The following is a 54,992-nucleotide window of genomic DNA, read 5'->3' on the forward strand; positions in this document are numbered from 1 at the left end:
CGATCCGCCGACGCCGCCACCAAGCCCGCGCCATGAACAGCCATTACGCCCGACAAGCCCTTATCGAGCCGTGATCACGATCCCCGGCTGGAGTATTAGACCGGGCGGTGTGGTGCCACAAAACTGGCAGCTGGCGATCGCGGCTTGGTGCCTATCTACCCTGCTTGCGGTCGTCGGCATAGCGGTCTCAGTATCGAACCAGAGTCAGGTGGCCTGGCTCCGGGCGCTTAGCATCGTGCTCGGTGTCATCGCTGTCACGTTCTTCGTCGCAGCGTTGGGGCGCACGTTGTCACTCGTGCGTCGCCTTCCGCTAGGAAGCCGGGACTCGGTCGACATGCGCATCGGCATCCACTCGTCCCGGTGGGCACAGTCGCCGCGCGATGTCGCGGATGCCTACGAGTTCTTTGCCTCGCTGCTGCCGCGTGATCCGCCATCCCTGGCCCTGATACAGGGGCTCTACCGACGAAATCCGATGTGCATTCGATTGATCGAGAGCGAACGGAACAACAAACGTTTCCTGGTGGGCATGGTCGTCATAGCTCCGCTCTCGGCACGTGCCGTCAGGGACTTCCAGGAGAAGGCTTTTACGTCCCTGGATTCGGGCATGCTGGAACGCTACGTCACACGTAGATGGCAGCGGCCGCGAGGCATCTACCTTGGGGGGGTGGCTGGGACGACATCCGCTGGACGTGCTTGGGCTCTGAGCTTTCTTGAATCGTTCCTTCTAGCCAGCGGAGCCAAGGCGTTGTTTGCACGCCCAGCGAGCCCTGACGGCCTGCGCGTGTTGAAGTCGGCCGGATTCGTGCCGCTAGGCGAACCGAGCCCGTTCTGGCACCGGGAACTGTAGCCGGTGCTCGTGGCTCGGCTTGTTGGGCGAGTGCGGTCCGTTCGCTGTCTCCGTACCCTGACCTCAGGGCCGAACTCGTCGACACCGCCCAGGAGACGGTCCGACGGGTCCTGCTCACCGACGCCCTCGGCGAGGTCCGTGCGGCTGCCTGCTCGACCTACTACGCGGCTGCCGCATCCGGCGCCGCCGCCCGACCTCCACGCCGACCTCCCCTCGATCACCACCCCACCGTCGTCGGCCTCGTGCACCCGGTTCACCACGACACCGCGCAGATGTTGCAGTAGCTGTTGAAGTCGCACAGTGCTCGACCAGCACGCGATCCTCATAGGACACGAGGTTGGTCAAGGCGGACCACAAGATCATCGTCAGAACCGAATTACTCGATCGCCCACAGTTCCGGCCCGACGACACCGACACCTCAGCCGCGGAGACCTACTCCGCGAAGCTCACCTACCTAGCCGGGCTCATCACCGGCACCGGCGCCGACATCGTCGCCCTGCAAGCGGTCGGTGCCGGCGCCTCTTCCTCACGTCGGAACCCCGCCAATCACGCCGCGCACAGGGCGTGGCTCGCCTTGGGCGTCGTCAACGCTCGTGGCGGATGCCATAGAGCGGCGAGTGCCGGTTATCCGTGACTACAAGGGGCCGGGAAACATCGCGCCGTGTATGAGCGCCGGATCGGACCGTGACGTCAGCGACTCTCGTCGACGTCGATGGGGCAGGGGCTTCTGCCCCTGCCCCATCGGGTTAACGACATCTACTCATGATCTTCTGGCTTGGATTTGCGACTGCTGAGCATGCGTACGGTGGTGCTGAGCCTGATCGGCGCATCGTCGGGGCCTCTGAGGAACGGGTTGATGTAAACGGGGCGGCGCTGCGCTCTGCCGGGTCCGTATGGCTGATTGCGCCAATGACCGGACACCCAAAACCGGCTGGTTTGGGAGCGGCCTGGATCGCCGGGTGCCGCTTGGCTGGGCGGCGTGCTGCTGCGGTTGGCGCGAATGCGTACGACCCGCACCTCGGGCGCGGGTCGGCTGGTGCGGGCGTAGGTCTTGCGAACGGCTTTGTCGATCTCCGCTGTCGTGACTTCGGCGGCCTGCTGTGCGACCAGCAGCCATGTCGCGAGCAGCGGTGCCGCCGGATGGTCGCGAGGTAGCAGGTGCTGCTCGTGAGCCTGGACCGTGCTCATTGGGCCGAGCCAACCTACCTGTTCACGGAGTCGCTGGAGTGGTGAGCCTTCCAGTCCCCCGCCGATCGTGCGGTAGTTGACCAGGTGCCAGCCGTCGCTGGTGGTGGTCCAGGATGCGGCGGTGATCTGTCGTCGTGTCACCGGCCGCGACCACACGAGCAGCCCGTCCGTCGATGGCATGAGGTCGCGGCTAATGGTGACGTCGGGGAGCCTCTGTGCGGCATACTCGGCCAAGTCGGTGAAGTCGCTGTCGATCCAGAACAGGCATGATCGGTCCAGGCCGGCGGCGATCTGTTGACGTGCGTCGGTGTCCACGAGTGCGGTGGGAAGGTTGTCGGCGCCGTGGTAGAAGCGGGCGAGCCGGTCGCGTACCTTCGGCAACTCTCGGGCGGCAATGGCGGTGGCAGGCCAGGCGGTTGTTGTGATGAGCGTTCGTCCCGGGTCCCGGGCGTTCAGGAACGCCAGATGCAGTTCCTCGATGCGCTCTCGCGCCTCCGGATGGTTACCGAAGCCGAGGACCTGCACCGCTCGGTCGACGACCTTGTCGTTCCTGCCATCGTCAATGTAGGTCTGGCACGTTGCGCACGTCGCCCATGCGTGACCGAAGTTCTGCACCAGTCCCCCGGCCGTACCGATGGCGACGGCGGCGACTTCTCCGCCGACGAGTGTCCACGTCGGGTACGGGTCGCCGCAGAAGTCGCAGGTGCGGCTGACGGTGTCGAGCTCGCTGACCGGGACGGGTACCGGTTCGTGTCCGTCGGTGGTGAGTTGGATCGGGTGCACGTAGGTGGGCGGGGAGCCGACGGTGTTGAGTGGGGCCAGGCAGATCTGGCAGGCCATCTCCTGCCGGGCGGGGGTCATGCCATTGCCTCGTGGTTCAGCTCCCGGTGGTCGCGGAGGCGTGGTCCTCGACGGCTGTCGGCGGCCGGCATCGCCATGCCCGGCTCGTAGACGGCGTGACGGTTCCGGCCGTGGTGTTTGGCGTGGTACATCGCGATGTCGGCACGGCGTAGCGCCACCTCTTCGAACGGGTCAGTGGCTTCGGCGAGCGCCAGGCCGACGCTGGCGGTGACCGTGACCGTGACGGGCTCGCCGTCCGCGGCGAGTTCGACGGGCTGGGAGATCAGAGCGACGAAGGTGTCGGCGATGCGGGCCCGGTCGTCGGAGCGGACGGGCAGCAGTGCCACGTACTCGTCGCCGGCGAGCCGCCCGGCGGTGCCGCCGTGGAGGGCGGCGATGTCGGCGATACGGTCGCCGACGGCGACGAGGAGGTCGTCTCCCCTGTCGTGGCCGTGGGTGTCGTTGACCGGTTTAAAGTCGTCGAGGTCGATCAGGACGACGATGATGGGCCCAGCGTTGTCGGCCTCGGCGAGGGTGGCGTGCGCGGCGACCAGGCCGGCGCGGTTGAGCAGGCCGGTGAGCGGGTCGTGTTCCAGCTGCAAGATGGCGTCGATCAGGCGGTTGCGGAGTCGGCGGATGAATGGCCACATGGCGAGGCCGCCGAGGGTGAACGCCACCAAGGCGGTGGCGATCATGATCAGTGGTAGGGACACTGGAGTTCTCCATTTCACTGGAGAACCCGGGACGCGTACGTTGTCGAGGCGCTGCGTCCCGGGTCCAGATGCGACGACGGCCCGCCTTGTGGCGGGCCGTTTCGTGTTTGTGCCGCTCGTTGGCGGCACAGCAGCGGCCGCCTCCCTGGGGAGACAGCGCTGGCGTGGCTCAGTCAGCGGATGTTGTCGGCGGTGTGGAGCTGGCGATGCTCCAGGTGGCGCCTGCGCGGGCGGGGATACCGCCCGGCGTTGGATTCGCCCGGCCGGTAGGCGGGCCGGTACGGCTCGCCGGTGCGTGGCCGCCGGTCCAGGAGGCGGCTCATGCGCGGGATTCGCGCCAGACGGCCGGGCGACGGCCGGTGAATCGGAAGATGCTGCCGGAGAGTGCCATTCGGCCTCTTGGGCGTCGGTGCGACGGCGGACCTCGGCTGTTCGTGTTAGCGGCGCACCGGGTGCGCGGCCTGGTCCGCGCGGAGTGCGTCGGCCAGGTCCCCCGGAATGACGGCGTAGGGTGCGACGGCCAGGAGCACCTCGGCCGGGTCGAGAATTGTCTCAACCCGGCCGACCCGAACCGTGACGGGTTCATTGTCGGGGTCGGTGACCGGGTCCCAGGCGAAGTCGACGACGGTCGCGAAGAAGGTGCGGTGTGGGTTCCAGCCGGCCTGGATCGTGTAGCGCTCGAAGCCGGGTTTGGGCGTGAGGGTGTAGATGCTCATCGCTTCCTTCCATGGGGGTGTACGGCCGAGCCCGTCTGACATGAGGTGCGCCGGACGAGTCATGCCGCGGCGGCGGCTGACGAGGGGGCCGGCGCGGGCGCCGGAGTACCGGTGCTCATGCCTCGGGCTGGCAGGCGCGTTCCTCGGCCAGGTCGACGATCTTGTCCCGTCGCGCGGCGGGAAGACCGGCGAGCAAGTCGACGCACTGCTGCTCCTGTGCGGTGACCGGCTGCGCGAACACCTCCTTGTAGGCCAGACGTGCTGCCTCGTGTGCGGCTTCGATCGGGCCGCTGTGGTCATGGGCGACGGCGACCTGACGCAGCTGCTCGGCCGCGGCAAGCGGGTCGCGGGACAGCGTGAGGTCATAGATGCGGAAGTTCGCCGGAAGGTCCGCCGCGCCGATCGCGGTGATCAGGCACAGGTTCGCCTGGACCTGGCAGGCGTACGCCTCGCTGCGGGCCGGCGTTTCGCCGCGAGCCCGCACGGCGGCGCGTTCGGCGTTCCATCGCAGCCGGGCTTCTTCGGCGAGTCTGGCGAGGGCGAGCAGCATGCTGCGAGTGGGATCCAATGGGTTCTCCTGTTGTTGAGGGGTTTCGGCTACCGGGTTGAGGGGTTGGTTCGGGCGGCGGCGATTGCCTGCTCGAACACCGATGGCGGGAGTCCGCCGTGCAGCGACTGCAGCAGCAGGTCGGCGAGCTGATACGCGGGATCCACCTGCAGGGCACGGTGCGCTGCCATGGCGGCCAGGGCGCCGTCACCGCAGCGCCACGCGGCGAGCGCGAGCAGGGTGGCCGGTGCCGGCACAAGCGGTTCATGGGCGCGGCGGGTGACGTCGGCCCAGAACGTGACGTGCCGGTCGTGCGGCTGCGTGAGGTCCGCAGCAAGGTCCCGCACCGATGGCCGCTTCAGGAGCACGGTGAGCCAGGCGACCTCGTCGTCAGTGAGGCACCTGCCGCCGTCGTGCTGTCGCAGCGCGTCGCGGACCGCTTGCGCGCCGGCCTCGTCCACGCCCGTGTTGCCGGCGGCGCTCACCGCCTTCAGGCGGGCGATCGCCTCCCGGGTTGCGCGGCGTATGTCGTCACGGGCGGCGCCGCCGACGGATGCGAATCGGGCGGCCACGGCGGCCCGGTCCGGTAACGCGACCAGCCCGGCGGCGGTGGCCTGTACGGCGACGAGTGAGGTCGGGTCGAGCGGGGTTCCTTGGGGTGGACAGCAGGCGGGGTTGTCGCAGGTGAGGTTGTAGACCCGGGTGCCGGTGACGCGGAGCAGTTGCCGGAGGGTCATGCCGCTGGCGGTGAACGCGTCGCCGACGCTGCCTAATGCCGGGTCGACGTGGTCGGGGCCGCCGTAGCCGATGAGCATGATGTGAGTGATCGGCTGCTGCCGCCGCACGACCGGGACCAGGTTGGCGGCGAGGTCGAACAGGTGGCTTGCGGGGGCGCCGGGGGCGGGCAGGTCGGCCCGGGCGGCGAAGACGACGCGGCGGTCCCTGCTGGCAAGAACGACGATGCTGCCGTCGCTGGGCCGGAAACCGAGGAGGTACGGCACCGCGGTTACCAGGTCGGCTGGGGATCGCACGGTCAGCTTGTGGTCTGGAAACGACATGATGATCTCCACTGCTGATTGAGGTCGACAATTGGCCGCAGGCGAGCGGGTAGGCGCCGCGCCTGTCCGCGTCGGCTGGGCGCAGCGCGACGCGGCCCCTGCGGGAACAGGCGCACCGATCACCCGGATCGGCGCGCCTGACGGTTCAGTCGCTGTCGAGGTCCAGGTACAGGTCGATACCGACACCCTCGAGGCTCGTGGTCACTGTGATCGGGTGGTGGTCGATGCCGGCGAGCGCCCGGGTCAGGTCGGCGCGGACGAGGGCTTCGGTGGCTGCGGTAGCGCCGGCTGAGGCGGTGTGGCCGCGGAGCCAGATCTCGTACTCGTGGCGCCCCGGAATCCGCCAGCCTTCGGAGGAGATGGTCCATCGTTGCGGCAGCGGTTCAAGCCCCCATGTGGCGAGGGCGTCTTCGCAGCCGGGCCGGCAGTTGACTTCCTCCCCACGCCTGCAGGCGGAGGGATTCCCGTGGCTGAGGCGTGTTCACGCCGTGAGCCTTGCGGATGGTTGGCGCTTCGCGGACCGGGTAGCCCCGAGGTCTCCACGCCCTGTTACCGCCAGCCCGGCGGCGAGTATGTTCTTGGCCGCGTTCACGTCGGCGTGGTCCTGGTGCCCGCAGGCAACGCACCGGAAGACCGCTTGGCTCTTGCGGGATTCCGGTGCGACATGCTTGCAGGCGTTGCAGGTCTGCGACGTGTACGCGGGGTTGACCTTCTCGATCTTCGCACCGTGGTAGCGGGCGGCATGCTCCAACTTCAGCAGGAACCCGCCCCAACCCTTGGACAGGATGGCTCGATTTAGGCCGGCCTTGGCCTTCACATTCCGGCCGGGCTGTTCGACAGTGCCCCGTGCGCTGGCGGTCATGTCCTTGATCCGCAGGCGCTCGACGGCGACCAGCCCGTGGCCACGCACGAGCCGCACGGCTTCCTGCGCGGCGAAGTCGACCCGCCGATGCCGGATGCGGGCGTTGAGCCGGCCGATCTCGGCGCGTACGTTGTCGCGGCGGTTCGATCCGTGGTTACGGCCATGAACCCGTAGTGACCGAGACAGGCGCTGCTGCAACCGCTTCAGCCGGACCGCCTCGCCCCGGGTGACGAAAGCCCGATCATCCAGACCACCGTCAGATGTGGCCACCGCGACGGCCACACCCCGGTCGACGCCGATCGGCGGTTTACCGTTCGGCGCGGCCTCGGCAACGCCGTCCTCGACACAGAACGAGATGTACCAGCGGCCACCGTCGCGGGAGACCGTGGCGTTGCGGATGACACCGCCGAGCGGACGGGTCCACCGGAAACGCACCGGCCCGAACTTCGGCAGCCGCACCTCACCCCACCGCCGGCTCAGCCGCCGCACAGCGATCTGCTCTGGGTCGGGGAACCGGAACGACGGCGCGGTGCGTGTCTTGGACCGCCACCGCACCTTCCACGTCCCGTGCGTTTTGCACGCGCGTTCCAGGTCGCGCAGGGTCTGCTGCAACGTGTGCGACGGGGCGTCGGCCAGCCACCCGCAGTCCGGGTCCTTCTTCGCTTCGGCCATCTGCCGGGCCTGTTCGCTGTAGTTGATCCAGGCTCCGCGTCGGCGGTACTCACGGCGCTGCTCCAACGCGGTGTTCCACACCGCCCGGCAGATCGCGCCCACCGTCTCGGCGTAGGCAGCCTGCTCCGGCATGAAGGCGAGCAGGTAGCGGCGGCCGGTCAGCATTCAACGGCCTTCTGCTGCTGTGCCGCCCGATTGCCGACGGCAGCCGAGTGGATGCCGGTGACCAGCCCGGCGCACGACGCCAGCCGAAACGTGGCCATGTCGTGGGCTCGGCCGGAGCCGCTGTCTCCGCCGACGACTGGGGTGACACCGCTGAGGAGATCGGGCGGGGTTGCGTTGTGGTCGGCGAGGGGATCACCGCCTGTCAGATACCAGGCGGGACAAAGCATCGGTCCTCCTTGGGACTCGAAGGAAGTCGGCCATCGGGTGGTGGCCGCCTGCAGGGATGGGGGTGTCCTGCCCCGGTCGCAGATGAGGCGAGGGGCTGGTCATGAGTGCTGAGGGTCTGAGGCTGGCGGACGGCGGCCGACCGGGAAGGGTGGGCGCGATGCCGTCGCGGACGTGTCAGATCAGCACAGAGAAAAGGAGAAGAGCCCTCAGGCTAACCGCGTTGCCGCTGGTGTGGCCGGAGCTGTCAGGTCCGGCCGCCTGGCAGAACCTGACAGCCCAGCTCACCTGCTGTCAGCCGTCGGCGGGCGTGATGCGGGAGTTCGGCTGGCCACGCCGCAGGACCAGGACATCCTCATGCGCGACGAGGTGCACAGGGAGGCCCTCGGCCCTGGACTTGCGTACCGCCATGAGCCCGAACATCGAGGCGCGGTGCACGATCTGGCCGTCGCGGACGGCGGCGAGCATCGCCGCGCACCGCTGCACCGGTGTCAGCCCGACCTGCTGCGCGACGGTCAGGAGTTCGCCGGGCAGGTCGATGAAGTCGTCCGGGCGGCGGCGTACCGGTCGGCAGGTGATGACTACCGTGCCGCCGGGGCGCAGCAGCTGGTAGCTGGCGGCCAGGATCGCGGTGAACCCGTCGAGCAGACCTGACCATCCGGCGTAGGCGAGGTTGCCGCTTGCGCGGTCGCCGTACAGGTGGGCCCTCTTCCTGACCCCGGCACCGGTCATCCGCACCAGCCCGTGGGTGGATCGCCCGTACGGCGGTGAGGTGAGCACGAGTCCGACCTCGCCGACCGCGGACGCGGGGGCGAGATCGAGCAAACGGGTCGCGTCGCCGGTGATGACCTTCGCCGTGCCGGCAGCGCCCTGAGATGCGGCGAGGGCGACGTTGGCCGCCGCCAGGGCGGTGAACCGCGGTTCGATGTCCACGCCGAGCGCGTGCCGCCCAAGGTGCATGGCCTCGACGAGGGTGGTGCCCGACCCGCACATCGGGTCGAGCACCAGGTCCCCCGCCGCGGTGTAGGCGGCGATGGCGTGCGCGGCGAGGTGAGGCAGCATCTTGCCCGGATGCGTGGACGACTCCCGCACGTACCGGCCGCGCCGCTGGTCACGAGCAGGCTGCTGGCAGGTCAGCCACACGGACGTGATCGGCATCGGCTCAGGCATCGCCATCGCCTCCCGCGGTCGGGCGGGCAAAGACCAGGACATCGGTGTGGATGTCCAGCTGTGTCCGCTGGCCGCGCGTGGGTGGCTGGTCGGCCGCCACGATGTGCTGCAGGTAGGACAGACCTGCCTGCTTGGCCGCGATGACGACGTCGACCGGAAGGATCGGGTCGCCGTGCACCAGCAGCACCACCAGGCACCCGCCGGGCAGGAGCCTCGCCCGACCACGAGCGAAGAACTCGACTGGTACGCCGACGTCGCGGGCGAGTGGCCAGCCGGTGACGATCAGCATCGCCGCGTCGCTCCCCCAGCTCATCGAACGCGCCGCCTGCAGGTGGCTGTGGCGGTGAGCGGCGAGGATGGCGCCGGCAAGTTGCGGCCCGTCGGTCAGGTCGATGATCAGGTCGGACGGGTGGGTGAGGTTGTAGACCAGCCGCATGCCCAGCGCGGTGGACATGGTCTCCCCCGGCTGCGGGGCGGGTATCGGCCAGACGGTGATGGGCACGGGCGGGTCGCCGGGCACCACGTCCCCGACGGGGGCGGGTGCGTTGTGATGGTTTCTCTCGGTCATGGGCATGGTGGCCCCCGGACCGGCGGGCGTACTGACGGTCCTCAGTGCGCCGCTGACAGGCCGATCGAACCCGTCCCCGGCCTAACAGATCCCGTCAGCCCGATCTCTGACGGCCACCTCGGTGGGCGCGGGCGGTCGGCGCAGCAGCGAACCTGACACCACCGGGCACGACCTGTCCCGGTCTGACAAACGCTCGTGGTGTCAGGCCGGGCTGTCCCAATCGAGGTCTCGGAGCCGTCGCACATCGCGAAGCGCTCCCCTTCGAGAGGACATCACCATGCCGGCGACCACCCGCACGAGTACGGCCGACACGGCCCTGACCACCGCCGAGAAAGCGTTCGACATGCTGACCTGCGAACCCGCGCCGCTGGTGTTCGACGCGCGTCCGGTGCCAGGCCTGCCGGACACGACGATGCCGCTGGACGAGCTGCGCAGCCTGCTGGTGTGCGGGCGCTACGACAGCGACACCACCGACGAGCTGTGGCGGCAGCTGGCCCACCACGCCCGCGACCGGGGACCCGCCTGGGTCGTCGGCGCGATCGGCGTGGCCCTGCCCGCACTCACGCACCTCGCAGCGAAAATCAGCCGCGGCCACGCCCGGCACGCCGACGACGTGGACTCCGAAGTCCTGGCCGGGTTCCTCCACGCACTGCGCACCGCGGACCTCGCCCCTGCCCGGCTATGGCTGCGGCTGTGCTGGGCGGCATGGCGCGCCGGCGCCGCGGTCATCAAAGCCGACGACAGCGAGGAACTGCCGCTGGACCTGCCCAGCGGCTCGCGGTCGCCGAGGATGCCCTACGGGCACCCGGACCTGCTGCTCGGCCGAGCAGCCGTCGCCGGCCTGATCACCGCCGAAGCCGCCGAGCTCATCAGCGCGACCCGGTTCGGCGACGCGCTGATCGAGCACCTGGCCGCCGAGCAGGGCGTGACCGCGCCGGTCCTGCGCATGCGCCGCCGCCGCGCCGAACGCATCGTGGCCGCAGCCGTCACGCGAGGCGACCTGTCCGGCCCGATCCGCTCGCCCGGCCGTCGCGACGCCGTCATGACGGCCTGACCAACCTCGAAGTAGGGCGGGGCAGCGGTTGGGCGGCAAGGCCGCCCGGCGTGATCGCCGTCAGGGTCCCGACCAGGCGAGCGATTGCCACTGGGACCACCCGTTTGTACGAGCGCTAGTCACGTCGCTGGCCTGGGACCAGGGCGTGGAAATGGCCACCCACCCGGTGTTCACCGTCGCCACCGGTTGCCCGGTCTACTTCTGTGACCCGCACAGCCCCTGGCAACGCGGCACCAACGAAAACACCAACGGCCTGCTACGCCAGTACTTCCCCAAAGGGCAGCTACGACTTCCGCACCATCGACCAGACCGGCCTGGACGAGGTCGCCCACGAACTGAACACCCGACCCCGCCAGACGCAGGGCTGGACCACCCAACCCAGCGGCTAGCCGAACTCATCGCGCCCTAACAATTGCACTCACCACTTGACGCCACCGGTGTCGAGGTCTTGCGTCACAACATGATCATCGACACCCTCTCTTCATGCCCAGGCATCGACCCCTGACTTCGGAACTCGTCTAGCTGGTAGGCAGGCCGGTCACGGTGCACTGCGGTGGCTCGGCGCCGATCGCGCCGCTGCGCCCTGGTGGATCTCGCCGCAGTTCCCGTTCCTGTGGCGGCTTATGGTCCCGAGCAGTGAACCAGAGGCCTCAACCGGCAACATCCACCACATGTGCTCCCAGAACGTCTGCCCGTTCAAGGCCGTGACTTACGGCTGCGGCATTGATATTTTGAGATTCGGCCACTTCGTCTAGCGGCAGGGGGATCGCAGTGGGGGTCTATCTGGAGATTACTTCGATGGGTGACCTCGCAGAGATGATATCCAATTCAGGGCGCTTCATCGGAAGGCCGTACGGTGCTTACATCATCGCGTTGGCGACAATCGTAGATGAAGAAGCTCTGGACTGGCTCTATGAGTACAAGGAAGCCATGGATTCTCTCACGGCGGAGCTCGTGGCGTTCATGCTTTTCTACAACGAGGCTGAGCTAAAAATGGGTGACCCCACCGCCGAAAGCCATGGCCCGTTCATGATGACCATTAGAGACATCATCGACGATAACAGATTTAGTGATCAGTTACCCCTGGCTCACCGCGGCAAGACAGGCTTTGCGATCTCCACGACGTACGGGTCGGACGCAGTCGCCCGCGAGCTCGGAATAGTGGACCAGCTGCCATGTTTCGTCATATTTGATGACCCTAGCTCGAACTCAGGCTCCTTCCATACGATGCCCATGACGGGCGACCGTTCCGACTTCCTTGTATTCCGGGAGCTCATGGCAAAGTTTGCACAGGATCCAGCGAACGCCGAGTATTGGATCGTGTCAGAGAAGTGGGACCGCGCCGCCATTAGGCGGCAACAACTGCTCGGCCTAATCCACGGATTAAAGCACGAGCCGGCCAGATCATCGGAGGTGACTGAGGCGAGAAAAGAGGTTGAGGAAATCGACAAAAAGCTGGTCCAATATGTCGACGAACTCAACCGTCTTCCGAAGCCTGCCCTGGGCCCGCATATCGAAAAACTCCTCAGAAGGCGCAGGCGCTCTGCGAAGATTAAGACGCTTCGCAGGTCTGCGACCGCTATGGCGACCAACACGCCAACGGTTCTGGACACTGTGACCAAGGTTGCATCTTCGCTCGGCTACAAGTGATCCATGCCGGTCACGAAGTTACCTTCGACCACCGCCCTGGTGACCAACTTGCCCGCAGCCACTCTCGCCACCGTTTTTCTCGCCCTCGCCGCACTGCCCATGGTCCGACATGATCATCGGCACCGTCCTTCATGTCCAGACATCGATCCCTGACATCGGAACTACTCGTCTAGGGAAGGATTGTGCGGTTTTCGATCGGCCTCCCCGGCCGGCGCGGCTGCTGGTCGCCCCGCCGCCCGGCGTCCAGGCCTTGCGGGCCGAGTTGGCGCGTCACCTGCCGCAGGGCGTTGCATAACGCCAACTCTTGGAGCAGCACCCGCGTTCCGCACTGTTCCGGATCTTGCGATGCGGCCTGACTACTCACTTACAAGGGGACGATGCCCCTGGCGGAGCACCCACGGGTTTGTGAAACTCGATGCGTCGCCCGCCGACGTCGACAGAGCTTGGCACCTGCGAGCCCGTTTACAAGAGTGACGCTGGAATCCGCCCCGGTATGTACCCCGGGTTGCCGCTATGAGCGCGTGTCTGAGTTTCTTGATCTTTCGCGGGTTCCGCGAGCGACGCCTTGTCGGCTCGGGTCCATCCTGGAGGCGTCGTGGAGATCGTGAATCCGCGGGTCGCGGCGGTCGACGTAAAGAAGCAGATCACGGTGGCGGTCCGGGTCCCGGCCGAGCAGGCCGGGAAGCGCCGCCAACAGGTCCGCAAGTACCCCACCTTCTGAAGCGCCTTTCGGGAGATGACCGCCTGGCTGCTCACCGAGCAGGTCACACACGTGGCGATGGAAGCCACCGGCGTGTCCTGGCGGCCCGTCTTCCACGCTCTGAGCGAGGCTGACCGGCTGGAGCTCCTGCTGTGCAATCGCCCACCACGTCAAGAATGTGCCGGGCCGCAAAGCCGACGCCTCCGACGCGGTGTGGCTGGCCGAACTCTGCGAGGTGGGACTGCTGCGCGGCCGACCGGCGCGGCGCTGGAAAGCTCAGTCCGCGGTTCAGTCGTTCAGGACGTTGAGCAGCGCGTCGGCTGGGCTGGGGCTGGGCGGCCCTGCGGGCCACCACTGCCCGCAGCGGCGGCGGAACGGGTACCAGCGGCCATCGCGGCCATAGCGGACCTGCACATCGCGCCCGACGGTCCAGCGGTTGCGCCAGTTCTTGAGCTCCGGTGCGGCGCCGCTGCCCTCCCACGCCTCGCGGAGCGCGTCGGTGGCCCGGGAGACGAGGTCCTTCGGCGGGCTGAAGACCGCGTCGAGGGCGTCCACGCCGGCGCTGCCGGCGTACTCCCACGCCTTGATTGCCCGGGGTAGCTCGCCGGCTCGGCCGCTGGCTTCCTCGAGCCGCTTCGCGGCCGGCGAGTGCGGCATCTGCGAGGCGAGCCGCACGGCGTCCTGCCAGGCGTCGTGCTCGGGGGCGAGCACCTCTGCGGGGGTGGCGACCAGCAGGCGCCTGGCACGGGACGCAGCGTCCGCGGCGAGCATCCCCAACGCCTCGGCGTCGATGCCCGGCGCATCGTGCGGGGCCAGCAGGGGCGCGAGCGGCATCGCCTCGCCGTGCACCGGCGCTGGCGGCCCGGGCAGCGATGCCGGGGCGGTGGCGTACGCCCCCTCGGCCCAGGTGCCTGTGCCGTCCTCTTTCTCGGCGGTGATCGCCCGGCCGGTGTTGCGCGAGCGCAGTTCCTCGACCAGCTCCGGCTCCGCCCGTCCACGCATCAGCAGCAGCACGAACGGGTCCCGGTCCAGCAGCCAGGACGCCTGGTAGGACAGGGCGGCGGCGTGCCGGCAGGGGTGATCCCAGGACGGGCAGTCGCACTCCGGCTCCAGGTCGCCGTAGCCGGGCAGTAGCCGCACTCCGGCGTCGTCGGCGGTGTTCACCAGGTCCTGCGGCATGTCCCGGTCGAGCAGAGCGGCGATGTGCCCTGCCTTGGCGGCCACCCTGTCCAGCAGGCGGTCCCATTCGGCGTCGGGGAGGGTCCCGATGCGTACCACCGTGTCGTGCGGGGTGTACTGGTCGCCGTCGTGGACCGGCGCGGAGATCCGGCCCGGACTCACCGTGATCGACCCGACCTGCCCGGCGAAAGCGTATCGCCGGCCCTTCTTGAGCTGCTGCGGGTCTAGCGCCGTACACTCCATCGACTCGATCCAGGAGTTGCCCCACCAGGTGTCGGCGAACTTCCTGCCGATCCGCTTGCCCGGGCCGAACGCCGGGAAGGTGCGGGCCCGCCCGTCGTGCTCGGCCGGTTCGGCGTCGCCGTTCAGTTCGTCGTCGAAGTCGAAGTCCACGTCCCTCATCCCTCATTGGGCAGCTGCACGAGCCGCAGCAGCTCGGCGTCGGACAGTTCGGTCAGGGCGGTCTCACCGCCGGTGAGCACCGCGTCGGCCAGTTCCCGCTTGGAGTCCAACAGTGCGGCGATCCGGTCCTCCAGGGTGTCCTGGGCGATGAGCCGGTGCACCTGCACCGGTTTGGTCTGCCCGATCCGGTAGGCGCGGTCGGTGGCTTGTTCCTCCACTGCGGGATTCCACCAGCGGTCGTAGTGGATGACGTGGTCGGCGCGGGTCAGGTTGAGACCGGTGCCGGCCGCCTTCAGTGAGAGCAGGAACACGGGTACCGTTCCGGCTTGGAACTGGCGCACCATCTCCTCACGTCGGGGCACCGGTGTGCCGCCGTGCAGCAGCTGCGCTGGCACACCTCGCTCGGCGAGGTGTCGTTGCAGCAGTCGGGCCATCTGTACGTACTGGGTGAAGACCAGGGCGGCGCCGTCCTCGGCGAGGATGGTCTCCAGTAGGTCGTCGAGGAGCTGCAGCTTCTCGGAGCGTCCGGGAAGCTTGCCGTGCGGCTGTTTGAGATAGTGCGCCGGGTGGTTGCATACCTGCTTGAGGCCGACGAGCAGTTTCAGCACCTGGCCACGGCGGGTGATGCTGGTCGTGCTGGATCGGATTTCGGCCATCACCTCGTCGACGACCCGGCGGTACAGCATCGTCTGCTCGCTGGTGAGCGAGACCAGGTGGTCGGTCACGGTCTTGGGCGGCAGCTCTGGGGCGATGTCGGGGTCGGATTTTCGCCGCCGCACGAGGAAGGGTCGGAGCAGGCGGGACAGCCGCTCGACGTTGGTCGTGTCACGGTCCACCTCGATCGGTCGGGCCCAGCGGGCCCGGAACGTGTCGACCTTGTCCAGCAGGCCGGGGGTGGTCCAGTCGAGGATGGCCCACAGCTCGGAGAGGTTGTTCTCCACCGGCGTGCCGGTGAGCGCGACGCGAGCCTGGGCGGGGATCTGACGCAGCGCCTTCGCGGTGCCGCTGAGCCGGTTCTTCACGTTCTGCGCCTCGTCCGCGACGAGCATTCCCCATGGCCGCCCGCTCAGCGCCGAGGCGTCCAGCCGCATGGTGCCGTAGCTGGTCAGTACGAAACCGCCGGCGAGGCCGTCGAGGGAGCGGGCGGTGCCGTGGAATCGGCGGACCGGTACGCCGGGGGCGAACCGGCGGATTTCTCGTTCCCAGTTGCCGAGCACCGATGCGGGACAGATGACCAGGGTTGGTCCGGCGTGAACCGGGTCGGCCTGGCGGCGCAGGTGCAGTGAGATGACGGTGACGGTCTTGCCCAGCCCCATGTCGTCGGCGAGGCAGCCCCCGAAGCCGAGTGAGGTCATCCGTTCCAGCCAGCGCAGTCCGCGCAGCTGGTAGTCGCGGAGAGTGCCGTGCAGTTCGGCGGGGGGCGTCAGCCGCTCCGGGCCGCTCTCCGGCTCGGCGATCCGATCGCGTAGGGCGCCCAGCCAGCCGTCGGCCACCACCTCGACCCGCTCGTCGTCCACCTGTGTGCTGCCGATCAGCGTCGCGGCCAGCGCGTCGTACGCCTTCAGTGGTGGCAGCTGCCGTTCCCGGGCCTTGCGGGCCAGTTCCGGTGCGACCGCCACCCACTGTTCGCGCAGGCGGATGATGGGCCGCGAGGTGGCGACCATGTCCATCTCCGGGGCGGTCAGCGGCTCGCCGGCCAGGGTGAGCTGCCAGCTTTGCGCCATCGGGGCGGCGGAGCGGAAGAAGTGGGCCACCTGCGGCGGCTGCTCGGGCGGCGATCCGATCAGGACCCGGGCGTGGAGGTCGCGGGACAGCTGCGGTGGCCACTGGACGTCAACGCCAGCCGCCGCGAGCCGCGCCTCGGCCCCACCGAGCAGGTCGACCAGGTCCTCGTCGAGCAGCTCCAGCTCGACCGGGGCGGCCTCGTCGAGGAGCCGCTGCAGCGGTTGCCATGTTGCGGCGGCCCGACGCACCGCGAGCATCGCCTCGAAGGTGGCCCGCTCTCCGAGACCGTGCTCATCACCTTCCCACAGCGCCGCCGCGTCGCTGACCAACGTCGGGTCGGCGAGGCTGCGCATGCGGACCACCGCGGTGAGACCTGTGGTCTCGAGGTTGCCCCGGCCCTCCAGCCGCAGCGCCACCCGCAGACCGGTGTCCACCCCCGCGGAGACCTCCCGCGCCCATTCGCGCAGGTCCGTCACGGGCTCGGGGTTAAGACCGGTGAACCGGGCGTCACCGGTCAGCCATGCAGCCGCCGGCGTCCGGGGCAGGGTGTCGGCCACCGCGTCCAGGAATGCCCGCACCAGCCCCTGCGCCTCGGGCAGCACAAGCTGCTCGGCGAAGGGATCGATCGGCACGGCACGGGCCTCAGGGGGCATCGCGGCGGCGAGCGCGCGGATGCGCTCCACATCGGAGACGTCGAACGGGCCGACCCGCCAGCTGTCGTATCCGTTCGGGGAGACGCCGGGCAGCAGCCGACCGCGGGCGACCAGGTGCAGGCCGGTGACCGCCACCGCCGACCAGAACGCGGCGGCGGGCGTGACGTCCTCGTCGCGCAACGCTGCGAGGTGGCGGACGGCGTCGCCGACCGGCACGGCACAGACCGGCACCTGCCACGCGGCCACCGGGCCGTCGAGGGGCAGGGCGAGGTCCAGCTTCCGGTATTCGCCGAGCTCGTCGCACTCGTCCGGCACTGCTGCGCCGGCGGGGTCGTAGAAGCTGACCGTGCCGGTGCGGGGTGGGTCGCCCGACTCGAAGACGACCGCGAACCGCCCGAGTCGCAACCTGTACCTCCTGTTTGTCGACGTGGACGCAGCCGCTCTGCGATGCCGCGACACACTTACGTACGGCGTGCCGTGCGTTCGAATCATGTAGCCGGGGACTGAGGACACCGAGCCGCACGCCGGCCGGTACGGCTGCGGAACAGCTCACCGGGCCGGTCGCCGACCCGGGGCGAGATACCGTCTGCACGATTTCCCCGCCGGGCACCCGGCGGCCGATGCGGCCACCGCCGGCCTGGTGAACCACAGCGCGCCGTCCGGGCCGGTGGTGGCCGCGTCCGGCCCGCCGCCACCGGTCGAGCACTCCCCGACGCCGTCGTCACAGGTTCTTCTCCAGACCGTTCTCGGCGGCGATGCGGGCGATGTCGGCGGGAGCGCCGGCCATGAGGACGCGGGTGTGCTCGGTGACCAGGTCGATGGGCCAGTCCCACCACGCGGCCCGCAGCAGCCGCTGAACGTCGGTGTCGTCGAAGCGCTGGCGGATCGGGCGGGCGGGGTTGCCGCCGACGATCGTGTACGGCGCGACGTCGGCGGTGACCACGGCGTTTGCGGCGATGATCGCGCCGTCGCCGATGCGCACGCCCGGCATGACGAGTGCGCCGTAGCCGAACCAGACGTCGTTGCCGACGATGGTGTCGCCGCGGCTGGGCATGCTGGTGACGATATCGAGGGTCTTTTCCGTCCACGTGCCGCCGAACATGGTGAACGGGAAGGTGGACACGCCCATTGTCGGATGGGCGGCGCCTGCCATGAGGAACCTGGTGCCCGAGGCGATCGCGCAGTACCGGCCGATGATCAGCCGCTCCGGCCCGTAGGCGTAGAGCACGTTGCGGTGCTCGAACTCTGTGGCGTGCTCGGGGTCGTCGTAGTAGGTGTACTCGCCGATCTCTATGGCCGGCGAGGTGACCAGCGGTCGGAGGAAGACCACGCGTGGATGCGCGGCCAGCGGATGGACGGTGGTCGGATCAGGGACCGTCGGATCGGGGTTCACGGTGATGTCCTTTCACGTCGCAGTGGTATGTCGCTGCGGTCGTACGGGGCCTGTCCCGCAGCCCTGAGGATCTCGAGCACGCCGGTGATGGAGACCAGAAGTCTGGCTTGCGGGAGCCAGGGGCGGCACCGTGACCAGTTCCTCCTGCATGCCGACGAAGTGGGTGGCGCCGGTGGTCACGAACATCGCTGCGAGGCTGCGCCGCGGCCGGTCGCGGGCGCGGTTCCCCTGGTCGCCGAGCGGTGGCCCGCCAGACGACCAGGGCGACGACGACCAGGATCAACAGCGGGTTCCATGCGATGCCTCCCTGTCTCTCGAGCGTCGCAGGCGGTGCCGCCATCACGACGGCACCGCCACTGCGCCGAAGGATCAGCCGGCGTGCTGTGGATCGGGCTGCGAGACCCACTGCACGAGCTGGTAGATCACACCGTTGGGATCGGCCATCTGGAAGTAGCGCTCCCCCCACGGCTCGGTCTCGATCGGGGTGACGATCTCGACCTCCTCCTGCTGCAGCCGCGCGTAGTCGGCGTCGATGTCTTCGACGGTGAACACGACCAGCAGCCCATCGGCGCGGCCGGCAGCCGACGTCGGCTTGAACGTCGGCAGCCCGGTGCGCAGGTAGATGAGGTTGAACCCCGCCTGGGGGTGGGTCAGGGAGCAGAACCCGTCGGCAGCCATCACTTCGGTGAACCCGAGATGCTGCTGCACCCAGGAGGCGGAGGCCTGGACGTCGGGGACGTTGAGCGAGATGGCGGACTCGGTGATGCGCATGTGGTGGGCTCCTGTCGACTCGGTGGACCCTGCGGCGGCCGGGGTGGTGGCGCGGGTGGTCGTGGTGCGGGTCATCGACGGCCCCCTCGTCCGGGTTGACGCCGTTGGTGGGTGCTCCGGCGGGTGACCTGCGGCTGAGGGACGCCCGCGGGGCGGCTGTTCGGGCCGGTGGGCACGGGTCCGGTGGTCGGTGCCGGACGTGGCCTGAGCACCTCCGAGGTGGCGGGACGGGGCGTGGCCGATGAACGGTTGCGCAAGCAGGTCTCCTGTCGTGGTAAGCGATCGGGTTACATTATACATCGTACACCGTACGCCGTACAAGGAAGGTGTGGCAGAATCGCTCCCGTGACCCAGAACAGCACCGGATCAGGCGAGCCCAGCCGCACCCTCGCCCTGCTGTGGGGGGAGCCCTCCGAGACGGCACGGCGCAAGGGGCCAGCCCGGTCGCTGACCATCACGCAGGTCGTCGACGCCGCGCTCGCGCTTGCCGACGAGCAGGGCCTGGCCGCGGTCACCATTCGCGCGGTGGCCGAGCGGGTCGGGGTCTCGGCGATGTCGGTCTACACCTACGTGCCCGGCAAGCCCGAGTTGCTCGACCTGATGGTGGACGCCCGTTACGCACGGATGACCCGTGCTCCGTGGGCCGGGCAACCGTGGCGCGAGCGGCTCACCACGGTGGCCGAGGGCAACCGGGACCTGCTCACCGCCCACCCCTGGCTCACCGAGGTCGCCGCCCTGAGCCGCCCCCCGCTCGGACCGGGCGTGATGGCCAAATACGAGCACGAGCTCGCCGCATTCGACGACACCGGGCTCTCCGACGTCGACATCGACGCCGCCCTGACCTACCTGCTCGGGTTCGTGCAGTCGCACTGCCGATCGGCCCACGACGCCGTCCGGGCCACGACCGACACCGCGATGAGCGACGCCGACTGGTGGGCCGCCAACCAACCCGTCCTCGCCCGAGCCCTCGACCCCAACGTCTATCCCCGCGCCGTCCGCATCGGCTCCGCCGCCGGCGAAGCGCAGGGCAGCGCGTGGCACGCCGGCCGCGCCTGGGCCTTCGGCCTCGCACGCACCCTCGACGGCCTCGCCGCCCTCATCGACGACGCCAGCTGAGGCGGACACGCTTCCTCGCACGCCGGGGCGACCGTGCGCCGGACGGGAGGGCATCGGCCTGCAATGCGACGCGCAGGAATGCAACAAGATCAGCCGATCGCGTGCGTTGATTCCATAGTGGATGCATGGCGCCGACTCGAGACAAACCCTTGCCGGTTTTGGAACAACTCTTCGAAGCGCCAGTGGGAGTCGATCATTCCCGCACACCTGTCCATTTTCGACCAGTAGTTCCTGTGGGCACTTTGGACAATTACTTTTGTGAATATGCTTGCCGGGTTCTTGGTTGGTTACGTATCGACGGAGGTGCCGGTGAGACACAGAAGACGATGGCGGTCAAGACTTGCCGCGGTGGTTGCGGCTCTGGTTGCCGCGCAGGTGGCGCTCGTTGCCGCCCCGGCGTCGGCAGGGTCGGGCCGCCTGTGGGAGGTGGAGGTCGCGAAGATTCCCACCGCCAAGTACACGCGTGACGCGAAGGTTTACGTCACCGAGGCCACGCAGGCGTTGCGCCCGTATGTCGGTGGCGGGTTGGGTGACAGCCGGATCGACACGGTGTTGGCGGATGTCGGCAGCCGGTACTTCGATGGCGCCCGCTTGAAGAGCCTCGCTGATGGCGCGATCGCGTTCGACAATCTGAAGCACCTTGAGGCGTTCCTCAAGGGCCGACTGAACGGTGCCAGCCCGCCCAACGGGGAGGCCGAGCAGGCCCACGTGGCCGCCGTGGTGGAGACCCTCACCGGTGTGCGGTTGCTGGCGGACGCGGCGATCCAGGACGCTGAGGCGACGATCGGCCCGTTCCGGGCCAGCCCGCCGCCCGCGCCCGCCCCGGCGGGGCTGGCCGAGGCGTTCGCGGACCTGGATGCGGCCAAGGTCAACCTGGCCAAGGCCGACGACATGCTGGTCAAGGCCAACCCGGAGCCGGCAACCATTCAGGCCGGAAACGCGTGGTCGAACGGCTTCAACGTGCTCACGCGGCTCGGCATCACCTACACCGGTGACCACGACAACGACGGCGTCATCGACGTAGTGGAGTTGCGGTTCGGCTCCAGCCCGCTGCTGGTCGACTCCGACGGCGACGGACTGACCGACAAGTTCGAGATCACCGAACTGGCGGGCTGGACCCGACCCAACGCGGTCGACACCGACCAGGACTCGATCGCCGACGGCGCCGAGGACATCGACGGCGACGGACTCACCAACCTTCAGGAACAAGACCTCGGCACGTCACCCACCAACCCGGACACCGACGGCGACGGAGCCACTGACGGCGCCGAGGTGGCCCAGGGCAGCAACCCGCTCGTGGCCGACCAGCCACGCGCCCCGCCAACGCCCGGCGACGTCCCGCCGATCGACCCCACCCCCACCGACACCGACACCGACGGCGACGGCCTGCCAGACCTCGTGGAGGAGGACGGCCTCACCGACCCCGCCAACGTCGACACCGACGGCGACGGGCTCTCGGACTACACCGAGGACGACCTCTCGATCAACGCGCGTTCTCAGGACAGCGACGGAGACGGTCTACGCGACGACTACGAGGTCGCCAACGCTGAGTCCCAGGGCCTCGACCCCGGCCGCTTCGACGAGCAGATCAGCAAGTGGACGTATGTCAGCGACTTCCTGCTCGGCATGTTCGCCGGCGACTTCGCCGAAAAGGACTCGATGGCATGGCTCGCCGGCAACCTGTGTAGCGGCGGGCTGAGCGTCATCCCGGTCGTCGGCTGGATCCTCGGCGGGCTCGCCGACATCCGCGACACCATTGCCGCGCTCATCCACGGGGAGTGGGTCAGCGCGGGGCTCAGCATCCTCGGCGTCGTCCCCTACGCCGGCGATGCGATCGCTATCCCGGCCAAGGTCGCGAAGTTCGTCCTCAAGTACACCCACCGCCTCATGCCGGCGGCCCGGTTCGTCGCAAAGTACGACAAGATCCCCGACACGGTCAAGGAGCTCACCTACGAGCTCATCATGCCGGAGGTCTGGGCAGCCCTCGTCGAACCGGAAGGCCTGGCACCAGCGGCCAGCGGCAGAATCAGTAAGAAAAACTTCAACAGGCTGCTCAGCGGCGAACGCACCGACCTCAAGAAGCTGCACTTCGCGATGCAGGCGGTGGGCACCAACGGACAAAAGCTGCACCTCCCCGGTCCCGACGTCAGATGGGCCAGGGGCAGTACCGACGGCCAGAACATCTTCGTCGACGAAATCATGGGATTCCGTGATGACCGCACTCGCGGCCAGCCCCAACTGTGGCTGATGCAAGCCGGCGCGCCAGGGCAGTTCGAGCCCAGCGGCCGGTCGATGGACTACGGCGAGTTCTCCCCCGACGGCTGGACCCTCCACGAGGTCAAGACCGGGATCCCCACTGAAGACGACAGAAAGAACCTGATTCAGTGCAATGAGGACGCCTGGTACGCCGACCCGGCCAACCAGGCCAAGGTCCTGCAAGACAATGAGCGCAACTTTCAGTTCCGGAGAAATGAGCTCGGGGACAGGGCGGTCAAGGGGAAGCACTGGCACTTCATGCCACACGGAAAGTACAACTCACTTGGCATATCGGACGCCGTGCTCGATTGCCTGCAAAAGAACAACATCCCCTTCACGATCCACTTCCCGATAGGCGACTAGCCAAGTAGGCCGGGGGCCGGGTCGCCTGCCCGGCCCCCGGCGCACCATGAAGGAACATGAAGCCATGACATCTGAACTACCCCCGTACGCGGTGCCCGACATCGAGTCCGAGGAACCCAGCGGTAACCCGAGCTACGTCCTCTACCGCGTCGACCGACTCGCCGGGTTCCCCCCGGTCGCCGCGGCCATCGGCGGCGCCCCGAGCGTCATGTCGGCGATCTGCTCGGACGACAGCTTGATGCGGGAGATGTTCTCCCAGACCCCAGACACAGTCTGCAAGCAGCTCTGGGTCGGTACTGACGACGGGCTGCACTGGGAGTTGAGCTTCGGCGACGGCGTGAAGTTCATCGTCGATGCCGGGGATGAGCCCGTAGATCTCCTCAGGGATGCTCTCGAGGTGCAGCCCTGCGTCGTCTCCGCCGAACGCTATTGCGATGAAAACTTCAGGGTCGAAACGGCCCGGGTGCTACGGGCCGACGAGATGGCGGCCTACTTCATCGACACGGTCGTCACCGCCCACCGTGAGTTCGCCCGCCGGCAACGCATCGACCTGCCGTACTGAAGTTCGCCACCACCACAAAGCCGGGCGGCCCCGCTCATGAGGCTATCCGGCCTGAAATCCGTGACGGCCGGCAGGTGCGTCCCCCGCCGGCCGTCCGGACTGCTATCTAGGGGCCGCGCACTTACCTACGATCCGTGGACCAGCTTCGGGTCGGGTTAGCGAGTGAACCGCCCTCGGGCTAGGGCCTGTGTCAGGGCTTGAGCTGGCTTGAGGGTCTTCGCGTGTCGGAGATCGAAAATGGGCGAGGTCTCCGGTAGATGGTTCAGCGACCAAAGCAGAACCTGAAACCGGAGACCTCGTGGACACCCTAGCGGTGACGACGCGGTTCGACCTGATTGACGTGCAGTGGGCGGTGTCGGAGCCGTTGCTGGCGGCGCCGAAGCGGCCGGGTCGACCATCGGGAGTAGTTCGGCGGGGTCGAGCCGACCTGCGGTGTGCTGACCGTGTACCTGCCGAGAAGGGCATCCGTGCAGGTCGTGAGCCCTCTTGACCTCCAGGCCCGACCTTGGTCTACAACTAACTTGATCTTGAGCGTTGCACATCCGTGGATACCCGGCTGATCATGCCGACAGCCCCTGGTCGATCACCTTCTTCCCGACCACTGCGCGTACCAGCTTGGTGATTTGCTGGGTCGGTTCCGCCGCCGGGTCCGGGAATGTCAGGCGGTGCAGCATGATCCCGTCGAGCTGGTCGAGGATCAGCCGGGAGTCTGCGTGCGGGTCGGCCGAGCCCAGGTCGCGCAGCCACTGCGCTGCCCAATCCCGGATCGCCTCGGCGGTCTCGGCGAGCTTCTGGCGCAGCGTCGGCCGGAGCGCAGCCTCCACGAACAAGCTGTACCGTGCCAGCGTCGTCGCCCGTTCTTCGCCGGTGGCCCGGTGTACGAACGCGGCGAGCGCGCTGGCGAGCTCATCCGGCGTGTTGGGGCGCACCAGGCCGGCGATCGTTTCCCATACGGCCTGTTCGCGCATGGCGAAGCGGTCGACAACGGCCTCGACGAGCGCGTCGCGGGTCTTGAAGTAGTTCGAAGTGGAGCCGGCTGGCAGCCCGGCCGCAGCATCGACGGCGCGGTGCGTGAGGTGGCGGACGCCCTGGCCGCCGAGGATCGCGATGGCGGCGTCGAGCAGTTGCTCTTGACGGGTCGGCATGCTACGGGACACTACATCAGTAGTCTGTGGACTACATCTGTAGTACGTTGAGGACATGAAGGGAACCGTGGCGATCATCGGAGGTGGCATCGGCGGGCTCGCCGCCGCCGTCGCGTTGGACCAGCGTGGCTGGCGCCCCACCGTGTACGAGCGAGAGCCCGACCTGTCGGGTGCCGGCACCGCGCTGGGGATCTGGCCCGCGGCGCTGCGCGCGCTGGACACAATCGGCCTCGGTGACCGGGTCCGTACACTGGGCCAGCCCCAGCGTGCCGGCACGTTTCAGCGGCTCGACGGTGGGCGCATCGCCGCCATCGACGTCGCCAAGCTTGAGCGGCGCACCGGCGACCCGGTCATCCTGCTGTCCCGGCCGGCGCTGCTTGCCCTGTTGTGCGAGGCGGTCGATCCGTCGGTGCTGCGGTTCGCCACACCGGTACGCGACCTCGATCCGCTGCGCCGGGAGCATGACCTCGTCGTCGCGGCGGACGGGATCTTCAGCCGGGTCAGGGTGGGACTGTTCGGCGCCGGCTGGCGCGCGCGGTACACGGGAAGCACTGCGTGGCGTGGCTGGCTCGACGGCATGGCGACCGAGGCGTTCACCGAAACCTGGGGGGCGGGTGCGAAGTTCGGCGTGACGCCACAGGAGGGCGACCGGACGAACTGGTACGCCACCACCACGGCACCGGAGGGTGCGTTCTCGCCCGGAGCCGAGCTCGCCGAGCTGCGTTCCCGTTTCGGGGACTGGGCGGCCCCGGTAGGGCCGGTTCTCGACGCGATCCGTGAGGACGGCATCCTGCGCCACGATCTGTACGCGGTGCCGCGCCTGGCGTCTTTCGTGCGGCACAACGTCGCGCTGATCGGCGACGCGGCGCACGGCATGCCACCTGATCTGGGCCGGGGCGCCTGCGAGGCGCTCATCGACGCCGTCGCACTCGCCGAGGCGTTGGAACGGGCACCGACCGTCGCGGACGGGCTTCAGCGGTACGACCGGCAGCGTCGCCGTACTGTGCAACGGCTGGCGAGCATCGCCGGCGCGGCGGCCGGACTGACCCGCCTGCGGCCACTGTGGCTGCGAGACGCGCTGTTGCGGGCCGCCATGCTCGGCGGCCCGCCGAGTTAGGACGCCTCTCTCGTGCGCGGTTCGTTGGCCGCGTCCTGGAATGTTCAGCCATGATGCAGGCGCAGGAGTTCTACCACTCGGTGTTCGGCGGCGAGATCACGGTCATCACCTACGGCGACTTCGGGATGCCGAAGGACCTGCCCGACGCCAGCAAGGTCGTCTGGGGCCAGGTCGCGGCCGAGGACGGCTTCCGCGTCATGGCCTACGACGTGCCCAGCCAGGCCAGAGCCGGCATCGCGCCGGCGCCCTCCACGCGACGCGAGAACGGCATGACACTGACCGGCGAGCCGTTCTTCCTGTCCGTCCGCGGCGAGACCGTCGAAGAGGTCAGCGCACTGTGGAAAAAGCTGGCCGAGGGCGCCACCGTCGTCGAGGCGTACGGCCCGGCGCAGTGGGCACCCGCGTTCGGGATGCTGACCGACCGCTTCGGCATCACCTGGATCCTCGACGTCGCCGCCCAGTACGCCAACGCCTGACCCTCGCCCACTGGCAACGGGACTTGGCGCGTCGCGTCAGGCCGACGTCAGCTCAGCCGCAGATTGTGCTGTTCGAGGGCGGCCTCGATGATGTCCAATGCTTTCGGCCCCATGCCGTGCAACCTGGCAAGCTCTGCGCGTGGCACACCCGCGAGCTGGCGTAGCGCGGTGTAGCCGGCGGCGTTCAGCGCCCGCGTCGCTGGCGCGCCGATCTTCGGCAACGTGTCAAGGGACGAATTCACCGCTCGATGCTAGACCGTTATCCCACGCCCGATGCACCTGTCGCGTCAGGCGGGGATGCCTGATCATGACGACCGTGTGACCCCGCGATCGGCTTGATGTCTCGGCCGGATATGGTGTCGGACCGACTGCAGGGAGCACGATGGTCGGCGAGCCTGTTCAGCGCACCTTTCCGGACCTTGACCCGGACACATTCTGGGACGACAACGAGTACGCGCTTGGCGCCTACGTCGACGTACCTCCGTCGCCCGCGTTGATTGATTCGGTGGAGGCAGAACTGGGCTACCGGCTGCCGGCGTCGTACGTGACGCTGATGCGGTCGCATAACGGCGGGATACCGCACAACACGTGCTGCCCAGCGCCGAGTCGGACCACGTGGGCCGAAACTCACGTCGCCGTGGACGGCATCATGGGGATCGGACGGGAGAAGCGCTACTCGCTGGCAGGCGAAGCCGGCAGCCGGTTCTGGATCGAGGAATGGGGCTACCCAGCAATCGGCGTGTACTTCGCCACGTGCCCATCCGCCGGGCACGACATGATCGCGTTCGACTACCGGGACAGCGGTCCTGATGGCGAGCCGCGAGTAGTCCATGTAGACCAGGAGTGGGACTATCGGATAACAGTGCTGACACCGAACTTCGTGTCCTTTGTGCAGGCCATGCAGCCCGAGAGCGAGTACGACGACGAGGTTTGAGACTCCTGCCCGGCGCACATGCCCGTCAATGCGCCGACGCTGCACCGCGATCCAGGTCGATATCCGGACATCGGCTATGTCCGAACGTTGTCGCACCAGTACGCGCCTGGGTCGACGGATACTGGACGCGCCAGCGCCGCCGCGCACTGCCTGCGGCAGATCCGGATGACGACTCGATCTATTGACTGCTCGCCGATGGGAGGATCGATGGTGTGATCGAACTGCCTGAGGGATCTTGGTGGGATTGGGACGTTCTGCACTTCGACGGCTCGCAGCTTCGGTTGGCCGCAGGCCACGACCTGACCTACCACCACGGTCTTGAGGTGGCCTTCACAGACGTCGTATACCTGGCCTGCCCGACCCAGTTCCGGGATCCTCGGTTCCGGGAACCCACCCTCGACGAGCGCGCACTGGTGCGTCGGCACGTAGGTGAAGAACCACCAGTGATCACTGCCTTCGACATCGACGCACCGGCCGAGGATGATCTTCTTACCTGTCTCGTCGCAGCAGGGTCGGTTGAGGTGGTACCCGGCCTGGTCTACCGCTACTGGCGTGACAACCTCGCCGCTGGAGAACGACTGGCCCCGCACGTGGGGCCGCCAGAGCAATCGTAAGGTTCGCACCCCGCCGGAGCCGCAGCTGCTGCTGACGGCGACGCCCGCCGCAGCGGAGAGCGCGCACGATCGGCGGCCAGATGAGTGCGTCCGTGATGCACGGTTGGAAATGCCAAGTTCAGAGATGTCCTGGCAGACAAGCCTCCGCCTGGCTGACCACGAGTTCCCGAATCAGGAGTAACTCTGCAGCCGTGCTCCTACCCGAGCGGCCTTCAACCTCATGCCACCGGTCTAGGCAGGAGATCACGTATCTCCATTGCGCACCTGTCAGCGACACTGTCACCTCTTGATCGTCGTGAGGCCAGTTGGTGGGGCTTGTTGTTTCAGGAGTCCAACCAGAGGTCTGGCGCCAACCTTCTCGAAGAATCTGGACTCCGGCATCTACGAGATCGTGCGGGTCACCATTCTCGGCCTCGACGTTAACCACGTTGTCGAGGACGCGGTCGACCCTCCGCCACTGCCGAGCGGGCATCCGGACTGCGCAGGTGCTCGGCTCATCTGACTGATGGGGCATGCGCAGCATGGTGACCGACGGACGTCTGGTGGTCAACAACTCCCGCCGTTCGGTCTCGGCACTGCGATGACCTGTCCGCGGCAGATCCGTGCGTTCCGACCTGAGCGCGGCAGGCCCTGCCAGCGGTCCCCAAAGCACTGGTCAACTGAGCACCGGGCTGTTCATCGGTAGAGCGGCTGGTCCTGGGTGGGGTCGGCGGGGACCACGTCGAGGCGCGGGTCGGTGGTGAGTTGGGTGATCAGTGCCCGGGTCCCGCCGATCCCGGCCCAGTGCGGATCGATGTCCTTGGCCACGCACCAGGCGTGATCAGCGGGCCAGGCGAATGCCGGCTCGGCGTTGCTGAGACGACGCTGGCCCGGCCACCCCGCAGCGGTGTCCCATGTGCCGACGTCGGCTAACGGCCCTCGAAACAACCAGTACGCACGGCTCGATGCGCGTGGTTTCCGGGTTCACCGACTGGTTCGAGCGCACTACTTTCGGCAAGACCGAGCGTCGTCTTGATCGACTGGCTGTGACGCTACGTAACACGCGGTCAGCGGCAGATGCGTGCGTTCGTCGTACAGGAAGTCGCGCGGCGCAGGCGCCAACTCAGGGAAGGTCGGGATCTGGGTGCTCGGCCCCGAAACGCTCGCCCGTTTCGTCGTCGACCAGCGAGTTGTCGACCAGCCATTCAACCGCCCGCCGCTTTGCGCGCAGGCCGCGGAAGGCGTACCACGCGGGCCGTAGGTGCGGATACTCCTCATGCAACTCGTTCTTGAACCGCCGGAAGGCGCCCTTGCCCTGGATCGCTCGCGCGAGTCTGCGGCCGGCCACCGCATCACTGATCCTCTCGGCAAAGTCGGCCATGTCCTGGCACCAGACGTAGGACAGCAGCGGATCAATACCGACCAAGTCGACGGCGTCAAGGTCGATGGGCGTGTGCCCGTCGATGCCGCCATCCATCGTCCAGAACATGATCTCGCCGGTTTGCGGGTTGATCAGCCATCGGTGCTCGTAGTCGGTCTGGTCCTCGAGCCCCTAAACCCGCTTCTGTCCGCGCTTCGGCCCGCGACCAGCGGCATGAGCGAGCATGCCGACCGCTGACCGGGTCCGCGTCACCTGGCTGCAGCGGGGGTCTGGTCACGGTTACCGGCTCGGTGGGCTCGGCGTCGGGCGTAGCCGAGCAGGAGAGGGCGGACGCCCTGTCTGTCAGTCGTCGGCTTCGAGGGCAAAGGTATTGCCGTCTGGGTCCTGGAACCACGCGATACGTCCACCGCCGGCCCGAGCGGTGATGCCCTTGGCATCGTGTTCGAACTGGTCATAGCGGATGAACTCGACGCCGGACGAGACGAGTTCGTCAACGATCTGGTCGATGTCGTCGACGTACCATGTCGCCAGTGTCGCCGGGGTCTTTCCGGCAGTGACCGCCTGGTACACATTCAGTGCTGGCGCGCCACCCGAACCATAAACGCGGCTGCCGTCGGCGATGTTGGCGCTGGGGCCGGACTGCAGCGCCTGGAGGCCCAGTTTGCCTTCATAGAACGCGACCGCCCGCTGTATGTCGGACACGGCGATTGACGTTCTGACGTGATACGCGCTCAACGGCATGAACCACTGTCCCACGCGTGAGCGGGTGGGCCGGGCTGGCCAAGGCGCTTCTCGAAGGCCCTGTCGAGTCCGTGGGACCATCCGCACTTCGGCGTTCCGAACATCGACCGGCACGGCAGGCAGGCCACAAGGCGTGACGGCGCCGGCAGGGGCAGCGCGCACGGAAGGCGGCGGATCAGTGCACTGCTGGATACGTCCTGGGGATCGAAGTCCGACCCGAGTACGGACATCCTTGTGCCTACGATCTGGCGTGGGTCCTTGTTGGATGACTGGTCCTGGCCGTTCCGACAGGCTGGGTGAGCCCGACGCACGCTGGGGCGCGCCGTGCGCCGCACCGGCAGTGGCCAAGTCAGGGTGAGGCCTCCGTTCAGCGGTAGCGCGTACCACCGGCTGGCGAACTCATCCAGACGGGCAAGGATGCTTTCCACCAGCGGTGACTCGAGCAAGCCGGGCTGCACCCGTGACGTCCAATCCGGTAGCGCAGAACGGCGGCCGGCCCGGACCTCCCACAACGGCTGACAGAGGGAGGCAAGGGTCTCGGAGCGGCTCACGTCGGCGTGGGCCCCCTCGCCCGAGTCGAGGGGGCAATTCGGTGTGGCCGGACGCCGCGCCCGGTCAGCTGGTGAAGGACTCGGGGCCGAAGCGGCCCCACGCTACGAAGGCGGCCAGGGCGAGATAGGCCAGGTTCACCACGATCACCTTCGTCTCGTGGCGGCGGAGGTGCGTGATCATCGCACCGGCCATCATCAACGCCAGACCGACAGCGGCCAGCGGCACAAGAATCGGCGCGATGCCGATGGCGGCGGGCAGGACTAGGCCCACCGCGGCCAGGGCCTCGAGGGCTCCGATGGCCTTGACGGCACCGGTGCTGAAGTCCTCGACCCATCCCCCGCTGGGGGCGGCGGCCAGCTTCTGCTTGGGCTGGGTCAGCTTGATGGCGCCGCCGGCGAGGAAGGCAGCGGACAGCAGTGCGGCGATGATCCACAGAGCCAGGTTCATGGGGTTTCTCCTTGCGGGGTTGGAGGGGGCTCCGGTCTTGAAGCCGGAGTGGCGATCGGATCCGTGTGAGGGGCATCGCCGGGTCCGGTGATGAGCCGTCATGCGGCACGTCCGTCTCGGGGTCGTGGCGCCGGCGTCATCAATGGTTCAGGTGTCGCTGCCGGATCGGCGGGCTGCGCGGATCTGAGCACCGAGGTCGCTGACCGAGTCGAGGTGGCGCAGCTTGTCGGGGTTGACGATGGAGTGGATCGCCTGGATCTCACCGTCGGCGATGTCGAGTCCCAGCACACCGAAGAGCCGGTCCTGCGAGTCGAACATCATGGCGCCGGGCAGGCCGTTGACCTCGGCGATCTGGATGCGCACGCCACCGTGCGGTGCCACCACGGACATCGCGGTCACCAGGTGCCGTGCCACACGATTCCGGCCGTTGACCGGCCGCGCCAGCGCGGGGACCTTCCCGCCACCATCGCCGTGCAGAACCACGTCCTGGGCCAGCAGTGCCTCCAACGCCCGCAGGTCGCCCTGCTCGGCGGCGGCGAAGAAGCGCTGGGCCAGCTCTTCTCGCTGCTGCCGAGATGCGTGGTACCGCGGCCGACGCTCTTGGACGTGGGCACGAGCCTTCGCCACCAGGTGTCGGGTGCTGTCGACGTCGGTGCCGATGATGTCGGCGACCTCGGCGTACGGATAGTCGAATACCTCGCGCAGCAGGAACGCGGCCCGCTGCCGCGGCGAAAGGGTCTCCAGGAGGACGAGGAACGCCAGCGACAGCGAATCAGCGGTCTCCGCGTGGTCCGCGGGTGACGGACCAGTGACCAACGGCTCGGGCAGCCACTCCCCGACATACCGCTCCCGCCGCGCCCGGGCCGAGCGGAGCTGATCGATGGACAGCCGGGTGACCAGCGTGGCGATGTACGCCCGCGGCGAGCTGATCGCCTCGTCGCGCCGCAGGGTCTGATGCGTCCGCAAGAACGCCTCCTGCACCACGTCTTCGGCCTCGCTCACGCTGCCGAGCATCTGATACGCGATGGCAAACGCCCGCGGGCGCAGCTCGCCGTAGAGATCAGCGGATGACACCGGTCAGCCCAGCCCCTCGATGAAACCCTTGCGCCAGCTCGGGTATTGCAGCGTCCAGCCCAGTTCGCGTTTGGCCTTCTCGCTGGAGATCCCGCGAGCCTGGGTCATCAGGTTCACCGGCGCCTCGCCGGCCAGCAAGCGGACAAGCCACGCCGGGAAGTGGCGGGGAGGTTTGGCACCGAGCGCGCGGGCAAGGTAAGGCAGCCATTCACGGACCGGTGCCGGATCGTCGTCAGCGACGTGGTAGATACCGCGCCTGCCGTGTTCGATGGCCGAGACCGTGGCCGACGCGGCATCGGCGATGTGCACTAGCGACCACACCCCAGCACCGCTGCCGACGATCGGGAACTTCCGCGCGCGGATCTGCACGGCCATGACGGCATCCTGTGCGGCCTCGATTCCGGTCCCCGGACCATAAAAACAACCGTAGCGAAGCGCGATGCCCTCGGCCCAGGTAATACCGGTCACCGCGGTCTCCACGTGGCGCAGTGCGGCCACGGCCTCCTCGGCATCAGCGGGCGGGTTCGGCTCGATCCGGCCGTCTTCCTCAGCGACCGGCCCGTCGGTGCGTTCCATCCACATCGCGTTGCTCTGCGCTACGAACTTGCGCACCCCGACGGCACGCGCTGCGGCCAGCAGGTGGTCAGTGCCCTTGGTGCGCAGCCGGTTGGTGGCGGCCGCCATCTGCTTGGCGTGCCGAAAGTCCGCCGGTCCACTCAGCGCGGTCAGCTGATGCACGATCACCTCCGGCTCGGCCTTGGCCACGGCATCGGCCACCGACTCGGGGTCGAGCGCGTCGACGATGACCGGTTCGACGCCCAGCGCGCGCAAAGTGCCGGTCTTGGCGGCCGAGCGGGTGGTGCCGACGACCTCGTGGCCGCGTGCCACGAGCTGGGTAGCCAGGTGGCTGCCGATCGCGCCCGACGCTCCGGCGATGAAGATCTTCATGACGTCTCCGTTCGTTCGTGCTCACCAACAGAGACGAGACGGCCCCGCACCCCATGAACGGCTGTTACCCAGGTCACACGGCGCGCTAGCCACCACCAAAGGGAACCAGCCTGGCTGGCCGACGGGCAAGGTCAGCCGTCATGGCCGCATCATGGGCCGTGCGGAAGCAGGTGGAAGCCGAGCGCGGCGAGGCGACGCCAGAGGCGGCAGCCACGGTCTGGCTCCTGAAGCCCAGCGCCGGTGAGGAGCTGGGCCTGTCGCGGGTACTCGCTGAGCCCCGCCACGACGAGCTGCGCCAGCAGTGGCGCGACTACCGCGACGAGATGACCCGATGGCCACCTCTTCGGGCAAGTCACAGCCCGGACCGCCGACAACAAGCCTAAAACAAACTTCGCCGCAACCCCTTGACTAGAGGGGAACCAGATCCGCGCACCTGATCTTGGTGAGGCGCGACCCAAGCGGCGCAACCTGCCTCTGACAGTGGTGCCGCAACACCCCACCCTTGATCTCAACTTTGGTTGAGGTTGCAGGATGGCAACAGGCCTGACCCGCATGTTGAGGAGTATGTACGTGAGTACGGATACCAGCTTCTACTCGATCATCGACTACACGGTTGACGGCCTCGGTACCCAACAGGAGTTGGTAGCGGTTTTCGCGGAGATCCAGGAGCGCTGGGTGCGCTTTTATCCTGGCTACCAGTCGGCCCGCTTCCATGTAAGCACCGACGGCACCCGGGTGTACAACATCGTGCGTTGGGCCAGCGAGGCGGACTACCGCAACTTTGTGGAGACCTCAGACACCGAAGGCCGGATGGCCGCCATCCGTAAGGCCCTGGAGGGCCTGTCCGGCAAGGCCGAGCCGCGCATGAGTGGCGTTCCCACCTACACCGTCGTCCGCGAGGTTGGTCCGGGACCACAGCGTCTCGACGCCTAACCGAATGGACCACACCCGGTGTCTGCCTCGGCTGGGGAACACGGGCCGAGGCAGACACCGGGTGGCCGATAGCCACCTCACCGAAGGACGTTCATGAGAGTAGAGGTCTACGCCGATGTGCTCTGCCCGTGGTGCTATATCGGCAAGAGACGCCTGACCGCCGCGCTGGAGCACGTCACCGAGCGGGACAAGGTACAGATCATCTGGCGCAGTTTCGAACTGGCACCTGATGAAGGCCGGACCCCCGGCCTCACCGCCGCGGAGGCCATGACGGGTTGGTGGGGGGATCAGGCGCCGACTCGGATAGCCAGAATTGAGGCTCTGGGCGCTGCGGAAGGCCTGACGATCAACCTGCATCGGGCCCGACCGGTCAACACCTTCGACGCGCACCGACTGTGCCACCTCGCCGCTGACCGAGGCCGAGCCGACCAGATGATGGAGCAACTGCTGCGCGCCTACCACACCGACGGGCTCAACGTCGCCGACCCGCAGGTCCTGCAACGCCTCGGCGGCGAGGCAGGGCTCGCTGACGCCGAGGTCCGCGCTGTCCTAACCAGCGACGACTACGCCGAAGACGTCCGAGCCGACCGGCGTCGCGCGGCCGAACACGGCGTCACCGGCGTCCCCTCGTTGGTGATCAATGGCGGGCGCCCAGTGTCGGCCATCCAGCTCCCCACTCAGCTTCGTCGACTACTGGAGACTGACCGCCCTGTGCGGGGCGCCAGGCCAGACTTCAGTGGTTCATCGAGATAATCACCTGCACTGACATCGGCTACGTGCCCGCCCACGTGGCCGCTCTGGTCCGTGGCTGCCCGCTACGCGGAGTGATCGCTGCGGTCGAGCCCGCGCGCTCGATCGGCGGCAGACGTGGGCGCGCACGCTGGCCGGCTTGTCAGCTGTCGAGCAGGCGGCTCCAGTCGACGGTTTTGGCCCACTCGGCGAACGTGTGCCACCGCACGGCCGGGTACTGCTCCCGCAGCCTGTGATGTCGAGGAAGTAGGTGTTGTCCTCGAAGCGCTGGAACATGTTCGCGACCTCGTCGCCGGCCCAGCGGCGTACCTGGTCGACGGGCAGCTGCTGGTAGGGAATGTCGCGGCCGAGGACGTCGCTGAGTGCTGCCGCGGCCTGTTTGCCGGTGACGCTGTCCGAGGCTAGGTCGATCCGTTTGCCGACGAACTGGTCGGGGTTCTCCAGGGCATGTACGGCCATGCCCGCGATGTCCAGGACCGTCACTTGGTCCAGGTTCTTGTCCGGCGACAGGGGCATCGCCAAGACACCCTCACGGAGACGGTTGAACGCGACGTTGAGGGTGTTCTCCATGAAATACGTCGGGCCGAGCACCGTCGCTGGCAGGTCCCGGTCCCGCAGGTACGCCTCGACCAGCTGCTTACTGCTGGCGTGCGCGACGTTGCTGTTGACGATGCGATCTGCGCCTCGCACGGAGGAGTACAGCAAGTGGACACCGAGCTGCGCGGCAACGTCGATGAGTAACCGTCCCTGGGCGACTTCCTGCTCCTTGCCACCGGCTCCGAAAGGCACCGACAGGCCAAACACGGCGTCCGCGGCTGCGGCCGCCTTGGTCAGCGCGGTGGCATCGGCAAGATCGCCGGGGGCAAGACGGGCGCCCTTTGCCGATAGGCCCCGCGCGGCCGGCGACTCGGGCGAACGGACGTAGGCGATCACTTCGTGACCGCGCTCGAGCAGCAGGTCTGCGACGGCTCCACCCTGTCTGCCGGTGGCACCGGTGACAAGAACCGTAACCATGACAACATACCTCCCAGCACGAATGAGCGAGTGGTCTACTGTGGAGCCAGCAGGGCGGCGAGCTGCTCTCGACACCGCTGCCTGTACTCCGCTGAATGCGGCTTGACGCCGAGGATGGCTTCCACAAACTGCGGCAACGCCACCGGCGCGAAGGCAAGAACGTGCGACAGCAAAAGGATGAACTCGGCCTCCACCACGTCGGTCAGCTCGCCGGCGGCCTGGCGCCGGCGGATCGACGCGATCGCCTCGGCCGTGCCAGCCTTCTGCTCCCGGTGGCCGGGCGCGCCCGCGTCAGGGCTGTCACCGAGGCTGCGCCAGATCACCAGGCGAGACCAGTCGGCGTTGTCGAGGGTGTCGTCGAGGTAACCGGCGAACGACTCGTCGAAGGACCGGCCCGCCGGCGTCAGTGACGCCTGGCGTTCCCGCCAGCGGCGGCGCAACTCGTCGAGGACCCCCTGCTTACCGCCGAAGTAGTAGGAGATCAGCTGCTGATTCACCCCGGCCCGCGCGGCGATGCCGGCCGTCCGCGCCCCCGCGTACCCCTTGGCGCCGAACTCCTCTAACGCCGCCTGCAGTACCCGCTCCCGGGTCTGGTCCGCGGCCTTGCCTCGCTCCTCCGGCTTGGCTGCGCGCCGGGGTCGACGTGCTTGCTGATCTGCTTCCACGCGAGGACCGTAAGCCGTCAACCATCTGCATGACAATCGTCATGCAGATGGTTGAGACGCGGCCCACGTGAGTTGAGACGCCACACGGGTGACGGCCATGCTCCCGCGCTCAGCCCTGGCCATCGTCGACCTCTCGCAGTTAACTGCCGCTGAACGGGGACACATGTCGGCGCACGCTCATCGACAGTTCCGCGCGTTCGCTGTCTGCGGCATGGCCGAGCCGCCGACGGTAGAGCCGTCACATCTGGTAGCGATCGGATCGCGACCGATGAGGACGCCGACGCTGAGCCGGACGTCGATCCCAGATACGTTCGGCCGATGGAAGACGAGTTGCCCAGCGGCGGTATCGAGGTGCAGTCTGGCAACGTAGCGGCACTCGAAGCCCGCTGGGCCGACTGCTGGAAGCCGCGCGATGTCGCACGCCGCTTGGACGGGATATCCGCGCCTTGGTATGTAGCGGCAGGCTGGGCGCTGGACCTGTTCCGCGGTGAGCAGACCCGCGAGCACCACGACATCGAGATCGCTGTGCCGGTCGGGCGGTTCCCAGAGATCCGCGAGCGTTTCGCCGAGTTCACGTGCGACGCAGTTGGCGCCGCTCGGATCTGGGAATCGGACGGCGACGCCACAGGTGCTGACTGCCACTCGGCAGACGTGGCTGCGCGAGCCAGAGACGGGACGTTACCTGCTTGACGTCTTCCGTGAGCCGCACGACGGCGATGTGTGGATCTGCCGGAGAGACGAAACGATCAGGCTGCCCTCTGCCGAAATCATCCGGCACACCTCGGACCGGATCCCGTACCTGATCCCTGAGCTCGTTCTTCTCTTCAAGGCCAAGCACGTACGCCCAAAGGATCAGGCGGACTTCAACGCCGTTCTCCCGCTGCTGACTCATACCCAACGCGAGACGCTGTCCGGGCTGCTGAAGCAGGTGCATCCGGGACATGCCTGGCTGGCGGCCCTGCAGCCCGGGCCCCACGGTGCGCCCCGGCAACAGCGACCCAGAACGGCCTCTGCCCCCATTCCAGCAGATCGCCGCAGGAGCGGCACCGGCAAGCATCACGAAGGGGTAGCGCGCGAACCGCGGCCATGAGAGTGAGGCTGATCTTGGCTGGATTGATGTCGGCCGGAGTTGTCGTATCCGGGCCGCGTTGTTCGTAGCTAGTGTGAGCGGCCGCCCACGACGGCGCGGTCACGACCAAAGGAGCGACCGATGCAGCACCCACCGGCCAAGATCCACCGCATGTTCGAGCTCGTCGAGCCGATCGCCACCGTCACCTTCTCCGAGGTGCCGAACGCGGCGTTCCTGGCCTTGGGTATGCGCAACTACTGGGACGGGTACTTCGCGGGCCGGGCCGCGCCGCTGGGCCTGGCGCCGGCCGAGGTGGTGCACGCGGTCTTCTACAACTTCGCCGACGGCGAGGTGGCGCGCCACATCCCGTGGGTCTGGGGGAAGACCACCCCGCAGGAGGCGATCGCCGTGCGCGAGCGGGGCAGCGCCGCAGCGCTGCGGCAGAGGATCGGGCAGCTCGCCGACACCCCCGGTCTGGTGCGGGCCGCCGGCCTGGCCACCCGGGCAGCGGTCAGCGCGCCGACCGAGGGCCGCGCGCTGTACGCCGGGCTGCGGGCGCTCGACGTGCCCGAGGAGCCGGTGGCCAGGCTCTGGCACGCGGCGACGCTGCTGCGGGAGCACCGCGGGGACGGCCACAACGCCGCCCTCCTCGCCCACGGCATCGGCGGCACCGAGGCCCACGTCCTGCTCGCCCTCTCCCTCGGCATGAGGGCGGAGGAGTTCGGCCGGACCCACCACCTGCCCAAGGCACAGCTGGCCGGTGTCGTCGACGGGTTGCGCCGCCGTGGCCTCGTGGACGCCGCCGGCGGGTTCACCGACGCCGGCCGGGAGACCAAGGAGCGGATCGAGGCCCTCACGGACGAACTGGCGGCGCCGGCGTATGACGTGCTCACCGCCGACGAGCTCGACGAGCTGATCGCGGGGCTCGAGCCGATCGCCGCCGCGGCACAGGAAGTCGACGCCTGAGCGGACGCGTCAGGCGACGGCCACGAGATCAGACGGTTGCTGCGCGCGGTCACTCGCGTGCGCTGTCCGGTAGCGAGCACACTGCGGCAGAAGAGTACGTCCGCGGGACGCCTGGTCGACGCGTCAGGCAAAGGCTGATTGAGCAGCGGGATCTGCTCGGATTACAACTCTGGCGGATATTGGATTGGATGAACCCCCAGCCGTTTGAGGATCTGGTTGGCCCGCTTGAGGTACTCACGAACGGCTTGGTCGAAGGCACCTGCGGGCAGCGACCAAGCGCTGTTCTGCGGCTCGCCCAGTCGGCCCAATGCGGGAGGGATCGCCTCCATCCAGCCGAACAGGCCGCGTCGTTTCATTCGCTGTCGGTACAGCGCCCGGCCAGCCTCGGTGAGCCAGTATCGGTCGGTTTCGACATCCGCCCCGGTCAGGCCCACGGCTAGCAGCCGGGGCACTGCGCGCGTGAACTCGGCTTCGGTCAGGATGGCGTGGTTGATGCGGTCGGCCTTCTCGATGATCTCGCTCAGCCGGTAACCATCGTCCGGGCCTATGCCTCCGATCGAAGAGAAGACCCAGGCATCTGAGTCTGACCACGTGGCCATGCTGTCAGAGTAGGAGATAGCCGTCGCCCTCGATGGCTCACCGCGCGACCAGCGGCATGACCGGATGTTCGTGTTCTCCACGGCCGTCCGGCCATGAAAATCATCAGATCACCGAGGATCACGCGGTGATCGTCAGTGGAACCGGTAGGCCCTGCTGCACCTCGAGGACCGCCCGCTCGCCCAGCGATTGAGCCAGATCGACGGTGGTGGTACGTCGCGCGCCCATGTCCGGGCATGTTTCGCCGGCCGCGTGGGGGTGCTCGATGACGATGACGACGACCGCATTGGCCGACTCGATGGCCTCCGCACTGTAGTCGGCGCCGCACGGCTTGTTTCCCGGGCTCGGCGCACCGGTGAAGGTGACGGTCAGCTGGCGGCTGTTCGTGGTCGTGGTCGCCGACTCGATCGCCAGGCCGGCGGGTGCGTTGTAGGGATCCCACGACGGCGGCGTGACCTTGACCGTGGCCGAACTGGCGACCGCCACCCGGGTCACCCGTGCCGCCGTTCCCTTCAGCGTGTACTCCCAAGCCGGCACGGTCGCCGGGCCGTGTGTGGTCTGGATCCGCGCCGTGGTCAAGCGCGCACCGGTGACCTCCAGCGGTACGCACTCGGGGCAGCCCCCGGCACCCGCCACTGCCAGTTGCTTGAGTGCTTCGTCGGCGGAGAGCAAGGGAACTTCCTGGGCCGCACCGCTCTCCCACACCACCTGTCCGGTCGGTTGCCGGAGGGCGGGCAACGCGTTGGCGGCGAGGACCCGGCCGGACATCAACGCTTGTTTGTTGTCCCCATTAGTGGGTTCCCAGTCGCCGACCTGACCGGTCAGGTCCCCCACCGGAACGAAGCGCTGCGAGCCGCCAGCATCGAGGACTGCCTTGTCGTACCGGGCCAGAGCGTCACGCGCCTGCTGGCGCTGCCTGTCCAGCCCTTCCCCACCCGGCCCGCTCCAACCCGTGTCACAGCCAGCGAGCACGGCCACCACCGCGATCCCAAGCATCCAACGCCGCCGAGCCATCCCCGCTCACCTCCATGACCCTCTATCCAAAGAGTCCCACGAGGGTCCAGAAAGAGAGACGGCTCGACACCGAATCGAGATTCGGCACCGCCTTCGTGAGCGCCATCGCCGTGGCCCCGGCCGGGTGCCTGCCTAGTCGCGGTAACCGCAACGACACGACCGGATCGCACGCTCATCTCGGCAAATCCGGTCGTCCGGGACGCGCTTCAGCGGCCATGACAGTGTGTTCGCTGTGGGGTCTGCGCGGCCATGCATTCTCGGGCCCCTGACGCCCGAGGTAGGGCGAGTTCCTATTCGGTCGCTGTGGTGGGTCTTGGGGCGGCGGCGGGGATTGGTGGAAGTCGGCGCAGTGCTCGGGTGGCTAGCACGGCAAGCGGTACGCCCACCGCTAGGACGGCGATGACCTGCAGGGAAGCGATCGCGGTGAGGGTTGGGCCCTGTGCCTGGTCGCTGTAGTCGAGCAGGGTTACGACTCGCAGGGCGATCGTGGTTGCGGCGAGCAGGGTGAGCGCCAGTGACCATGGCAGTGTGCGAGATGGACGACGGGATACTCGAACGGCCAGGTAGACCGCCATGGCGGCAGTGACCGTCGTGCAGTACAGCCCAGGCCAGTCCAGCAGCCTCAGTGCCGGTTCGGTCTCCTCGATGATGAACAGCGGCACGGGGACGAGGAGAATGCCGATCGGCGGCGCGAGGAGCCAGGGCCGGCGCGGCACAGGTGGAGCTCCGTGGTGAAAGGCCGCCATGGCGAGTAGCAGGAAGACATCGAAGAGCCGCATCGCCCAGGGCGACACGGACAGCGGTGCGCCGCCGGCGGCTTGTTCCACGGCGGTGGTGATGGCGGGAGGCACGATAGCGAGCAGGGCGACTGCCTGGGCCACGCGTCGGTGTCCGAGGACCAGCGCGATGTAAGCCGGTAGCCACGCGTAGCCGGCCAGGTTCCAGGCGGTATTCCAGATGCCCGACGGTGCAGTGAGTTCCCATTCGGGTGCAGGAGTCGGCAACCAGGCGATCTTCCCGGACAGCCACAGTGTGACGGCGATGCTGGCGGTGACCATGACGGCGTTGGTCAGCATCGCCATCAGGGTTGCCAGTCGCACGGCTTGCCCCCAGGCGTAAGAGCGGGGTGGTGCGTCCGCCCCGCCGAGACGCAGCCGAACGGCGAGGGACACGATGCTGGCGACCTCCGACAAGCTCGGCCGACCGTAGTCCGCGGCGTACTCGGCGGTGTCGGGATCGCCGGTGTCCATGCTGTCCAGGAAGGCAGCGACCATGTCGTCTTCCCATTCCTGCCGGTAAGAGACGGGCAGCAGTCGCAGAATGACCCGGTAGCGCTCCTCGAGCCGGCTCACGACGGCGTCGCTCCAGTGATCCGGCTCCGCTGGCCGCGCAACCGGGCCGAGGCGAGGCGCGCGTTGGCAGCCAGCCGTTGAGCCTCTGCATCCAGGGCGCCGCGGCCTTGCTCGGTCAACCGGTAGTACCGGCGCAACCGTCCCTGCCATGCCTCCTCACGGTCCAACTCGACCAGGCCATCACCGACAAGCCGGTCCAAGACCCCGTACAGGGAGCCGATCTTCAGCTGCACCCGCCCCTGCGACAGTTCTGCCACCTCCGCGACGATCCCGTAGCCATGGCGCGGAGCATCAAGCAGCGCGGTCAGGATGAAAAAGGCCGGTTCCGTCATCACCCGAGAACTCATCCACCCAATATAATGGAAGGCAAGATATGCTGCCATGCCGAGTGCTAGATCACGTCGGTGGATCCAGGGTCCCCCGGGCGCGCAGAGTCGACGACGGAGGAGTGATCATGGGCGACGGTGATGCGGCGGACGGCGAACGGGCGGGCCGGATTTCACTCCTGCGATACCTGCAGTGGAGAGCAATGTCGTCGGCGCCCCACCCACCAACCGAGCCATCGTCCTCGGTCCCGGATACAGCGGTCACGTCGTACTGACCCGGACCCACAAAAGGTTCACCCCGCTCCCCCCACTCGCAAGCAAACACCTCGGCGGCGGAGCGAGAGGACTCCCGGGCAGCGCACACCGATCATCCGTAACGGGGGCCGGAAGCCGAGCAAAACGACCGCATCTCGGCATGATCGGGTGCACTGATCTCGGCATGACCGAGCGGATCGCGGCTACCTATCGCGTGTGGTCAGCGCCCGTTGGCTGTCGGGCGCAGGCAGTCCCGTTGCGGTATGACGCCGAGTTCAGCTGTGCTGAACCCACAGGTTTTCCTCGACATATACGCCGCGGTCCCGTTCCCGATCGATCAGCACGAGGTTGAGTGCGCCGGGGACCACATACTCCCGGGTAACCGGAAACAGCATGTCCGCCCAGCTCTCCCAATCAGCGACGCTTCCTTCAATCACCATCGACCTCTGAGCTGGACAGAGCACGCGGGCTCCCATGCGTTGGTGGGTGCGGATCCACGGATCGATAGAGAGTCCGTCCGGGCGGGTCCACCCGGCGTACTCGGCCATCGACACCATCGGGTACCGGTGCTTCCACGTCGGTCGAAGCGGAGCGACCACATGCGCGAGGCCGTCGCTGTGCGCTCGTCGCGCCAACTCCTCAAGCACGACACCGGCCATGCCACGCTTGTCATGCGATGAGCCCACGGCCACCGCCATGAAGCTCAGGCTTGTGGGCTCGATTCCCGCTTCGTGGCCTTCCACCGCACGGATCAACGCGTCGTCGTAGCCGGACGGCAGGTCGTCGACGGTGCCATCCCAGGCCATCGGCACTCCCCATCCACCGGCGACGACAGAACCCTCATCGAGCACCATGACGTCATATCGCGCGAAATACTCCTTGACCCGGCCCATGTATCTCTTCGGCACGTCGTCGTGGAAAATGAACTCTGGCCAGCGTTCTCGGAACACGACGGCCGCCGCCTCGTGCAGCTCGGGCCGATCGGTGCGAGTCACGATCTCCACGCCGGCAAAATATCGGCGTCGCCAAGTGGACGCAACGCCATTGTTCGGGCGAACCCATCTACTCAACTCGGCAGATCCGTGCGCCGAGCACCGCGATCCACCCGTTACAGGGCGTGACGCGCGGTACCGCCCCGCGTCGGTGTCCGGTCGTCATCCCGGCAGAGCCCCGTTTCCCGTACACCGGGGAGCGATTCCCCCCTTGAGAGGGATCGATTCTGTTCCCGGATCGCCGAGCGTAAAGGTCACGCAGGGCCGCGGCACCGCGGCCGGATCGGGAGGACGACCATGCGCAGAACATTCGGATGGGGCATCGCCGCGGCGGCCATTCTAGTTGCGGCGGCGGCGGCGGCGGCGGCGGCGCCGGCCGGGGCCGCGGACCGCAGACCGGCGCGGGTGACCGGATCGGCGGAGTTCGCCTTGCCGTACGGGCAGGACGGCGACGTGCGCTCGTTCGCCTTCGACGCCCGGTCGGCGCCGTATAGCCGCCCGATCCCGCTTCCGGGCGGGGAGATGGGCTCGCCGGCGGACGCGACAGGCACGGTGCGGGTCGCGCACTGGGTGGCCGCAGACAACATCACCGTGCGGTTCGAGGCGGCTGTCGACTGCATGATCACAAGCCCCGGTCATGCGACCCTGACCGGCATCGTCACTCGCGCCGACGAGTACGCCAGCGACTTCCTCGGCAAGCGGGTCGGTTTCAGCGTGCAGGACGGCGGCCGCGGCCGCGACCGGGTCGGCTTCACATGGTCAGCTAGCGCCGACCAGAACGAGGCAGGCCAATGGGGTCCGGCCCGAATCGGTACCTGCCTCGCGCCCGCCGCGTTCGCCACGGTGACTCGCGGGGACTACACGGTGCGGCACGCCGAACTGACAGCACCGCCTGCCGGCAACTGACCTTGACCACGCCGTAACAGCGCCACGGCGGGGCGAGATGACCGCCCCCGCCGTGGCGCGTCTCAGATGCGACTCGCCGCATCCGCTCTTCGGCTACCGGGCGCTGCCTTGATCTGTTGTGGTGACACTGCGTGGTGCGCGGATCGCGGCTCAGATCAGTGCACGCCGAACTCATGGGGCGAGGGCCCTGGTCGGTCGTCGAGCTCGCGGTACCAGATCCGTTGCCAGCGGTCCTCCGCCGGGGAGGCACGCCAGCGTGCGGCGGGGCCGTCCGGGTGGACGCCACAGGTCGGGCATGCGCGGCCCTGGTCAGCGAGATCGGCTACTCGGTCGCCCCTGGGCTCGCGGCCGAAGCCACGCGGACCATCGGTCGCGGCTCCGGCCTGGTCTAGGCTCGGCTGGCATGACGACTCTCGGTGTGGTCTTCCGCCCGCAGAACCCGCCCGAACGCCTCCGGTCCGTCGCGCGCGCCGCAGACGAGGCAGGCATTGAGGAGCTGTGGCTCTGGGAGGACTGCTTCCTCGAGAGCGGCATCGCCACCGCGGCCGCCGCTCTCGCCTGGACCGACCGCCTGGCGGTGGGTATCGGCCTGCTTCCGGTGCCGTTCCGCAACGTCGCGGTGCTGGGCATGGAGGCCGCTACGCTGCACCGGCTCTTTCCCGATCGGGTGCGCCTCACCCTCGGCCACGGCGTGCAGGACTGGATGGGTCAGGTCGGCGCGCGGGTGGGCTCGCCGCTGACCCTGCTGCGCGAGCATATTGAGGCGTTGAAGGCGCTGCTGGCCGGCGAGACGGTCACGGTCTCGGGCCGTTACGTGCGGCTCGACAAGGTCAAGCTCGACTACCCGCCGACGGGTGCGACCCGAATCTACGCCGGCGCGACCGGGCCCAAGACGCGGGCGCTCGCCTGCGAGGTCGCCGACGGGATCCTGCTGACGGCTGGCACGCCACCGGAGGAGGTGGCCGCCGTCAGGCACACGGCCAAGGCCATCACGGTGTATGTGCACGCGGCGACCGGCCCCGACGCCGCGGCACGCATGGCCCGTGAACTGGAGTTCTGGGGCGAGTCAGACAAGTCCGATACAGCCGCGCTCGGTGGCGCCGCCGACATAGCTGCCGTCGTGAACCGTTACAAAGACGCCGGAGCCGATGCCGTGATCCTCCAACCCACCGCTGACGAACCCGATCTTGAAGGCTTCGCGCGGTTTACCGCACAAGAGGTCCGCGCTCTGGTGCAGTGACGTTGTCAATACCTTCTGTGGAATCTGCGGTGGCTGCTGGTCGTCGACCACCTGCCGACGCTTGACGGCACGGGAAAGCGGACGCACTGAATTCGGCATGTCAGTCTGGCCAAGCCGGCCGCTGGGCCTTCACGGTATGTAGCGCCCGGATCGCGCACGGTCGGCATGAGTGAGCGGATATCACCGGCGCCCGTGACGAAACGACGGGCGGTGCCACGTCGCGATGGTCGTTGGCGGGTGAGGTCGCACAGGGCCTAACGGACTGGTCGAGCCACTATCTCGGATGGGCGATGCTACGGTGCGCGCCTATGCCGGTATCTCTCCAGTTTCTGCGAGTTGCTGGGCGACATCGGCGAGTTTGCGGTTTAGCCGCTGGGATGTGCGACGCAGCAGATCGAAGGCGTCACCGGCGGACAGGCGTTGGCGTTCCATCAAGATACCCTTGGCCTGCCCGATGACGTCACGGGTGCTCAGTCCTCGATGCAGGGCGGCTTCGCGACGGCCGACTTCGTCGCGGCGCTGTGCCATGGCCACGGCCACGGCCACGTATGCGGCCAGGATCGAGCCGAACTCCTGGTCTTCCTCACTGAATGCGCCAGGTGTCGCGCTGTAGAGGTTGAACGCACCGAGCACCGACCATTGGGCCGGCCGATGGACAAACAGACCATGGCACAGGGCACTGGCCATTTCGAACTCGACGGCGGTAGCGGCCAGGACCGGCCAGCGCGGCGAATCGGCCAGGTCGGCGACGTAGACGGGAGTTTCATTTTGCATCGCTTCGGGGGCAGGGCCGATTCCGGTCGCGAACTGGATGTCGTCGAGTTCGGCGGCGACCGCGTCGCTGGTCACGGTATCGACGACGCGTCCGTGGCGGTACAGCGTGACGCTGGCGCAGTCGCATCCGGCCACGGCGCTGACGGTGAACTTCAGCACCTGCGCGAGCGTGTCGCGCAGGTCGTCGTTGCCGAACAACTGCTGGGCGAGCGGGGCGAAGCTGGCCAGCAACGTCGGCCCGTACGCCTGTGGACCCCATTTCGCGGCAGCGCGGGCTCGATCATGCGCCGCGGCACGCCGGTCGGCTGCGGCGCGCTCGCGCTGGCGCTCACCGTCGGCGCGTAGGTCCCTGTCCACCACGGGTTCCCGGTCGGCCCGAGGCCGCGCCGCCCTGGGCCGGCGGCCGGTTGGTCGCAGCTGGTCGACCCGCCGCTCCCGCTGCAGCAACTCGCGCTCACGCTCGTCGGCCAGGCGCTCGCGCAGCCCTGCGATTTCCTCGCGCTGGTCAGCGATCTGGTCTCGTTCGTCTGCTTGATCGTCGCGTTCGGCGGCAACAAAGTCTCGCCGATCGGCCAGCCACGCGCATTCCTCGACGTCAACGGTCTCGTCGGCGTGCCGAGCTGTCGCGACCCGCTCGCTGGCGGCGCGGCGGCGAGCAGCGCGTGCCCGAACACGGGCGGCGGCCTGCCGCGTCCGGTCCAACTCCGCCTCGGCCCGCCGCACGGCGGCCTCCGCGCGGCGCAGCGCCTCTGTCTCGGCCGCCTCCGCCGCATCGTCGGCCTCGCCGGTCGGTGAGGCGCGCGGCGGCCGGTCGGCCTGCTGCCGGTCCTGCCCGTATTCCTGGCGATTGGCCAGCCGTTCCCGCTCGTCGGCCAGCGCTTCCCGTTCGTCAGCCAGCCGTTCCCGCTCGTCGGCCAGCCGTTCCCGCTCGTCGGCGCCAGCTTCCCACAGGTCAGCCTGCACCATGCGCTCCTCCAACGGCCTGTCACCGTGCGGCAACTCCGCCTGCCCCTTCGCTTGGGCCACCCGCAACCCCTCCGGCCTTGTCGTCCCACATCCGGCGCGCTGCTAACGGCGTAAACCCCAGCAGGCCGAACACCCGTGCCGGTATTCCCTGCAGCCCATTAACCTGAAACTGTCGTCCACGACACGTCGCGGCCGCCCACGCGGTCACGATCAAGCCGGTGCTGTGGGCATCGATGAAGGCCACGTGCGACATGTCCAAAACAACGGTCGCGGCCGCGCTCGATTCGACGACGCTCATCAGCCGCCGATGCAACTCCGCGGCCGTCGACAGGTCCAGTTCGCCCGCCAAATGGATCACGACGGCACCGTCGACACGTCGTTGCGACCAACCAAGACGGCCCGGCCCCCACTGCGGGGCACGGGTCTTACTACCAGATATCCGGGACACCAGCCATCTCCTCATGGAGCATCGGCTGGGTCATCAACCTGGCGTCATTCTCACCCCAACCAGGCCGCCTGGCAACCGATGATCGTGGCCAGGCGATGGATCATGAGGCCCTCGGGCGGCCTTTCAGCCCGGCCGCGCGCCGAGAGCGGAGGCGGCTAATCGCCCGCAGCGTCCGGTCACGGCGTCGGGATCGCCGTCGTCGCCAGCCCGCGACAGCATCGCGCTCAATTCGGCACGAATGAGAGCCGGCTCGATCAGGTTGTGGTGACAGTGTGTAGCGCGCGGTCAGCGGCATGAGGACGTCCCGCACGTATGCCATAACACCGCCGAGCATTCGCTGGCGGATCTCTGGCGCGTGGACACGCTCGAAGCCGCAGCCGTCGTCACCTCCCACCACCTGTACGGCCAGCCGCAAGGGCCGGTCGAAGACCGGCCCTTGCCGGCCCAGGCCACCACGTGTCGGCGTACGAGTTGCAGTGCAGGGCCGCGTACGCCACCGAGGACGCAGCGGCCATCGACATCCGCAAGCTCAGCGGCGAGCTGATGGTCGAGCCGCCGCCCGCGCACAGAAATCATCGACTACACACAGTGATGTTCGCCGAGCCCCGGTAGTGTCCGGATCTGCCGAGAAGAGGGTGTTGCCCAAGCCGGCGTCAACGCTCGGGCGTTTCCGCCAACGCGTGGTCGGCGGCGTCAATCCACACCTGTGCGGATTCGATCCGCCGGCCGGCCTCGAGGTGAAGGTCGTTGCGGTCCGGTTCCAGCGCACCGGTAATCGCGCGGATCCTTGTCCTCAGCTCAGCGATGGTGTGTTGGACGTCCTCGGGCTCGTTGACGGCTGCGGCGAGCCTCCGCGCGTCGCGCCGTTCCCAGATCGCGACAACCACATCCCGTGCCACCTTTGACAGCACTCCGGTGCCGGCGAGAGTGATCGCGAGTACGAGCGGCTGAGCCGGGTTCGGCACAGTCAGCAAAAGGGCCGCGCAAGAGATCACCCAAACAGAACTCATCAACGCCGAATCGGTCATTGCTCTGCGGGATGCCACGGGCGGAGGAGCAAGGGGCTTCGCGGCATAGCGAAGCGTATCCGCGGCCAGCTCCAGGCCACCGATGATCGCCGGGGCGCAGCGCGGCCCATCCAACTCGGCATGCTGCCTTTTCACCGCAGCTCGCTCGGCCAAGTCGGCGCAATCCCGCAGCTGCGCTGCGATGTCGTTCACCGGTGGCGCTCGCGGGCTTCGAGCCAGATTTCGATTGAGTCGATGGCTTGACAGACACATCTGTCTGCGACGCTGACCCCGAACAGGTGCCGATCGTGTCGGCGCAACCAGTCGAAGCCGGAGGCGCTGTGCGCCACGTAGGCAAATCGATGCGCGCCAGACCAACGTTTCATCACGACGGCCAACCCGTCCCGCACCCCCCACAGCATCATGATGATCTCGGCGGCCGGATCGAGGTCGACCGGCGCCACCATCTCCAACGGCGATGCCGGCCGCTTCGTCCGCCGGCGGTTGACCCTGTCCGCCAACGCATCGTTCAACATGTTCACCGGCCACACCAGCGCCAACACCACCGCCACCGTGGCCGTAATCGTCCATCCCGCCGAGAGGCCGATGAGCTGTCTAGCGAAAGCGGCCACCGCCCAGGCGGCCACCCCGACCGCCACCATGCCGAGGCAGGTACGCGTCCACGCGGAGATACCGCCGGCCGCGCCGGTGAGGGCTGCGCCAGACGCACTGAGACTGTCGCGGGCCGTGTCGATTCGAGGATGCTTTAGGCCATCAGTCAGCGAGGCGAATCGCGCCACGGCGACCTCCAGCAGGTGCTTGTTCAGCGCAAGATGCTCGTACAACTCACCGCGGTTCACGCGGTCGAGAGTCGCACGGACGGACAACCTCCGCAGCCATCAATGAACCAAGTCTGGTCGCCCTCAGCGGGCTCAAGATCAGCGAGCCCATGTGCTTGCAAGGCGGGGCTGGCAACATCCTGCCGGGTGGCGAGTACGAAGATCCGCAGGCAGTTCGATCACACCGTCGATCCCCCCATCGGCGGCAGCGAATGAATTGAGCCGGCATCCGGATCTGCCGCAGAGCATGTGCGCCGACCGCCGAATCGTCGTCACCGTCGGTATACATCATCCTTGTTGCCGGCCACGGTCTCGAGTACACGCTCTTGCCGATGACAGCTGGTCGCAGCCCCCGTACGTTGGCGTCATGGCGACTTTTTGGACCTTGGGATGCGATGCCGACCATCCGCAGCGGATCGCCGCTTTCTGGGCGCTGGCCCTCGGCTATGTCAAGGAATCTGGCTTCGACGAGCCCGATAACGCGTCGATCGTCGACCCGGATGGCCGGGGCCCCGCCATTAGTTTCCTGAAGGTGCCCGAGGGGAAAGCCGCTGAACCAAGAACCGGTCGCCGAATGCATATCGATGTCATGCCGACCGACGGGACAACGCGATGAGGAGGTCGTGCGGCTGAAGGGGCTCGGGCGCGACCCGAGTACGAGGATCATCGCAAGCCCCAACGGCCCCGGTTGGGTGACCAGGGCCGACCCGGAGGGCAACCTGTTCTGCGTCGAGCGCAGTCAGGAGCATCATGGCCCATGTCAATCGTCCCGCTGATCTAGGGTGACCTGGTGCCTTCGAAACCCGTGACAACCGTCCTGTTCGATTTCGCTTGGACCCTGTTCGCCAGGGACCCCAACCGCTGGGTCGGCAGCGCGGCGGCCTTGATCGGCCGGGAGGTGGCCGCCGGTGAGGCGGGGCGCATCGCCTCGGATTTCGCTGAGTTGCTGCGGACGACGGCTACGGACCCTGCTCACATCGCCCGGGACTTGGACCCACAGGTGTGGGACCGGGCGATTCTGGCTGTCCTGCAGCAAATCCGTGGGGTGGACTTGCCGTTTGCGCGAGCCCTGCACGAAACGCGCGCCGAAGCGCTGGCGCCGTACGCGGACACGGCGTCCACTCTCGCCGCGCTGAGTGCCCGCGGTATTCGCCTTGGCGTGGTCAGCAACGTGGGCTGGGACATTCGCATCTGCTTTGCGAGGCACGGCCTTGACCGCTACATCGATGCATTTGTTCTTTCCTACGAGGTCGGCTTCGTCAAACCCGATGTACGGATCTGGCGCACCGCAGTCGAAGCCCTGGCGGCACAGCCAGATCGAACGTTGATGGTTGGCGACCATCCCGGATGCGACGGCGGTTCCGTGGCCGTCGGCATACCGGCCCTGGTGCTGCCGATGGTGAGTTCGCCAGCCCAGCTTCGCGGGTTCGATCAGGTGCTGGCGTTGGCCGGAATCTGAAGCCGGTTCGGTTCCTGGTTTGTCGAGGTTGCCCAATGCGCTTCGGGAAAGATCTCCGATTCTTCCAGCATGAAGTCGAGGGCAAGTCCAGCAAGAACCGAGTGCATATCGATGTCCGGGTGGCCGGTCCAGGCCCCTGGAACATGGTCGAGCGCGCCCGACTGATCCGGCAGAAAGTCCCCGAGTTGGTCGCCGCTGGCGCGACGGTGATCCGCGAGGAGTGGTACGGCGACGTGCTCGGCCACGTCGTCATGCAGGACCCCGAGGGCAACGAGTTCTGCGTCGCTTGATGCCACGGCCACTGCCCGCGATTCGGTATCCGGATCTGCCGCGATCCGAGCGCTACTCACTGTCACGGTGATCGGGTCAGCGGTCGCTCTCTCATAGCCGAGAAGCGGACGTCACGCTCGATGCCGTCGGCTCGCCGGGCCCGCGTGCCCTGCCGTCGTCGTGCACGACGACGATCGGTACGACTAGCGCGCCTGCGGGATGTCGGAGCCCCAACGGGTCGGCCGCCGCCGACACGGCGGTCGATCCTTCGGGGCACCGAGCACCGTGACACACGACCGGGACACCGCAGGGCGCAACCTGTGTAGGAAGGGACAGCCGCCGGACGTCCGACGGTGCGCCCGAAGCCAGCGGCATGCCCACTCAACCCGCCCGAGGTGAGTTCCTCGCCTTATCCGGCCCCCCGGCGCTCCTGCTTCCGCGATTCGAGTATGCGGGCGCCGATCAGGTGCCGACGCGGCGTGTCTCGTAGGCCCACATGACGATCTCGACGCGGTTGCGGGCGTTGAGCTTGCGCATCAGGGCGGCGATGTGGGTCTTGACGGTGCTGAGGCTGATGGACAGCTCATCGCCGATCTCGCTGTTGGTCCGGCCGCGAGCGGCAGCCAGCAGGACCTGTTCCTCGCGAGCGGTCAGCGGCTCGACAGGCTCAGCTGGCACCGAGCGCGAGCGGCTGTTCGCGAAGGAGGACAGGAGCTTCGCGGTGATGTTCGGTGCGATCAGGGCGTCGCCGCGGGCGGCGGCATGGATGGCCTGGGTGAGCATCTCGGCGCCGGCGTCCTTGAGGAGGAAGCCTCGGGCGCCTGCCTTCAGCGCGCCGTAGACGTACTCGTCGAGGTCGAAAGTGGTGATGACGACGACGGCCAGAGGATCGGCCACGTCGGCCCCGGCGAGCTGGCGGGTGGCTTCGATCCCGTCGACCTCGGGCATGCGGATGTCCAGCAGGCACACATCGGGACGCAGCGAACGGGCCATGGCGATCGCCCGGCGGCCGTCGGCGGCCTCGCCGACGACGGCGATGCCCGGTTGGGCGTCCAAGATCATGCAGAGCCCTGCCCTGACGATGTCCTGGTCGTCAGCGACCAGCACGCGGATGGTCATGACGCGCGCGCTGTCCGAGGCAGCGAGGCGTCGACGCTCCAGCCGCCGTCCGGGCCAGGTCCCGCCCGGAGGGTGCCGCCGAGCAGGCTCGCCCGCTCGGCCATGCCGCGCAGCCCGTAGCCGGCGTGCGGGGAGCTGGTCGTACTCGCCTCGCCGTCATCGCGCACTCGCAGGTGCACCTGGCTGCGGGATGCGGTGACGTCGACGGTGACGTGGGTGGCGCCGGAGGCGTGGCGGGTCGCGTTGGTGACCGCCTCGGCGGCGATCAGGTAGAGGGCGGTGCTGACTGCTGGCTCAACGGCCTCGACGTCACCGGAGACCTGCACGCGGACGCCCAGCACCTCGCCGCCGGGACGAGCGAGTCGTTCGACGTCCACCACCCCTCGCCGGGGGGCGAGATCGGCGTCCGTACCGTCGCGCAGCACGCCTACGAGGGCTCGCATCTCCTTGAGCGTCCGGGACGCCTCTTCCTCAATGGTGACCAGGGTAGCCAGCGCGCGCTTCGGATCTGCGGCGGACAGCGCGCGACCTGCCTGTGCCTGGACGGCGATGGCCAAGACGCGGTGGCCGACCGTGTCGTGCAGCTCGCGGGCGAGTTCGTTGCGCTGGTGAAGCCGCACCTGCTCGATGTCGCGGTCGTGGCTTCTGGTGCGGTAGCGCACTGCCGCGCCGAGCGCGGCCGAGAACAGGAAGAAGCCGTAACCGGCGACCTTCTCCGCGGGTGAGGTCGGGTCCGCGATGAGGGTGACGGGTAGCCAGATGAGGATGATGCCGAGTCCGAGGGCAGCCTCGCGAGCTGCTCCCCAGCGCAGCAGGGCGTAGGGCAACACAAGCAGCCCTGCGATGCCCAGCAGACCGGTGGCATCAATGACCGCGATCCTCGCGATGTCGAACGCGAGAACGGCTCCGAAGGCAACGGTGACTGCGGCCAGCGGCCGCGTGCGTCGCCACAGCAGGCACGCCGCGACCACGACGCTGACACCGACCAGCAGCGGCGCCCACGCCCTGTCGTCGCGCAGCAGTACCTCGACGAGCGAGATCGCGACAAGAGCCGAGGACAGCGCCCAGTCCCGCCAGACCCGCACCGGCGGGCGTGCGGGGCGAGGCTCAGCCAAGATGCCAGCACGCATGCTTCCCCCTCCCGGACAACGTAAGGGGGCCGCCACTCGGGCGGATCAGCCGAAAGTACTGCGGATGTCCCGCGCCTGCGGCCAGGACCGCTCGAGCCCGCAAGCGGATGTGGCGCCCGTCAACGCTGGTCATGGTTAAGACATCGAGTGAGCCCACCCGGCTGACGCCAGCACACAGGAGACGTGTTGACATCCTCCCGGCCCTGAAGGGGCCGGGATTCCCACGGTCGCCTGTGAGGTTTCCTGTTTCATCGCCGACTGCCTTGCCGGGAGGACTTTCCCTTGAGGTCTTACATCAGCTCCGCAGGCGTTTTACCTCTCCGCCAGCCCGGCGGCGAGGATGTTCTTAGCAGCGTTGATGTCCCGGTCGTGCTCGGCCTTGCAGCCCGGGCACGTCCAGGAGCGGTCGTTGAGGGCGAGGGTGGTGTTGATCCGCCCGCACACGGAGCAGGTTTTGGACGTGGGCAGCCACCGGTTGATGGGGATCACCTGGCGCCCGTACCACTGGGCTTTGTACTCCAGCATGCTGCGGAACTGACCCCAGGCCGCGTCGGAGATGACACGGGCCAGGCGGCGATTGCGGAGCATGTTACGCACGCTGAGGTCTTCGATCGCGACCGTTTGAGTCTCACGGACGAGTCGAGTGGTCAGCTTGTGCAGGTGGTCCCGACGCCGGTCGGCGATACGGGCATGGATCCGGGCCACTCTGAGCCGGGCCTTGGCCCGGTTCGCGGAGCCCTTCTGTTTGCGGGCCAGGTTCCGCTGCGCCTTGGCCAGCTTGCGCCGGTCGGCCTGCCCGTACCGCGGGTTGGCCACCTTGCCTTCCTCGTCGCTGATTCCGGGGATCGGGTGAGACAGGGTGAGCAGACTGGTGATGCCCGCGTCCACACCGACCACGCCCGCGACCGGCGGCAGCGTCTTCACCGTCGGGTCCTCGACCAGGATGGAGACGAACCAGCGCCCGGCAGCGTCCCGGGACACCGTGACCGTCGAGGGTTCCGCCCCTTCGGGCAGGGGCCGCGACCACACGATGTCCAGCGGGGTGTTCATCTTGGCCAGCGTGAGCTGACCCTCCCGCCAACGAAACGCGGAACGGGTGAACTCCGCCGACGCCCGCGACTTGCGCTTGGACTTGAACCTCGGATACCGGGCCCGCTTGTCCCAGAACGCCACAAACCCCGCCTGCAGATGCCGCAGCGTCTGCTGCAACGGCACCGACGACACCTCGTTCAGGAACGCCAACTCCTGCGTGCGCTTCCACTCGGTCAGCCACCCCGACGACTGCGCGTACGTGGTGCGCCGGCGGTCCACCGCCCACGCCCGAGTGCGTGCTTCCAGCGCCCGGTTGTACACCAGACGCACGCACCCGAAGGTCCGGCCCAGCTGTTCGGCCTGTTCAGGGGACGGATAGAAGCGGTACTTGTACGCCCGCTTCACCACCTCACCCACGCCTCACACCCTACCAACCGTCCATGTAAGACGATCACTGAGGGGAGGGGCGGCGTTTCCTCCCGGCCGTAAACGGCCGGGTTTCCACGCCGCAAATCCGATGACCAGAACCGACAGACCAGCCGGTGCGCTCCAGGAAGCGCACATCCCGGTCCAGGCGAAGCTCGCCGCAGCCTGGGCCAGCTTCATGTTCCTCTACATCTACGTCGACTACCTCGCCCTGTACAAGCCCGGCTTCATCAACGACATCCTGGTCGGCGTCGTTCATGAGTTCGACACCGGCCCAACCTTTGTCGCCCTTGCGCTCACGCTCGTGGCCATCCCGATCCTCATGATCCTGCTCTCCACGACACTCCCCGCCCGTGTCAACCGCGCCACCAACCTCGTCGTGGCAACGCTCTACATTCCCGTCTCGGTGTACAACGCGGAGGGCGAGTCCTGGACCTACTTCTACTTCTACGGCCTCTCCATCGGACTCGAGCTGCTGCTCCTGGCCTTCATCCTGCGCGCCGCATGGACCTGGCCCCGGACCATTCGAGCCACCGCCGGCCGCGACCCCGCCCAGGCCCGAGTGTGACGCTCGAGGCAGGCCCGGTGTGCGGGGTCGCTGACAGCGGCGCGAAGCACGGCCGGTACGTGCTCGCCGCGA

General features: G+C 68.0%; 61 protein-coding genes and 1 pseudogene (1 of these 62 running past the window's edge). 27 read left to right on the forward strand and 35 right to left on the reverse strand.

Features of this window, described 5'->3' with window-relative positions; genetic code table 11:
• Both ACGF4F_RS31075 and ACGF4F_RS31080 read left to right on the forward strand, forming a co-directional pair.
• Nucleotides 1–847, forward strand: an 847-nt coding sequence (locus tag ACGF4F_RS31075; protein ID WP_393082872.1) for a hypothetical protein, incomplete at its 5' end; no start/stop codon positions are given.
• Between the two features lie 337 nt (nt 848–1,184).
• Nucleotides 1,185–1,481 carry a hypothetical protein gene (locus ACGF4F_RS31080; protein WP_393082875.1) on the forward strand — a complete coding sequence of 99 codons (297 nt, stop codon included), beginning with the start codon at nt 1,185–1,187 and terminating at the stop codon, nt 1,479–1,481.
• Between the two features lie 122 nt (nt 1,482–1,603).
• Here ACGF4F_RS31080 and ACGF4F_RS31085 read toward each other — a convergent pair whose 3' ends face one another.
• From ACGF4F_RS31085 to ACGF4F_RS31110, 6 genes are all read right to left on the reverse strand, one after another.
• Nucleotides 1,604–2,896 (reverse strand): hypothetical protein, encoded by a 1,293-nt coding sequence (locus tag ACGF4F_RS31085; protein WP_393082878.1) that lies wholly within the window; start codon nt 2,894–2,896, stop codon nt 1,604–1,606.
• Nucleotides 2,893–3,588 (reverse strand): diguanylate cyclase domain-containing protein, encoded by a 696-nt coding sequence (locus ACGF4F_RS31090; protein WP_393082881.1) that lies wholly within the window; start codon nt 3,586–3,588, stop codon nt 2,893–2,895. The genes ACGF4F_RS31085 and ACGF4F_RS31090 overlap by 4 nt, the downstream gene beginning before the upstream one ends.
• Before the next feature lie 173 nt (nt 3,589–3,761).
• Complete coding sequence (locus ACGF4F_RS31095) at nt 3,762–3,911, reverse strand: hypothetical protein (RefSeq protein ID WP_393082884.1); 150 nt, start codon at nt 3,909–3,911, stop codon at nt 3,762–3,764.
• Nucleotides 3,912–4,025: 114 nt separating this feature from the next.
• Nucleotides 4,026–4,304, reverse strand: a complete 279-nt coding sequence (locus tag ACGF4F_RS31100) for a hypothetical protein (RefSeq protein ID WP_393082887.1) — start codon at nt 4,302–4,304, stop codon at nt 4,026–4,028.
• 115 nt (nt 4,305–4,419) lie between these two features.
• Nucleotides 4,420–4,854: a hypothetical protein gene (locus tag ACGF4F_RS31105; RefSeq protein ID WP_393082890.1), complete on the reverse strand. Its 435-nt coding sequence runs from the start codon at nt 4,852–4,854 to the stop codon at nt 4,420–4,422.
• Between the two features lie 47 nt (nt 4,855–4,901).
• Nucleotides 4,902–5,909, reverse strand: a complete 1,008-nt coding sequence (locus tag ACGF4F_RS31110) for a DUF4192 domain-containing protein (RefSeq protein ID WP_393082893.1) — start codon at nt 5,907–5,909, stop codon at nt 4,902–4,904.
• 31 nt (nt 5,910–5,940) lie between these two features.
• On the opposite strand from ACGF4F_RS31110, the gene ACGF4F_RS31115 reads away from it, so the two are divergent.
• The gene (locus tag ACGF4F_RS31115) at nt 5,941–6,201 is read left to right on the forward strand and encodes a hypothetical protein (protein ID WP_393082896.1); all 261 of its coding nucleotides are present in this window, start codon (nt 5,941–5,943) and stop codon (nt 6,199–6,201) included.
• 189 nt (nt 6,202–6,390) lie between these two features.
• On the opposite strand, the gene ACGF4F_RS31120 is transcribed toward ACGF4F_RS31115, so the two are convergent.
• From ACGF4F_RS31120 to ACGF4F_RS31130, 3 genes are all read right to left on the reverse strand, one after another.
• Nucleotides 6,391–7,608 carry an RNA-guided endonuclease InsQ/TnpB family protein gene (locus ACGF4F_RS31120; protein ID WP_393082899.1) on the reverse strand — a complete coding sequence of 406 codons (1,218 nt, stop codon included), beginning with the start codon at nt 7,606–7,608 and terminating at the stop codon, nt 6,391–6,393.
• A gap of 519 nt (nt 7,609–8,127) precedes the next feature.
• On the reverse strand, nt 8,128–9,003 hold the full coding sequence (locus ACGF4F_RS31125; RefSeq protein ID WP_393082902.1) for a TRM11 family SAM-dependent methyltransferase: 876 nt from the start codon (nt 9,001–9,003) through the stop codon (nt 8,128–8,130).
• Nucleotides 8,996–9,571, reverse strand: coding sequence for a hypothetical protein (locus tag ACGF4F_RS31130; protein ID WP_393082905.1), 576 nt, complete (start codon nt 9,569–9,571; stop codon nt 8,996–8,998). Before ACGF4F_RS31130 ends, ACGF4F_RS31125 begins: the two co-directional genes overlap by 8 nt.
• Before the next feature lie 277 nt (nt 9,572–9,848).
• Between ACGF4F_RS31130 and ACGF4F_RS31135 the strand changes: the two genes are divergently transcribed.
• From ACGF4F_RS31135 to ACGF4F_RS31150, 4 genes and pseudogenes are all read left to right on the forward strand, one after another.
• Nucleotides 9,849–10,625: a hypothetical protein gene (locus ACGF4F_RS31135; protein ID WP_393082908.1), complete on the forward strand. Its 777-nt coding sequence runs from the start codon at nt 9,849–9,851 to the stop codon at nt 10,623–10,625.
• 115 nt (nt 10,626–10,740) lie between these two features.
• Nucleotides 10,741–11,014 (forward strand): annotated as a pseudogene (locus ACGF4F_RS31140) (IS30 family transposase); the annotation flags it as partial.
• 382 nt (nt 11,015–11,396) lie between these two features.
• Entirely contained in the window at nt 11,397–12,275 is an 879-nt protein-coding gene (locus ACGF4F_RS31145) for a hypothetical protein (protein ID WP_393082911.1), read from the forward strand.
• A 595-nt stretch (nt 12,276–12,870) separates the two neighbouring features.
• On the forward strand, nt 12,871–12,996 hold the full coding sequence (locus ACGF4F_RS31150) for a hypothetical protein (RefSeq protein ID WP_393082914.1): 126 nt from the start codon (nt 12,871–12,873) through the stop codon (nt 12,994–12,996).
• 267 nt (nt 12,997–13,263) lie between these two features.
• Here the strand turns inward: ACGF4F_RS31150 and ACGF4F_RS31155 are convergent, their stop codons facing one another.
• From ACGF4F_RS31155 to ACGF4F_RS31170, 4 genes are all read right to left on the reverse strand, one after another.
• Nucleotides 13,264–14,556 (reverse strand): SWIM zinc finger family protein, encoded by a 1,293-nt coding sequence (locus ACGF4F_RS31155; protein WP_393082917.1) that lies wholly within the window; start codon nt 14,554–14,556, stop codon nt 13,264–13,266.
• The gene (locus tag ACGF4F_RS31160; RefSeq protein ID WP_393082920.1) at nt 14,553–17,339 is read right to left on the reverse strand and encodes an SNF2-related protein; all 2,787 of its coding nucleotides are present in this window, start codon (nt 17,337–17,339) and stop codon (nt 14,553–14,555) included. The genes ACGF4F_RS31155 and ACGF4F_RS31160 overlap by 4 nt, the downstream gene beginning before the upstream one ends.
• A 316-nt stretch (nt 17,340–17,655) precedes the next feature.
• Nucleotides 17,656–18,327 carry a CatB-related O-acetyltransferase gene (locus tag ACGF4F_RS31165; protein ID WP_393082923.1) on the reverse strand — a complete coding sequence of 224 codons (672 nt, stop codon included), beginning with the start codon at nt 18,325–18,327 and terminating at the stop codon, nt 17,656–17,658.
• A 369-nt stretch (nt 18,328–18,696) separates the two neighbouring features.
• A complete protein-coding gene (locus tag ACGF4F_RS31170; protein WP_393082926.1) occupies nt 18,697–19,173 on the reverse strand; it encodes a VOC family protein in 477 nt (158 codons plus the stop codon).
• A 270-nt stretch (nt 19,174–19,443) separates the two neighbouring features.
• Here ACGF4F_RS31170 and ACGF4F_RS31175 point away from each other — a divergent pair, with 270 nt between their 5' ends.
• The 3 genes from ACGF4F_RS31175 (at nt 19,444) to ACGF4F_RS31185 (ending at nt 23,395) form a co-directional block, all read left to right on the forward strand.
• Nucleotides 19,444–20,214: a TetR/AcrR family transcriptional regulator gene (locus ACGF4F_RS31175; protein WP_393082929.1), complete on the forward strand. Its 771-nt coding sequence runs from the start codon at nt 19,444–19,446 to the stop codon at nt 20,212–20,214.
• Between the two features lie 348 nt (nt 20,215–20,562).
• Nucleotides 20,563–22,833 carry a hypothetical protein gene (locus tag ACGF4F_RS31180; RefSeq protein WP_393082932.1) on the forward strand — a complete coding sequence of 757 codons (2,271 nt, stop codon included), beginning with the start codon at nt 20,563–20,565 and terminating at the stop codon, nt 22,831–22,833.
• Nucleotides 22,834–22,924: 91 nt separating this feature from the next.
• Nucleotides 22,925–23,395, forward strand: coding sequence for a hypothetical protein (locus ACGF4F_RS31185; RefSeq protein ID WP_393082935.1), 471 nt, complete (start codon nt 22,925–22,927; stop codon nt 23,393–23,395).
• 560 nt (nt 23,396–23,955) lie between these two features.
• On the opposite strand, the gene ACGF4F_RS31190 is transcribed toward ACGF4F_RS31185, so the two are convergent.
• Nucleotides 23,956–24,540: a TetR/AcrR family transcriptional regulator gene (locus ACGF4F_RS31190; RefSeq protein ID WP_393082938.1), complete on the reverse strand. Its 585-nt coding sequence runs from the start codon at nt 24,538–24,540 to the stop codon at nt 23,956–23,958.
• A gap of 55 nt (nt 24,541–24,595) precedes the next feature.
• Here ACGF4F_RS31190 and ACGF4F_RS31195 point away from each other — a divergent pair, with 55 nt between their 5' ends.
• Nucleotides 24,596–25,657: an FAD-dependent oxidoreductase gene (locus tag ACGF4F_RS31195; RefSeq protein ID WP_393082941.1), complete on the forward strand. Its 1,062-nt coding sequence runs from the start codon at nt 24,596–24,598 to the stop codon at nt 25,655–25,657.
• A 50-nt stretch (nt 25,658–25,707) separates the two neighbouring features.
• Entirely contained in the window at nt 25,708–26,133 is a 426-nt protein-coding gene (locus ACGF4F_RS31200; RefSeq protein WP_393082944.1) for a VOC family protein, read from the forward strand.
• A 47-nt stretch (nt 26,134–26,180) separates the two neighbouring features.
• Here the strand turns inward: ACGF4F_RS31200 and ACGF4F_RS31205 are convergent, their stop codons facing one another.
• A complete protein-coding gene (locus tag ACGF4F_RS31205; protein ID WP_073838105.1) occupies nt 26,181–26,375 on the reverse strand; it encodes a helix-hairpin-helix domain-containing protein in 195 nt (64 codons plus the stop codon).
• 140 nt (nt 26,376–26,515) lie between these two features.
• Here ACGF4F_RS31205 and ACGF4F_RS31210 point away from each other — a divergent pair, with 140 nt between their 5' ends.
• A complete protein-coding gene (locus ACGF4F_RS31210; RefSeq protein WP_393082948.1) occupies nt 26,516–27,067 on the forward strand; it encodes an SMI1/KNR4 family protein in 552 nt (183 codons plus the stop codon).
• Nucleotides 27,068–27,279: 212 nt separating this feature from the next.
• The gene (locus tag ACGF4F_RS31215) at nt 27,280–27,681 is read left to right on the forward strand and encodes a hypothetical protein (RefSeq protein WP_393082951.1); all 402 of its coding nucleotides are present in this window, start codon (nt 27,280–27,282) and stop codon (nt 27,679–27,681) included.
• A gap of 675 nt (nt 27,682–28,356) precedes the next feature.
• On the opposite strand, the gene ACGF4F_RS31220 is transcribed toward ACGF4F_RS31215, so the two are convergent.
• The 6 genes from ACGF4F_RS31220 to ACGF4F_RS31245 form a co-directional block, all read right to left on the reverse strand.
• A complete protein-coding gene (locus tag ACGF4F_RS31220; RefSeq protein ID WP_393082954.1) occupies nt 28,357–28,488 on the reverse strand; it encodes a hypothetical protein in 132 nt (43 codons plus the stop codon).
• 295 nt (nt 28,489–28,783) lie between these two features.
• Nucleotides 28,784–29,149 (reverse strand): UPF0158 family protein, encoded by a 366-nt coding sequence (locus ACGF4F_RS31225; protein ID WP_393082957.1) that lies wholly within the window; start codon nt 29,147–29,149, stop codon nt 28,784–28,786.
• Nucleotides 29,150–29,383: 234 nt separating this feature from the next.
• Nucleotides 29,384–29,797 carry a VOC family protein gene (locus tag ACGF4F_RS31230; protein WP_393082960.1) on the reverse strand — a complete coding sequence of 138 codons (414 nt, stop codon included), beginning with the start codon at nt 29,795–29,797 and terminating at the stop codon, nt 29,384–29,386.
• Between the two features lie 600 nt (nt 29,798–30,397).
• Nucleotides 30,398–30,781 (reverse strand): DoxX family protein, encoded by a 384-nt coding sequence (locus ACGF4F_RS31235; protein ID WP_393082963.1) that lies wholly within the window; start codon nt 30,779–30,781, stop codon nt 30,398–30,400.
• A gap of 147 nt (nt 30,782–30,928) precedes the next feature.
• Nucleotides 30,929–31,855 carry an RNA polymerase sigma factor SigJ gene (gene sigJ, locus ACGF4F_RS31240; RefSeq protein ID WP_073838108.1) on the reverse strand — a complete coding sequence of 309 codons (927 nt, stop codon included), beginning with the start codon at nt 31,853–31,855 and terminating at the stop codon, nt 30,929–30,931.
• Nucleotides 31,856–31,858: 3 nt separating this feature from the next.
• Complete coding sequence (locus tag ACGF4F_RS31245; RefSeq protein WP_393082967.1) at nt 31,859–32,803, reverse strand: NAD-dependent epimerase/dehydratase family protein; 945 nt, start codon at nt 32,801–32,803, stop codon at nt 31,859–31,861.
• A gap of 140 nt (nt 32,804–32,943) precedes the next feature.
• Here ACGF4F_RS31245 and ACGF4F_RS31250 point away from each other — a divergent pair, with 140 nt between their 5' ends.
• The 3 genes from ACGF4F_RS31250 to ACGF4F_RS31260 all read left to right on the forward strand — a co-directional run bounded on the left by ACGF4F_RS31250 (nt 32,944) and on the right by ACGF4F_RS31260 (nt 34,489).
• Entirely contained in the window at nt 32,944–33,186 is a 243-nt protein-coding gene (locus tag ACGF4F_RS31250; RefSeq protein WP_393082970.1) for a hypothetical protein, read from the forward strand.
• A 187-nt stretch (nt 33,187–33,373) separates the two neighbouring features.
• Nucleotides 33,374–33,736 (forward strand): antibiotic biosynthesis monooxygenase family protein, encoded by a 363-nt coding sequence (locus ACGF4F_RS31255; protein ID WP_393082973.1) that lies wholly within the window; start codon nt 33,374–33,376, stop codon nt 33,734–33,736.
• Nucleotides 33,737–33,829: 93 nt separating this feature from the next.
• Nucleotides 33,830–34,489 (forward strand): DsbA family oxidoreductase, encoded by a 660-nt coding sequence (locus tag ACGF4F_RS31260; RefSeq protein WP_393082976.1) that lies wholly within the window; start codon nt 33,830–33,832, stop codon nt 34,487–34,489.
• Here ACGF4F_RS31260 and ACGF4F_RS31265 read toward each other — a convergent pair whose 3' ends face one another.
• Nucleotides 34,490–35,500, reverse strand: a complete 1,011-nt coding sequence (locus ACGF4F_RS31265) for an NmrA/HSCARG family protein (protein ID WP_393082979.1) — start codon at nt 35,498–35,500, stop codon at nt 34,490–34,492.
• Between the two features lie 35 nt (nt 35,501–35,535).
• Nucleotides 35,536–36,165: a TetR family transcriptional regulator gene (locus ACGF4F_RS31270; protein ID WP_393082982.1), complete on the reverse strand. Its 630-nt coding sequence runs from the start codon at nt 36,163–36,165 to the stop codon at nt 35,536–35,538.
• Between the two features lie 318 nt (nt 36,166–36,483).
• On the opposite strand from ACGF4F_RS31270, the gene ACGF4F_RS31275 reads away from it, so the two are divergent.
• Both ACGF4F_RS31275 and ACGF4F_RS31280 read left to right on the forward strand, forming a co-directional pair.
• Complete coding sequence (locus tag ACGF4F_RS31275; RefSeq protein WP_393082985.1) at nt 36,484–36,855, forward strand: nucleotidyltransferase domain-containing protein; 372 nt, start codon at nt 36,484–36,486, stop codon at nt 36,853–36,855.
• Between the two features lie 520 nt (nt 36,856–37,375).
• Nucleotides 37,376–38,200, forward strand: a complete 825-nt coding sequence (locus ACGF4F_RS31280) for a MarR family winged helix-turn-helix transcriptional regulator (RefSeq protein ID WP_393082988.1) — start codon at nt 37,376–37,378, stop codon at nt 38,198–38,200.
• A 161-nt stretch (nt 38,201–38,361) separates the two neighbouring features.
• On the opposite strand, the gene ACGF4F_RS31285 is transcribed toward ACGF4F_RS31280, so the two are convergent.
• From ACGF4F_RS31285 to ACGF4F_RS31305, 5 genes are all read right to left on the reverse strand, one after another.
• A complete protein-coding gene (locus tag ACGF4F_RS31285; RefSeq protein ID WP_393082991.1) occupies nt 38,362–38,799 on the reverse strand; it encodes a hypothetical protein in 438 nt (145 codons plus the stop codon).
• A 118-nt stretch (nt 38,800–38,917) separates the two neighbouring features.
• Complete coding sequence (locus ACGF4F_RS31290) at nt 38,918–39,778, reverse strand: hypothetical protein (RefSeq protein WP_393082994.1); 861 nt, start codon at nt 39,776–39,778, stop codon at nt 38,918–38,920.
• A gap of 323 nt (nt 39,779–40,101) precedes the next feature.
• Nucleotides 40,102–41,163 carry a hypothetical protein gene (locus tag ACGF4F_RS31295; RefSeq protein WP_393082997.1) on the reverse strand — a complete coding sequence of 354 codons (1,062 nt, stop codon included), beginning with the start codon at nt 41,161–41,163 and terminating at the stop codon, nt 40,102–40,104.
• On the reverse strand, nt 41,160–41,510 hold the full coding sequence (locus ACGF4F_RS31300; RefSeq protein ID WP_393083000.1) for a PadR family transcriptional regulator: 351 nt from the start codon (nt 41,508–41,510) through the stop codon (nt 41,160–41,162). Before ACGF4F_RS31300 ends, ACGF4F_RS31295 begins: the two co-directional genes overlap by 4 nt.
• A 509-nt stretch (nt 41,511–42,019) precedes the next feature.
• Complete coding sequence (locus ACGF4F_RS31305) at nt 42,020–42,748, reverse strand: hypothetical protein (protein ID WP_393083003.1); 729 nt, start codon at nt 42,746–42,748, stop codon at nt 42,020–42,022.
• Nucleotides 42,749–43,033: 285 nt separating this feature from the next.
• Here ACGF4F_RS31305 and ACGF4F_RS31310 point away from each other — a divergent pair, with 285 nt between their 5' ends.
• Entirely contained in the window at nt 43,034–43,642 is a 609-nt protein-coding gene (locus ACGF4F_RS31310; RefSeq protein ID WP_393083006.1) for a hypothetical protein, read from the forward strand.
• Between the two features lie 403 nt (nt 43,643–44,045).
• Nucleotides 44,046–44,882 carry an LLM class flavin-dependent oxidoreductase gene (locus tag ACGF4F_RS31315; RefSeq protein ID WP_393083009.1) on the forward strand — a complete coding sequence of 279 codons (837 nt, stop codon included), beginning with the start codon at nt 44,046–44,048 and terminating at the stop codon, nt 44,880–44,882.
• Between the two features lie 306 nt (nt 44,883–45,188).
• On the opposite strand, the gene ACGF4F_RS31320 is transcribed toward ACGF4F_RS31315, so the two are convergent.
• Nucleotides 45,189–46,622: a GAF and ANTAR domain-containing protein gene (locus tag ACGF4F_RS31320; protein WP_393083012.1), complete on the reverse strand. Its 1,434-nt coding sequence runs from the start codon at nt 46,620–46,622 to the stop codon at nt 45,189–45,191.
• A gap of 19 nt (nt 46,623–46,641) precedes the next feature.
• On the reverse strand, nt 46,642–47,085 hold the full coding sequence (locus ACGF4F_RS31325; RefSeq protein WP_393083015.1) for an STAS domain-containing protein: 444 nt from the start codon (nt 47,083–47,085) through the stop codon (nt 46,642–46,644).
• Between the two features lie 441 nt (nt 47,086–47,526).
• Here ACGF4F_RS31325 and ACGF4F_RS31330 point away from each other — a divergent pair, with 441 nt between their 5' ends.
• The gene (locus tag ACGF4F_RS31330) at nt 47,527–47,682 is read left to right on the forward strand and encodes a hypothetical protein (protein ID WP_393083018.1); all 156 of its coding nucleotides are present in this window, start codon (nt 47,527–47,529) and stop codon (nt 47,680–47,682) included.
• A gap of 41 nt (nt 47,683–47,723) precedes the next feature.
• Here the strand turns inward: ACGF4F_RS31330 and ACGF4F_RS31335 are convergent, their stop codons facing one another.
• Together ACGF4F_RS31335 and ACGF4F_RS31340 are read right to left on the reverse strand one after the other, a co-directional pair.
• A complete protein-coding gene (locus tag ACGF4F_RS31335) occupies nt 47,724–48,290 on the reverse strand; it encodes a hypothetical protein (RefSeq protein ID WP_393083021.1) in 567 nt (188 codons plus the stop codon).
• Nucleotides 48,287–48,937 carry a hypothetical protein gene (locus ACGF4F_RS31340; protein WP_393083024.1) on the reverse strand — a complete coding sequence of 217 codons (651 nt, stop codon included), beginning with the start codon at nt 48,935–48,937 and terminating at the stop codon, nt 48,287–48,289. The genes ACGF4F_RS31335 and ACGF4F_RS31340 overlap by 4 nt, the downstream gene beginning before the upstream one ends.
• A gap of 346 nt (nt 48,938–49,283) precedes the next feature.
• On the opposite strand from ACGF4F_RS31340, the gene ACGF4F_RS31345 reads away from it, so the two are divergent.
• The 3 genes from ACGF4F_RS31345 to ACGF4F_RS31355 all read left to right on the forward strand — a co-directional run bounded on the left by ACGF4F_RS31345 (nt 49,284) and on the right by ACGF4F_RS31355 (nt 50,665).
• The gene (locus ACGF4F_RS31345) at nt 49,284–49,532 is read left to right on the forward strand and encodes a VOC family protein (RefSeq protein WP_393083027.1); all 249 of its coding nucleotides are present in this window, start codon (nt 49,284–49,286) and stop codon (nt 49,530–49,532) included.
• A 189-nt stretch (nt 49,533–49,721) separates the two neighbouring features.
• The gene (locus ACGF4F_RS31350) at nt 49,722–50,375 is read left to right on the forward strand and encodes an HAD family hydrolase (protein ID WP_393083030.1); all 654 of its coding nucleotides are present in this window, start codon (nt 49,722–49,724) and stop codon (nt 50,373–50,375) included.
• 35 nt (nt 50,376–50,410) lie between these two features.
• Nucleotides 50,411–50,665 (forward strand): VOC family protein, encoded by a 255-nt coding sequence (locus ACGF4F_RS31355; RefSeq protein ID WP_393083032.1) that lies wholly within the window; start codon nt 50,411–50,413, stop codon nt 50,663–50,665.
• 442 nt (nt 50,666–51,107) lie between these two features.
• On the opposite strand, the gene ACGF4F_RS31360 is transcribed toward ACGF4F_RS31355, so the two are convergent.
• From ACGF4F_RS31360 to ACGF4F_RS31370, 3 genes are all read right to left on the reverse strand, one after another.
• On the reverse strand, nt 51,108–51,764 hold the full coding sequence (locus ACGF4F_RS31360; protein ID WP_393083035.1) for a response regulator: 657 nt from the start codon (nt 51,762–51,764) through the stop codon (nt 51,108–51,110).
• Complete coding sequence (locus ACGF4F_RS31365) at nt 51,761–52,894, reverse strand: histidine kinase (RefSeq protein ID WP_357447539.1); 1,134 nt, start codon at nt 52,892–52,894, stop codon at nt 51,761–51,763. Before ACGF4F_RS31365 ends, ACGF4F_RS31360 begins: the two co-directional genes overlap by 4 nt.
• 312 nt (nt 52,895–53,206) lie before the next feature.
• Entirely contained in the window at nt 53,207–54,343 is a 1,137-nt protein-coding gene (locus ACGF4F_RS31370; protein WP_393083038.1) for an RNA-guided endonuclease InsQ/TnpB family protein, read from the reverse strand.
• A 100-nt stretch (nt 54,344–54,443) separates the two neighbouring features.
• Between ACGF4F_RS31370 and ACGF4F_RS31375 the strand changes: the two genes are divergently transcribed.
• On the forward strand, nt 54,444–54,920 hold the full coding sequence (locus ACGF4F_RS31375) for a DUF6326 family protein (RefSeq protein ID WP_393083041.1): 477 nt from the start codon (nt 54,444–54,446) through the stop codon (nt 54,918–54,920).
• Nucleotides 54,917–54,992, forward strand: the start of a protein-coding gene (locus ACGF4F_RS31380; protein WP_393083044.1) for an IS200/IS605 family accessory protein TnpB-related protein. It continues 866 nt past the right edge of the window; the window shows 76 of its 942 coding nt (coding positions 1–76); its start codon is at nt 54,917–54,919; its stop codon lies beyond the right edge, outside the window. Before ACGF4F_RS31375 ends, ACGF4F_RS31380 begins: the two co-directional genes overlap by 4 nt.

Source organism: Micromonospora sp. NPDC047740, assembly GCF_043204735.1.
Classification (GTDB): Bacteria; Actinomycetota; Actinomycetes; order Mycobacteriales; family Micromonosporaceae; genus Micromonospora.

Bases quoted from the DNA above. Each gene is read 5' to 3' on its own strand.
- ACGF4F_RS31085 (WP_393082878.1), bottom strand. From the start codon at position 2,896: ATGACCCCCGCCCGGCAGGAGATGGCCTGCCAGATCTGCCTGGCCCCA.
- ACGF4F_RS31095 (WP_393082884.1), bottom strand. From the start codon at position 3,911: ATGAGCCGCCTCCTGGACCGGCGGCCACGCACCGGCGAGCCGTACCGG.
- ACGF4F_RS31100 (WP_393082887.1), bottom strand. From the start codon at position 4,304: ATGAGCATCTACACCCTCACGCCCAAACCCGGCTTCGAGCGCTACACG.
- ACGF4F_RS31105 (WP_393082890.1), bottom strand. From the start codon at position 4,854: ATGCTGCTCGCCCTCGCCAGACTCGCCGAAGAAGCCCGGCTGCGATGG.
- ACGF4F_RS31110 (WP_393082893.1), bottom strand. From the start codon at position 5,909: ATGTCGTTTCCAGACCACAAGCTGACCGTGCGATCCCCAGCCGACCTG.
- ACGF4F_RS31120 (WP_393082899.1), bottom strand. From the start codon at position 7,608: ATGCTGACCGGCCGCCGCTACCTGCTCGCCTTCATGCCGGAGCAGGCT.
- ACGF4F_RS31125 (WP_393082902.1), bottom strand. From the start codon at position 9,003: ATGCCTGAGCCGATGCCGATCACGTCCGTGTGGCTGACCTGCCAGCAG.
- ACGF4F_RS31130 (WP_393082905.1), bottom strand. From the start codon at position 9,571: ATGACCGAGAGAAACCATCACAACGCACCCGCCCCCGTCGGGGACGTG.
- ACGF4F_RS31135 (WP_393082908.1), top strand. From the start codon at position 9,849: ATGCCGGCGACCACCCGCACGAGTACGGCCGACACGGCCCTGACCACC.
- ACGF4F_RS31155 (WP_393082917.1), bottom strand. From the start codon at position 14,556: ATGAGGGACGTGGACTTCGACTTCGACGACGAACTGAACGGCGACGCC.
- ACGF4F_RS31170 (WP_393082926.1), bottom strand. From the start codon at position 19,173: ATGACCCGCACCACGACCACCCGCGCCACCACCCCGGCCGCCGCAGGG.
- ACGF4F_RS31190 (WP_393082938.1), bottom strand. From the start codon at position 24,540: ATGCCGACCCGTCAAGAGCAACTGCTCGACGCCGCCATCGCGATCCTC.
- ACGF4F_RS31195 (WP_393082941.1), top strand. From the start codon at position 24,596: ATGAAGGGAACCGTGGCGATCATCGGAGGTGGCATCGGCGGGCTCGCC.
- ACGF4F_RS31200 (WP_393082944.1), top strand. From the start codon at position 25,708: ATGATGCAGGCGCAGGAGTTCTACCACTCGGTGTTCGGCGGCGAGATC.
- ACGF4F_RS31210 (WP_393082948.1), top strand. From the start codon at position 26,516: ATGGTCGGCGAGCCTGTTCAGCGCACCTTTCCGGACCTTGACCCGGAC.
- ACGF4F_RS31225 (WP_393082957.1), bottom strand. From the start codon at position 29,149: ATGTTCTGGACGATGGATGGCGGCATCGACGGGCACACGCCCATCGAC.
- ACGF4F_RS31235 (WP_393082963.1), bottom strand. From the start codon at position 30,781: ATGAACCTGGCTCTGTGGATCATCGCCGCACTGCTGTCCGCTGCCTTC.
- ACGF4F_RS31245 (WP_393082967.1), bottom strand. From the start codon at position 32,803: ATGAAGATCTTCATCGCCGGAGCGTCGGGCGCGATCGGCAGCCACCTG.
- ACGF4F_RS31250 (WP_393082970.1), top strand. From the start codon at position 32,944: ATGGCCGCATCATGGGCCGTGCGGAAGCAGGTGGAAGCCGAGCGCGGC.
- ACGF4F_RS31260 (WP_393082976.1), top strand. From the start codon at position 33,830: ATGAGAGTAGAGGTCTACGCCGATGTGCTCTGCCCGTGGTGCTATATC.
- ACGF4F_RS31265 (WP_393082979.1), bottom strand. From the start codon at position 35,500: ATGGTTACGGTTCTTGTCACCGGTGCCACCGGCAGACAGGGTGGAGCC.
- ACGF4F_RS31275 (WP_393082985.1), top strand. From the start codon at position 36,484: ATGGAAGACGAGTTGCCCAGCGGCGGTATCGAGGTGCAGTCTGGCAAC.
- ACGF4F_RS31280 (WP_393082988.1), top strand. From the start codon at position 37,376: ATGCAGCACCCACCGGCCAAGATCCACCGCATGTTCGAGCTCGTCGAG.
- ACGF4F_RS31285 (WP_393082991.1), bottom strand. From the start codon at position 38,799: ATGGCCACGTGGTCAGACTCAGATGCCTGGGTCTTCTCTTCGATCGGA.
- ACGF4F_RS31300 (WP_393083000.1), bottom strand. From the start codon at position 41,510: ATGAGTTCTCGGGTGATGACGGAACCGGCCTTTTTCATCCTGACCGCG.
- ACGF4F_RS31310 (WP_393083006.1), top strand. From the start codon at position 43,034: ATGCGCAGAACATTCGGATGGGGCATCGCCGCGGCGGCCATTCTAGTT.
- ACGF4F_RS31315 (WP_393083009.1), top strand. From the start codon at position 44,046: ATGACGACTCTCGGTGTGGTCTTCCGCCCGCAGAACCCGCCCGAACGC.
- ACGF4F_RS31320 (WP_393083012.1), bottom strand. From the start codon at position 46,622: ATGGTGCAGGCTGACCTGTGGGAAGCTGGCGCCGACGAGCGGGAACGG.
- ACGF4F_RS31325 (WP_393083015.1), bottom strand. From the start codon at position 47,085: ATGAGGAGATGGCTGGTGTCCCGGATATCTGGTAGTAAGACCCGTGCC.
- ACGF4F_RS31345 (WP_393083027.1), top strand. From the start codon at position 49,284: ATGGCGACTTTTTGGACCTTGGGATGCGATGCCGACCATCCGCAGCGG.
- ACGF4F_RS31355 (WP_393083032.1), top strand. From the start codon at position 50,411: ATGCGCTTCGGGAAAGATCTCCGATTCTTCCAGCATGAAGTCGAGGGC.
- ACGF4F_RS31360 (WP_393083035.1), bottom strand. From the start codon at position 51,764: ATGACCATCCGCGTGCTGGTCGCTGACGACCAGGACATCGTCAGGGCA.
- ACGF4F_RS31365 (WP_357447539.1), bottom strand. From the start codon at position 52,894: ATGCGTGCTGGCATCTTGGCTGAGCCTCGCCCCGCACGCCCGCCGGTG.
- ACGF4F_RS31375 (WP_393083041.1), top strand. From the start codon at position 54,444: ATGACCAGAACCGACAGACCAGCCGGTGCGCTCCAGGAAGCGCACATC.